Origin of the sequence: Coleofasciculus sp. C1-SOL-03 (assembly GCF_040220555.1) — a bacterium.
Classification (GTDB): Bacteria; Cyanobacteriota; Cyanobacteriia; order Cyanobacteriales; family Coleofasciculaceae; genus Coleofasciculus.
In genome coordinates, this window is the sequence record NZ_JAVJUO010000069.1 from 1 (window position 1) to 57,671 (window position 57,671).

Genomic DNA, 57,671 nt, shown 5'->3' on the forward strand with positions numbered 1-57,671 from the left:
CCTCGATATACTGCTGAAACCGCGCACGAAGCGCCTTCGGCAAAGGTGCTGACATGATCCGATCCTCCCAGGGAGAGGGAAGCACAATCAGCGTCTTCTGGGAATCCCCGGCGATTCAGGTTTTCATAGAAACGCTCTAAACGTGAAAGGCCGGCTGGCGCAACCCGCGGGCGGGTTTGCCGGGTCACTTCATCGTTTCGGTATGATACTCGATCGCTTCCTCGAGATCTTCGAAATAGGTGACGCTTCCGTTCTCGAGCACGAGGCCCGAATCGCAGAAGCGACGGAGCCCCGGCATCGAGTGGTTCACGACGATGGCGCTGGAATGGGACATCCGGGCCTGGAAGACCTGCGCGCTCTTGGCCTTGAAGCGGGCATCGCCCACGGCGGTGACCTCGTCGACAAGGTAGGTGTCGAAATGAATGCCCATGGAGGCGCCGAAGGCGAGGCGCGCGCGCATGCCGGAAGAGTAGCTGCGCACCGGCATGTTGAAGAAATCGCCGAGTTCGGAAAACTCCTCGACGAAATCCATCAGCTCTTCGGTGTCGACACCGTAGATGCGGGCGAGGAACTTGACGTTCTCGGCACCGCTGAGCTCGCGGTGGATGGAGTTGGCCTGGCCCACGGGCCAGGATATCGACCCGTCGGTGACGATGCGCCCGCTATCGGCGCTCATCGTGCCGGCGATGATCTGCAGGAGGGTCGACTTGCCGGCCCCGTTGCGCCCCAGTAGGCCGAGGGAGCGGCCGCTGGGAAGCGTCAGGTTGAGGTTGTCTATGACGACCTTCTGCTTCCCCTTGATCCAGAAGCTCTTGCTCAGGTTCTCGAAGCGGATCATGGCGGCGCTCAGGACCGGTCCCGGATGGAGTAGTAGACCAGCGCGAGGATTGACCAGAAGAGCAGCAGGAAGAGCGCGGCCAGCCCCGTCAGTATCAGCCTTTGCGGGTATTCGGACGCCTGTGCCAGCGTCGGCTTGATATAGGTGGCGAGGTAGCGGCTCTGGCGGTTGGCCTCGTCGCGGGCGGTCTCGAGCGCGGTCAGCGCGGCGGTATAGGCCTGCTCGGCATACTGGCGGTCGACCGTCAGCCTTTCGAACTCGGCGATCAGCGAGGGATAATCCTGGCTGACGCCGCCGGTCTCGGTGCTGGAGGAGGCGAAGTTGCGCCGTTCGGTGGCGATCCGGTCGCGGATCACCTCGATGCGTTGCTGGGCTTCGCGGAGCCTCGGGTCGTTCTCGCTCGAGGTGCCGCGCAGCAGATCGTGTTCCACGAGCACCGAGGCCAGTTGCTGTTGCAGGCTGGTCATCACGCCCATGCGGGTCTGGATGTCGGTCTCGGGGTCGACGATCTGCGACCTTGTGCGGAACTCGGTCATGGCTTCGCGGGCGTTCTTGAGGCGTTCGAGCGCATCGTCGAGGTCGTCCTGGGCATATCCCATGGCATCTTCGCGAGCCTGCAGGTTCAACTCGTTGATGCGGGCCTGGCTGATTTCGACGATCTCGCGCGAGATTGTCTGGGCCATCTGGGAATCGAACGCCTTGACCTGAACCTCGATCAGGCCGGTCGATGAATCGTAGGAAATTCCGACCATGCGGTTCCAGTACCAGATCAGGTCTTCCTGCGTGGCGTCGTTCCAGATGGCGAAGACCCAGTCGTTGGGCCAATGTTGCGAGTAGTGCGCGCGTAGGTCGACGTCTTCGTTGACGGCCTGCACCATCTCCTGGCTCTGGATGAACTCGTAGAGGATATCGCTGTCGGAGGCGGTGGAGGCGCCGGCGAAATCGGCCAGACCGCCAAGCAGTTCGTTGGCGCCGCCCTGCTCCTGGCTGCGGACGGTGAAGCCGGCGATCGAATGATACTGGTCCTCCGCCACGGTGTAGAGATAGGCCACGGTGGCCACGAAGGGGATGACCGCCAGGAACAGGAAGGACGTGATCAGGCCCCAGTGCCGCTTCTTCAGCTTGGCGGGCCCGGCCACGGGGCGGACCTTTGGCTGGGGCTGCTCTGCGGACTTGTCGGGGGCGGGCTTGGCGTTCTTGCGGCCGGACGGAGCAGATTTCGGGTTACCCTTTCCGGCCGCGGGTTTCGACCTGCCCTGCGCGGGGCCGGACGCGTCGGCGGTCACCGGACGGCGGATCGGAGCGGGATCGTCGGCGGGTTCCGGCTCGGCCCCGCGGCGGGTCGCGAAGGGCATGGCATCGCCATCCGCGCCGCCGCCGCCCGATTGCGCATCGCCTGCGGTGTTCGGGTCGTCGGACTTGCCCGGCTGGCCCTCTTTTGCGGCCGCATCACGGGCCGCTGAGCTGCGATTTGTCATTATTGTATGATCCAGGCCTCAAGCCGTTTGCCTCGTGTCTAGCATACTAATCGCCGAAATCACCAGAGCAACCGTGGTCCCAGATGGCGTTTACAGGCTCGGCGGGTCAGCCGGAGAACAAGGAAATCGGGCGGAGCCATGTGCGCTACTCGGTGATCCGCAATATTCTTGCGCTCATGCTGCGGGAAATGTCCACGCGTTATGGACGCACGCCGGGCGGGTATATCTGGGGTGTGGTCGAGCCGTTGGCCGCGATCATGTTTCTTGCGATCGGCTTTTCGCTGTTGTTGCGGACACCGTCACTCGGGACAAGCTTTATCCTGTTCTACGCGACCGGATACGTGGTCTTCAACCTGTACCAGGTGATCTCGAAAAGCACGTCGATGGCGATCAACTTTTCGAAGGCGCTGCTGAGGTTCCCGGCGGTGAACTGGTTCGACGCGATCGTGGCGCGGTTCGTGCTCAACAGCCTGACAGGCATCATGACGAGCATTATCCTGTTGACCATCATCCTCAACATCGTGGAGAACCGGACGGTTCTCGAATTGGGGCCGATCGTCGAGGCGTTCGCGCTGGCGATGTTGCTCGGTCTGGGGGTGGGGGTTCTGAATTGTACGCTGATCGGGCTGTTCCCGGTCTGGGACATGATCTGGGGTATCATCACACGTCCCTTGTTCCTCGCGTCCGGGATCATCTACATCTACGAGGACCTGCCGAAGCTGGCGCAGGATATCCTGTGGTACAACCCGCTGGTGCATATCACCGGCCTGACGCGGACCGGGTTCTACACGACCTATTCGCCGACCTATATCGACACGGTCTACGTGTTCTACGTGAGCATCACGCTGCTGTTCTTCGGGCTCTTGCTGACGCGGCGGTACAGCCGGGAGATCCTCAACCGCTAGGCCCGTCGCCCTGGTCGCCTTCCGGCCCCGTCATCCGGAGGATCGTTTCGTGGCTGACATCGAGGTGATTGAACAGGCCGTCGGCGATCGCCCGGCCCATTAGGCGCAAGAAGGCGCGGCGGGAGCCGGAATGGTGGCGGACCTTGGAGAACCATTTTGGCAACACGATCAGCAGGACCGGCCAGAACAGCCAGCCGGCGGCCATGCGGTAGAGCAGGAGCAGGTTGCGGTGGTGGTAGTAGACCTTCCAGAGCGGGCGGAACCTTTGCCCCTTGGCCGCGCCGGAACCGCCGAAGGTGGTGAAGTCGTGTTCGAAGGCGATCTGCGGCAGGAAGGCGATGCGCCCGCCCGCGCGGGTGAGGCCGAGGGTATAGAGACCGTCGTCGCCGTAGAGGAAGAGGCGGCCATCGGGATAGCCGGCCATGCCCAGTGCCCGGCGGGAGACGAAGAAGCCGACGAAGGAGGTCACGTCGATCTCGCAGCCGTCCTTGGCGTACTCGTCGTGCGCGATATGGAAGCCGTTCCGCCCCTTGCGAAAGGTCCGCAGGAACAGGCGCCAGTGCCAGAACGGGTTGCGCGAGGGGCGGTTCATCTCGCAGATCCGGCCATCGGGGAAGTAGACCGCCGCGGCGATGGCATCCCAGTTTTCGGGCGGCAGGGCGTGAAAGGCCGCAAGCGCGCCGGGCAGCGGTCGGGCGTCGTCGTCCATCACCACGAGCCAGTCGGGATCGTGCCGCGCGACGGCATGCCGCATGCCAGTCTCGAACCCGCCGGCGCCGCCGAGATTCACCTTGCTGGTGACGATATCGAGCCGCGGATTCGTCTGGGTCGCGAGCCAGTCGGCGGTGTCGTCGGTCGAGGCGTTGTCGACGATGACGATGGCGGAGAGGTGCGAAGGCCCGGAGGCGAGCAGGCGGTCGATGGTCGGTCCGAGCTTGTCGAGCCGGTTGTGGGTGACCACGACGGCGACCAGTCGGCGGGATGTAGGCGGTGTCTGGTCCGGCACTTGGTTCTGAAACCCTTGCATTGCTGGGTCGGGGAAAGCCCACACTTGACGCGTGATGTCAAACCGTTTGGCGGCAGCGGGGCCCGTCCAGGCCAGAGTTTGCAAGTTTTGGGGAATGGTGCCCAGGAGAGAACTCTTGGCGGCGGAGACGCGATTTCCGCCGCCCTGAAAAAGTTCCCAACTTGTAGATACTTGGAGCCTGAACGGGTCGGAAGAACAAAAGCCACCCGCGGCTCCGTTGTGTGGCAACCTGTGGAGCACCTATTCTATGAACCTATCTAAATGCGTCGCCGGCGTCGAGCCCCGCGGCAATGTCTACTATCTCCGTTGGAGGGTCCCTGCGCAGTTTCGCGCTGTAGAGTCGCGGACCGAGATCAACCAGTCCCTGAAGACTTGCGATCTGGAAGAGGCAAGGGCTCTTGCCCTCCTGAAAAAGAAAGCATTCCAAAAGCTCTGGAAGGCTCGCCTGTTGAGGAAAGACCGAGGGCCGTCAGTCGAGGCATTCGAAGCTGCTGTGTCATTGCTCGACGACCTCCAGCTACCCTACGTGCCGATCCAGGGCCTCTTGGCCGGACCTCTCGAGGACCTCGTGGCCCGGATCGAGAAGCTCGCCGCCGTCCCGGTGGACTCCCCCGCGATACCTGCCGCACTCGGTGTTTGCGATGTCCCGCACATCAAGATCCTCGACATGCCAAAGGTCATGGAAGAGCGCGCGCAGCACAAGTTGAAGGGGAAACACAAGGATCAGAAGCGCCAGTGGCGAAATCGCTACAGGCATGCCGCTCGCGTATTCGCCGGAGTCGTCTCGAACAAGAACGTTCATGAGATCACCGAGGACGACGCGCGGCGATACTACAACCACTGGCAGGAGAGGGTAAATTCCGGGAGTATCTCCGATGACCAGGCAATCAAGCGTCTTCGCTACCTGAGACAAATGATTGCCGAATATCATAAGCTCGCAGGGGCTCTTCCAAGCCAGACCTTCAACCCTGTCGCTGGCTTCAAGATAGAGCCGCGACCCAAGAAGGATAAGTCCTCTAACCAGGGAGGGAAGCCAGCGTTGCCTGTAGGATGGGTCAGAGACCTCGCAAGGGGGAAGCTGACCGACGGGATTGAAGTCGATGAGCGCGTCGACATCGGGATCGTCGTCGCCGAAACGGGATGTCGTCAGACGGAGATCGTTCACCTTCCGCCCGAGGACATCATCCTAAACCATCCGATCCCGCATCTCCGGATCAGGTATGTCGAAGAGGGAGAGCACGTCCGCGACATCAAGAATCTCGCTTCGATCAGGCTTGTACCCCTACTCGGCGCGGCACTTGAGGCAATTCGCCGCCATCCTACTGGCTTCTCCCGATATCGGGCGAAGGGTAGCTTCTCCGGCGACATCAACAAATTCATGAGAGATCACGGTCTCTTCCCGGCGCACCCTGAAGGTGGAAAACCCTATACCTTCGGCGGCACGAGGCACACCTGGGAGGAACGCGCTCGAGCTGCAGGCATGACAAACGAGGAACGGGCATTCCTCCTCGGCCATTCCGTCGGAAAGCTTCGCGGACGCCCGGTCTATGGCGACGGACCAGAGCTCAAGCTTCGCGCCCTCTATGCCGAGCTGGTCAGCTTCCCCACGGACACATGGCAACCGCGCCCAAACGCGGAGGTCAGGAACCTCATCGAGGCCGAACTCGAGGCCCTCGGATATCGCGTCGGGTAAGCTTTTCCGTCCATTTCGAAACGATCCGACCTTCTCCGCAGGAAAGAGGAGTATCGTTTCATGAACCCGGAAAAGCTGGAAGGCGCATACAAGCGCATCTTGGAAATCCTGCGCGCCCGCCCCGAGGATGGTCGCAAATTCGTCCCCATCGCTCAGCATCTGGAACGGGAGCTTCAAGCGCTTCGGAGCCAGGAGGATGACTACGAGCGCTACACAAAGATGGAGGCATGACAATTGGGAGTTCCGCGTGTCGCGCTGCGCCCCCATCTCTTGGTCAGGACCCGTTAGGCTCCGACAGACAGCCGCCGGACAGGCGGTTCGAAGATGTACAAGCGAAAGACGACGGGAAAAGATACATGCCAGTCGTCCAAGCGCTTGAGCAACTTATCTCTGAAAGGCGCGGGCAAAGCGATGATCTTGCCCAGATCCTGGCTGAGTTGGTCTGAGTTATCTCAAAGATTCGTGGGGCTGCTTCTGGAGATCGTCTTCCAGAAGCAGCCCGTTCGGCGCTTACTTCGGACGCCGGATGGTTTCGACAACGTGCGTCGACTTCTTCGTCTGGGCAGTCTTCACCGTCGTGAACCGTCCGGTCTTGGCGCTGCGCCCGATTTTCGTGGTCTTCTTTGCCATGTTGTAACCTCATGAGTTGGCAAGCTTCGATAGGATGAGCGGCGGAACCGCTCATCCAGAGTCACGGCTCCCTTAATCGGGAACCAAAATCGGCCAGGCGCGCAGGCCAAACGCTCTCGCGTAGAGGCGCTGCCCGGTCTTCGGACACGTGCGCCAAGGGCGGAACACGTACCGATAACCCGGCGGAGGGGGTGTGTGCTTCTTAGCCATTCCCTCGTTCTCCTTCGGGGCGTATCTTGCCATTTGACCCGAAAAGCGCTATATCGGCCCTTGTCACGGAAGCTGATTTGCGTTTCGGGAGGCTCTGCATCGTCAAGCCCCTGATGCACGATTCAGATTTTCATTTGGAGGCTCAGGCGCCAACCTGAGCCTTCATTCGTTAGAGCCTCCCGTTCTTGCGAAGGTAGCGGAGGCGGTTGCGGGCGGCGCTGAACGAGACGCCGAAGCGCTCCATCAGGTCATTTTCGTCATCCCATGCGTTAATAAATCCTTCGGGCATCAACAGCTCTGCGGCGAACTGATCCGCCTGCGGCTCCGCCAAGCGGTAGGTGGGGGTTCCATCGCCCCGGCGAGCCCGGGCCATGGAGATGTTCGTATGCAAGGCCCAGTGGCCCAACTCATGGGCAGTCGTGAAGCGGGCGCGACGGTCGCCCGCCCAAACCCCGTTGTACACGTCCTCCCGCAGCATGATGAACTCGCCATTGGGGCAGGTCAGCCCCTCTGCACCGTCCATTTCGTGCCGGTCGCCCACCTCCAAGCGGACGAGCCCGAGTTTCTGATCTAACACCCGCTCGATCAGCTCGATCACCGGCAGGTGGGGCTCCTCCGCCAGCCCGAGGCGATGGCGGAGGTTATTCGCAATGCCGCCGATTTCAGCCCAGCGGCGCGGCGGTACGATGAAATCGCTGCCAGAGGTCATTTTGCGTCCTTCTTATTGAGGATTTGGAAGATGCTTTTGAGCTCCTCATCGGACAGGCTGTCCATGCGCCGGGCCATGAGCCCGGCAGTGTCTCGGGCCAGTGGGGTGTCGGCCTCGATAGTGAAGGCTTTCCGGGACCGATCAGCGGCGCGGCGCAATGTGTCCGCTGTTTCCCCGGCGAGCCGGTAGGCTTTGATGACGAGTTCTTCAAAGCCCGATGGCGGGCTTTTCGTGCCGCGCTCCACGGCGGAAATGAAGGCAGAGGACTTGCTCAGGCGCTGGGACATGTCCAGAAGTCGTTCGTCCTCATCAATTCGCAGTTTCCGCAGCTCCTTTCCGATTTCTGTGGTCATGGTCGTTGCTCCTCACGGTGGTTCTTTCCCACAATATCAAGACTCGCGCGGGGATTCAACCTGAATGGTTAATTTTTTGCACCTCAAGAGATTACACGTTGATCCTGCGCAGACACTTGAGATCACGCGCATGAGCGAAGGGGACTGATGCTCAGGTCGTCACGTCACACGTGATTTTCACCAACGATCTGCACAGGGGTGCGAAACTCACGTCCTGAGCCGAAGTTGGCCCTTTTTTCGATTATGTCGGCGCGTAAGCTTAAGACGAGTGTCACTATCTCATTACGACATTTCTCATCTGATCCGCCATCTCGACACCATGGGCTACCTTGCGCACCATTAGGAATACGTTTCCTGTCGTGCGGGCCCAGATCCTGCCGATCGCGTCCTTCTCGCGTGCCTCTGGTGCGCCGATCAGGTGTTCGCCCTTGTATTCAACAACGAAGACGCGACCATCGCGGAGCTTCGCGACGAAGTCCGGGTAAAACCGACGACCGACCCGGGGCAGCGAGAATGAGTCCGAGTGCCGCGCCACGTTTCGGACCCAGACCTCGACCTCATCAAGGCTGTCGAGGCTCCAGGCACACTGGAATTCCTCCCCGTTCAGGTCACCATCGATGAGCGGGGCCCGGTCGGCACCGAGCAGGTGACGGTTGAACCGGAAGGCTCCGATCGTCTGAGTAGGCACATTCTGGTAGATTGTGTCGTCGAAACGGACCACGCTGCTGTCGGACCAGGTTGGTTTCGCCTGATCATCAAACAGCGCCATCTGGTGCGCTCGGGTCTTTTCCTCTTCCCGGATTGCCTGGATTTTCCATCGGATTCGCGCCGCGATCTGGTGCTGCCAGTCGATCAGCGTGCGGATGCTGACCTCCCTGTTGGTAACCAGGTCTGCGACCATGGCGGCGATCCACGGCAGCATCTCGGCCTGGGGAATGTCCGGAACTCGGCATTCCCGCTCCAGCCATTGCACCAGAGATGCCTCGAGATCCGCTTCCGATGGGGCATGCAGGCCGGACAGGATCGGCTGCTCTTCCGTCATCCGGCTGTAGACCAGCTTCTCTCCCTCGAGGTCGATCTCGATAACGTCCTGAGACCGGTGGAAGCTCAGCTCCTGTTCGGTCAGCCGCGCCGGATGGCGATCCAGGGACCAGTCGACGCGCTCCATGATCGCATCGGTTTCGGCAAGGAAGGTCTCGCCCTCCATCTCCACCAGGAGCTGGGGGATCTCTATGACATGACCGTTCTGGGCCAGCGTGCGGCTGGCCTCGACAGTTGCCCGATGCTTTTCGAGCTGTGCATCGAAATGGGCGTGATCCTCCTCCCGAGTGATCTCGCGGACTCCCTGGGCGATCTCGTCGGTCACGTCGCCCTTCACGCCGACGACCAATGTGCCGTCATCGCGCTGGATGTAGTCAACACCCTCGTCCTGCCATCCATTCAGGCGCTCACGGGCATCCTCGCTGTCTGGCACGGTGAACTGGAGGACCGGCTTCGGACGAACAGGATCAGGATCGAAAAGCTCCCCCTGGTCATTTTGCTCCACCCCGCGCGGCTTCAGGGACTCCCGGACCTCCTCGTCCGTGAACCCCATGTCTATCAGCTTGTCGGTCAGGGCCTGCGCGGCCTCCTGGAACGAGGGCTCGGAGACGTGGGCGTAGGCGCAGTTCAGGGCCGCGTCCTTCCTTCGGGACGCATAGGGCATGCGCAGGACACGCCCCAGGAGCTGCTCTACGGCTCCTCGGCTCTGGAGCCGCTGGGTGGCGCAGAGGACATAAGCCGAGGGGCAATCCCAGCCCTCCTTCAGCGCGTCCACCGTGATTACGTGGCGGGTCTGCTCTGCAGGGTCGCGCAGGTTCACCGCATCCAGCTCGCGCTGCTCCCCGGTGGCGATCTTAATCCGGTCTTCCGGGATCAGCTTCTCTTCGATCAGGTATTTCTTAAGCTCCGCGACCGTCGGGTGACCGTTCTTCGCCTGCGCTTGATAGAGCACCACCGGCCGGATATGATCGCGGTCCCGCTTCGCCTTCTCCTCAAGCATGTTTCGTGTCGCCACGGCACCCGTGACCGCCTCCCTCCAGTCGTCATGCGGACGGACACGGATCGGGAGCTTGATCATCTCTTCGTCCTTGAGGGCGCTCGCCGTGACCGAATGCAGGATGTTGTTGCGCCCGCGCGGGGTCGCGGTGAACTCGACAATGGCGGCCGGCCGGATCCTGGCCTGCACCTCGCGTGTCAGGCCCGAGACAGCGTTGTGCGCCTCGTCGACGATCATCAGGGGCCGCTGATGGTAGAGCAGGTTGGCGAAGGAGAATTTCACCGCCCCCTCGGTCAGCATGTCGTTCTCCGCCGCCTCTTCGGGCGACACGACCTCCATCCCGTCGGTGGGCACGCCGGAGAAATGCGGCTCCAGCTCCTCGTGGTGGGAATAAACCTTGCGGCCGCTGGTGTTCGCCACCCGGAATGCCTGGATCGTCGAGACGACGACGCAGGCCGACCGCGTCAGATCCTGCGGGCGCAGCATCTCGAACTCGGCGATGTCGAAGACGCGGACATGCCCGCCGAAATTCTCGTCGAGCCTGCGGCGGTAGGGATGCGTGCGGTCCTTGAGCGCCTCCAGCGTCTGCGTCTTGATCGCGTCAGAGGGCACGAACCAGAGCGTCAGGGGCCATGTACGGCGCAGGTAGCTGCGCGCGGCCAGGCGGATCGTCTCGGCCGCCAGCAAAGTCTTGCCGCCGCCGGTGGGCAGGCGCAGGCAGACGTAAGACACCTCGGACAGCGCCTCGAGGGGCTGGTAGGTGCGTGGCTCCGGTTTCCGTCCCTCGAGGCGGGCAAACTTCTCCTGCTCCTCCACGGCGTGCTGGAAAGCCTCAGCGGGACCTTTGGCGAGGGCGCGGGCGAAGAAGGCGTCGAGCGTCTCCAGCGTGGCCTTCTGATAGCTCTTGAGCTGCATGGTCACGTCCTCGCCGAGATGTCGTAGGGGGTCTGGCGGAACAGGATGCCTTGTTCCTTCAGCGTGGCCTCGGACAGGCGGCAGGCGGCGCCGTAGACCACCAGATCGCCCGCGAAGTCCGGCGCGGCTGCTGCAAGGTCGTCGCGGACCAGCTTCAGCACCGCGCGGGTCAGCACGTTGCCGCCCCCGGCGCTGCGGTCTTTCAGGATGCCATTGTAGAGCAGGGCGACGGCGCGCTCACCATGCACGCCGAGGAGCGGGCCCGAGGGCGCGTCGGTCATGGGTTGGCGAGTCTCGGAGAACCAGACATGGCGGGCGAGGTCGGCAAAGCGGATCGCTGGGTCGATCCGCCCATCCTCGTCGAAAACCGCGGGGCCGAGGGTGCAGAAACGGAAGCCGCCGCCACCCTCCCAGCCGACATCCTTCGAGATGCCGCCCTGTTCGCCCTCTATGACCTTCTGTAGACGCAGGGCGCAGTGGGTGCGGGCATGCTCGCCCATTTCAACCCCGATCCACCGGCGGCCCATCTTATGCGCGACGGCCGCCGTGGTGCCTGAGCCCAAAAAGCTGTCGAGAACGAGGTCGCCGGGAGTGGTGGCGATGTGGAGAATCCGGGAGATCAGCTTCTCTGGTTTTATTGTGTCGATGGGCTGAACACTTGGGAGGAGTTCTCTTGCATGAGCCTTCGCTTGCCTGGTGGTGTGTTCATTTGTCCATATTGTCTCGTTAGGACGTTTGGGGTCGTTGCTCGCGAATTCTCGGCTGTATGGGACCCAGACTATTTCGCCCAGTCTTTCTCGCTGCTTCCAGATAAGACGGCCTTCTTTGCGCAGTTGTTCGATGCCTTTCTTGCCGAAGGCCCAGTTGGCTTCACGTCCGTCGTCATGTATCGGCCATGCATCCGTTCCATCTGGAGCTTCAATCGGGAAGAACATTGTCGGCCTGTCATCCCGCAAAGAGTTCTTTCCATTCTTCTTAATCAGTCGATCACGGTGGGGGCGCGGCTCTTCGTCGGTCATGCGATAAGATTCGAGGAGGCCTTCGTCGCTCTTCTGTCGAAAGCCCGCCTGTTCAGAGTTCTTCTCGTAGACGAGAATGAACTCGTGATCTGGCGTAATTGGGACTTTGTTATCGTTCGGACTGTCCACTTTCCTCCATATGAAGGTGCACCGAAAATTCCTCCGGCCGAATATCTCGTCCATGACGACCTTGAGGTAGTGACCTTCGCGATCATCGATCGACACCCAGACCGAGCCGTCCTCGCTCAGGAACTCGCGCAGCAGAATCAAGCGGGGCACGATCATCGCCAGCCACTTCGCGTGTTCGAGGCTGTCGTCGTAATGCTCGAAGGCCGACCGGGTGTTGTAGGGCGGGTCGATGTAGATGCACTTCACCCGGCCCGCGTAGAAGGGCAGGAGCGCCTTCAGCGCCTCGAGGTTGTCCCCCTGCACCAGCAGCCCCTCGTCGCCCTCTCCGGCGCTCAGGTCGGGCACCTCGTCGAGCAGCCGATACGGCACCCGATCCGCCGCCCGCAGATCCTCATCCCTCGTCAACCAGTGCAGAAGCGGCATGCCCGTCCCTCGTTCTTGCCACCGGATCTTCGCGGCCCGGCTTGCCCCGAAGACCGTAAAGGACCGAAGTTGTGAAGGAAAGTGGTCGCAATCTGCGAGATGATGCCAGGCATTTTCGGTTGATACCCGAAACAAACCTTGGTTTCCCGGGCTCCGTGAAACTTCTATCAATGAGGAAACTTTGAGCCGACGGAATTGGTTGATCGCCCCCGAAACGATTTTCGGCGTTCTCTTCTGGGCCGCAGTCGGATGGTATGGGTATTCGAAATACGTTGAAAATAACCCGTCGGTCGATCTGGCCGGGCCACGGTCGGATGCGTGCGAGGCGATGACCCAAATCGGCGCGCTGGACGAGCAGGGCGGCGCACAATGCCTGACGGATGACGCAGTCTATCTCTCGGGTCTACGCGACGCCCTCGAAACACGCGCTGACCGGTTCCAGAAGAACATGAATGAGATCGTAGCCGAGGTGTCCGAGACTGCGAGTCGTCTTGACGATTCGGTCTTCACGTCCATGCAGGCGCGACACGCCTTCGACAACCAAGAGCGCTTCCCGATAGATGACGAGGCGAACAGCGACCTGAAAAGGGTTCAGGTTGATGTTTCCAACATCACAATAAGCGCCCCGTTTGAGGAAGACCCAGATGGTCTACCGACGATGCAAATTCGGCTGGATGGCATCGCAGAGGACGACGTTGTCTATGGCTTTGACCTGAATGATCTCGTGTTCGAGGTGATGGAATATCCCTTCGTGTTCGGATGCGACGATATCGTTGGGATGGATGGCGGGTGTCGCGGGACTGTATTCGTCGATCTCAGGTCGGACGGCATCATGGGCGCGACACCGGTGATCGTCGGGTTCGACATGGCACCGTTGACCGAGAGGCAGGCGATAGAAATAGCCTTCGGGCTGTCAGCGCCGCAATTCTCCGACACCAGTGAGGAATACGACGCAGCCAGGATGAAAGAAGTGGCCGAGCTTATCTGACCCTTCACTGCAGGGGGACCGCCGTTTGGCAAACCTATCGGTATCGACGTTCTGCGAATTTACCACTCTGCATGGGGGTTCCACTACGTTCCCGACGTTCCACTACGTTCTTTAGTCAGGTTTTCGTTGAAACTCAGACCATTAAGGTCTCGGACAAGCCATCGGTACGTCAACCAAGTCCTTGAGAACGTGGATCTGCGCCACTTGAGCGGACAACAAGTCCCGATACGTGGGCGAAAGGCCGGGCGCGAACATGTATTGGCCATTCATCCGGGCCGTTTGGCTATCTGTGCGGGGTGTCTGGCTATCTGTACGGGCAAGGTATCTCGTTTTCTTTTCGTTGACTTCAGACCCAACTTCTTTGGGCAGGACAAGGAGATGCCCCATGCATATAAATCGAAAATACGAGCTTCCGAACCGCACAGTCGAAATTCTCTCGACCAGGCTGACATCTCTGCATGCGGCTCGGTTTGTTCATGGCCTTTTGGGCCAGCTTGATTGGATGTACGGCAGCGTGTCAGGCGCCGGCCCGGTCCTTATCAAACCGCAAACGATCTGGTGCGATGGAATCGCGCAACTTACTGCCGCCCGGGGGTGCAAGGATCGGCGATGGATGCAAAGGGGTATCGCAGATCTCAAGGGCACCGACCTCTTCGATGAACTGGAACAACCAGACCCGAAGCGCGTCACCTTCCTGATCAGTAATCGGTTCCGCACGAGTTTACTCTCGAAGAAGACCGAGCATGGATTCGCGAAATTGCAGTCGGATGACTATGCGGAATCGGTCTCGATCGAAGAGGCGATTTTCGTCATGCTTGTTCGCCTCTATGAAGGACGGGATTGGCCGGTCTTCAACCTCCCATACCGACCTGTTTCTCAGAAGAGCAGGTGCCTCAATTATAAAGCCAGCGCCACCTCTGGAGAGGCGGCTAACGATGTGGACTTGCAGACCCGCGAAGCTCAGGTGTGCGAATGGGCGGCAGCCAAGAAACGGTGGTGCCGTGCAGCCGAGCGGGTGGCTGATCGACTGGGACATTCCTACCTGATCGCGCCATACTGCGGTCCTCTCGATCCGGGCATCTCGCAGGTCCGCGTGAAGATCCAGCATGAGAAAACGAAGTGGCAACCGGAACGCCTCTACAAGTTTCAGGTCGGGTCCGGCCGAGTGATCCAGGTGATGCCTGGCAAACGGCATCGCAGCCTCAGCCAGCAAGAACTCCGTGAACGGCTCTGGGATACGGTCATCCGGTAGAGCGCCACTTACATGTCGAGCTACGACGACGGGTGACTTTTGCCGTATCTTGCTCCTGATGCGGCAGTTCGCGCATCTTCTGCCTCGGGCTTTTTCTGTTCCTGCAATGTCGGCAGGCCAAGGAATGCGCGGTCTTTTTCATTCCGGATATGTTGGTGAAGCTTTTCCAGGGTATCGCGTTTCTTCTCTGCAGGCAGCTTCTCCATGAGTGACAGGATCGCAGCGCCGTAGAGGATCTTCCGACGCGTGTCGTCCCTGCGCTTCTGAGCCGTCTCGCGTGCTTTTAGGTCGCGCAACTGCTGTCGTTCCTGCTCGATCTTCTTTTCGATCTTCGCAATCTTGTCCGCGTATTTTGGCATGGCTTGCCTCCCGTTGATTTCATTTCGAAGAGGAGATGGTGCCTGAGCCTGAAGCCGGGCAGTTGATTTCGCGTATCTCGCAAGAGAACGGGCCGGGTGTCATCGACCCGCGGCCGGACAGGCAAGGGCGCAATTACGCAAACTTCGTTTGCAGCGCGCCTGCCGCGGGCTTTTGGAAGGTGCGGTCCCGCATCGAGGGCACGACTTACCTGGAATGATACATCCAGCCAGTCACTGCCCGCTCCTTGTCATCTCCCGCGGAAACGGCCGCTCCGCTGTGGGCGCGGCCGCCTATATAGCGCGCTGCGACATGGCCGATGCGCGTATCGGCCGGTCGTTCAACTACCGTCAAACGACCGGCCTCCTTGCGCATTGCATGGTGAATTGGCAGGGGACGGCGGAAGACCTCTGGAACGCGGCCGAAGCCGCGGAAAATCGGTGCAACGCGCGCGTCGCTCGAGAACTGCGCCCGGCGCTGCCCGCTGAGCTACGGCTCGACGATCAGCGCAGGCTTGTTCATGGATTTTCCCTCTGGCTTCGGGATAGGTTCGGTGTGGCGGTGCATTACGCTCTGCATGCCCCCTCGTTTCACGACAAGGACGAGGAGCGACGATTGTCGCGGGAGCGAACGTCCGAAAAAGGCAACGATGCGTATCTGGCGGCACTGGCAGACCCTGCGCAGACCAACCTGAATTTCCACGCCCACATCTTGTTTACGACCCGGCGGGTTGACCGTGAAACCGGAGCTTTCGGCGAAAAGACCTGGGAGTTGGATCGTAGAAAGCCAGGCCCGGAAAATCTGCTCGCGATCAGGCAGGAATGGGAGAAGCGCACAAATGCGGCGCTGGCCCGAACGGGATCACGGGCTCGTATCGACCTTCGCTCTTACGAGGAAATGGCGGCAGATGGCGATGCGCCTGACGGTCTCGTCGCGCAACCCCACATGGGCCCGCGCGAGACCGCCAAGGCGCGCAAGCGAGCGAGCGAGACGAGCCTGGCATCGAAGTCTCGCATCGCGGCCGAGCGTGAACGTGTCAAAAGCGACAACGAGGCCCGTTGGTCATGCTGGATGCAGCTTCGAGCGCTACACCGGGAGAAAGCTCGCCTTGAGGAATCCGCTCGGATCGCCGAGGAGCGCGAGCGTGAGCGACGGCAGCGCGCAGAAGACGAGAAACGACGTATTGCAGAAGCGGAATCTGTAGCTGCGAAGCGTCAGGCCGTCGAAGACGCGACAACGCTCGAGGTCCCACGCGGCGGCAAAGACAATACCTACACTCGGGCCATTGCCGCAGTCCTGTCCGAGGGAGTGATCGTGCCGGATGATCAGGGCATTTCAGAGTACGAAAGCGAACCTGATGCAGCAGAAGAGTTCGATAAAGAGATCGACCCGGAAACCTTCACGCCCCCGGATCTCGGTGAAGGCGATAATTTCGATCCGATCGTCAAGCCGGTCAAAAGGAAACCGCCGCCCGGGAATTTCCAGCGAACAAGAGGCTGATGCGCGCCCTTTTGAACCAATGCCATTCGACCGAACAGTGTCTTGCATCCTTGCGGACGAGAGCAGATCGGGTCCATCGCCAAAAAATCACGTATCTCGTTTTGTCGGACCCCCAGAGGAACCCACGTTCGGAGCGGCGAGAGGTAGAACCTCACGCATGAACATCTAATCACCACTTTCGAAAGGCCCGACATGTCCGAACCCAAAGAAGACACAAACCCTCCTGAAGATGGGCTGGATGCGATCCGTAGGTCGCTTGCCGTTCACAAACAAAACCGGGCTCGTTTTTGCGTCCTGCCCGGCAAAGTCAAGCCGGACCACCCGGAACTCGTTTCGGCTGCAAACACGCTGATGAAACTGGCGCGATCCGGCAGTGGCGCGAGCGCGGGCGCGGCACGTTTACTCCATGCCTGCTTTTCGGGTGTGACCGCCTTCAACATCGACGACTTCCGGAAGCTTGACCCTCACAACTTTCACGCCGCGATGATCGTTCTCAATTTTGCGCTCTTCGAGGGCTGTGAAAGGATCCTGGAGGATGAGGAAATGGAATGGCTCAGGCGGAACTTCGAGTTCGCGAATCCATGACCTAACTACCTCGTCGCGCCTCTCTATCTCGCCTCAATCATTGATTCCAGGGTCCGCTTCATTCGTGAAACGGACCCTTTCTTTTTCATGAGGGCCGGAGGGGATCATATGGCCGCCGGCTACCTGTAAAAACGACGCAGGAGGCCCTCCCTGAACCCCAAAGGTGCTAAAGGTCAGCGATGAGCGGCCTCCCGGGAGTTCGAGGCACGTGCGTGCCGTAGAGCGGTCAGACGCACGAAAGAATATCGCCATCCTAATGTGGAGACGCGCCTTCTCAGTGAGACGCGTCTCCACATTAGGATGGCGTCTCATCCGGTGAGGATTTGACCCTTTCCGGTGTTTTCGAGAACTCTAATACGTGGATGCTGCTGCCGCGAGGGTTCTTCGAACAGGGGCGACGTGCAATCCCGCACAGCGATCCCGCACCGCCGTGTACTCTCCATGCGACGGTGTCTGACCGCGCCAGTTTCAGAAACCTCTGCACACGCCGGGGGCTGGACGCGTGAGGTTCCGATATGAACCAACTCACGATCATTCCCACATTCGCAGCTCTTCGATCCACAGTTCTGGATCGTCTTCGGGACTACCTCGACGATCACGGCGACAGCCTCGATGGGCTGATCCGTCAGGGCCGGGCAGACCCCGGCGTCGACGAGAAAGCGGCCCTGCGAGAGATCGCAGACCAGGTCCACGCGACCAGAGATGCCCGAACCCTCGTCCTGCGTATGCGGACTATCATGGGCGAGCTACTCTGCCTAATTGGTGAGCCTCTCACAGAGATCGAAGGAGGTTACTCTGGCCCAGAATTCGACGGGGCACTCAGCTGGCACGCTGCTCGGCTCACCGATCTGGAACGAGACATCAAGTTCGCATTTCGGGTGTGACCGCCCGCTTCCATCACCAGCATAAAAGAAAACCTGTCTCGTCGGCTTTCATGTCGGCGGGGCGCGTGTGGAGCAAGTTGTGGGGCAAATCCTTCCAATCATTCGCCCGAAACCTCAGAAAACCAACAAATTCTGGATTTAAGGCTTGACGAATGGTGCCCAGGAGAGGACTCGAACCTCCACGTCCATACGGACACTAGCACCTGAAGCTAGCGCGTCTACCAATTCCGCCACCTGGGCCGGTGTCGTGAGGACGCCGTTTAGCCGGGGGCCGGGGCGCTGTCAACGGCGATTTTCCGGTGGGCCGGCAATCGGGCATCACGCCTTGTCGAAGCCCGCGCGGGAGGCTAGGAAGAGGGGTGAACGGCAAGACTGCGGAGGCCAGCATATGCCCAAGTCAAAACTCGTCACGATCTTCGGGGGCTCCGGTTTCCTGGGGCGGTATATCGCGCGGCGGATGGCCAAGGCGGGCTGGCGGGTCAGGGTGGCCGTGCGGCGCCCGAACGAGGCGGTGTATGTGCGGACCTACGGGGTCGTCGGCCAGGTCGAGCCGGTGCTGTGCAATATCCGCGATGACGAGAGCGTGCGGTCGGTGCTGCGCGGGGCGGATGCCGCGGTGAATTGCGTGGGCACGTTCGACAAGGGCGGCAAGAACAATTTCGATGCGGTGCAGAACAAGGGTGCTGCGCGAATCGGCCGGATCGCCAAGGAAGAGGGCGTGGCGCGGCTGGTGCATATCTCGGCCATCGGGGCCGATGCGGAGGCCGAGACGCTTTATGGCCGGAGCAAGGGGCAGGGCGAGGCGGCGATCCTCGAGTCGTTCCCCGATGCCGTGATCCTGCGGCCGTCGGTGATGTTCGGGGCGGAGGATTCGTTCTTCAACCGCTTTGCCGGGATGAGCCGGCTGGGGCCGATCCTGCCGGTTGTCGGGGGCTCGACGAAGTTCCAGACCGTGTGGGTCGACGACGTGGCCGCCGCCGCGGAGATGGGCGTGAAGGGCACGGCCGCGCCGGGCATTTACGAGCTGGGCGGACCGGATGTGAACACGTTCCGCGAGCTGATGCAGCAGATGCTCGGGGTGATCCATCGCCGGCGGATGATCATCAACATCCCGTTCTGGATCGCCTCGATCATGGCCGGGGTGATGGAGTTCGTGCAGACCATCACCTTCGGCCTCGTGCCGCCGCAGATCACCCGCGACCAGGTGCAGACGCTGAAGGACGATAACGTGGTGTCGGTGGGGGTGAAGACCTTTGCCGATCTCGGGATCGACCCGGTTGCGATGGAGGCGGTGCTGCCGGATTATCTGTGGCGGTTCCGGCCGGACGGGCAGTATGACGACATCAAGCGCTCGGCCTCGAACCTGCGGGGCGCCTAGCTGTAGGCGATAAATAGCAGGACGATGCCGAGGATCACCCGGTAGATCACGTAGGGCGTGAAGCTGACGGTGCGCAGGAGGCGCATCATTATGGTAAGCGCCAGCAGGGCCGCGACGAAGGCCAGCGCGGCGGCGATGCCGCAGTCTTTCAGAAGCGCGAGATCGGCATTGAGCAGCGCCTCGCCCGAGAGCAGGGCGCCGCTGGCGACGATGGTCGGCACGGACATCAGCATCGAGAGTTTCGCCGCGTCGTGGCGGTTGTAGCCGAGAAAGCGGGCGCCGGTGATGGTGATGCCAGAGCGGGAGGTGCCGGGGATCAGGGCGATGGCCTGCCAGACACCGACGACCATGGCGTCGGTCAGGGTCCAGTCCTTCTGCGAGCGGGTGGTCTCGCCGAACTGGTCGGCCCAGTAGAGCAGGATGCCGAAGATCAGCATCGCCCATGCGATCACCGCGACCGAACGCAGGTAGAGGTCGAGCCCGGTGAGCTTGAGGATCAGGCCGAAGGCGATGACCGGCACGGCGGAGACGAGCAGGAGCAGGGCGAGTTTCGCCCCCTCGGTATCGGCGCGGCCCATGAGGAGGCGGGGCAGGCCGAGCATCGCCTTGCGCATGTCGGACCAGAAGTAGAGCAGGACGGCGAAGAGGGTGCCCACGTGGACGGCGACGTCGATGGCCTGGCCCTGGTCCTGGAGACCGGTGAGGTGGGGGAGGAGAATCAGGTGGCCGGAGGAGGAGATCGGCAGAAACTCGGTAAGCCCCTGAATCAGGGCGATGATGACGAGGTGGAAGAGGGGCATCAGCGGAGGTCCCGGCGGGGCGGAGGGGTGTTGGCCCAGCTATAAACAACTGAGTTCCGGGGGAAAGATTTGATTTAGGTCCGGAGCGGACTTAATTTATGACCAAAAGATAAAGAAAAAGCGCGAGTTGTAGCTATTTATTTCGTATTAGGTCAGTCTTTCTGACTTTATTTCCCGATTACCATAAAGTAAACAAGCGCGGTATTTCGGAAATTCGGAGACGACCCCGTGGCAAAGCAGCCCATGTTGAAATTCGTGACTGTAGAACGGTCCATGCCAGAAAAGCGTTCAGCCACCGAACGCAACCAGGACTTTCACGAGATCTATGCCGAGTATGCCGCCGAGAAGGCGAAGGAGCAGTCAGGCCGCTGCAGCCAGTGCGGCGTGCCCTATTGCCAGACCCATTGCCCGCTGCACAACAACATCCCCGACTGGCTGCGCCTGACGGCGGAGGGACGGGTGAAGGAAGCCTATGAGCTGAGCCAGCTGACCAATACCTTCCCGGAGATCTGTGGCCGCATCTGTCCGCAGGACCGTCTGTGCGAGGGCAACTGCGTGATCGAGCAGTCGGGCCACGGCACGGTGACGATCGGGCAGGTGGAGAAATACCTGACCGATACCGCCTTCGAGGAAGGCTGGGTCGAGGATATCACGCCCGGCGAGGAGCGCCCCGAGTCGGTGGGGATCATCGGCGCCGGGCCCGGCGGGCTGGCGGCGGCGGACATGCTGCGGCGGGCCGGTGTGCAGGTGACGATCTATGATCGGTACGACCGCTCGGGCGGGCTGATGATCTATGGCATTCCCGGCTTCAAGCTGGAGAAGGACATCGTGATGCGCCGCAACGCGCAGCTCGAGAAGGGCGGCGTGGAGTTCGTGATGAATTGCGACGTGGGCAAGGATATCGGCTTCGAGGAGATCCGCGAAAAGCACGATGCGGTGCTGATCGCGACGGGGGTTTACAAGAGCCGTGACCTTCCCGGCCCGGGGTCGGGGGCGAGTGGCATCGTGCGGGCGATCGATTACCTGACGGCGAGCAACCGGAAGAGTTTCGGCGACGATGTGCCGGAATTCGAGAGCGGCGAGCTGAACGCCGAGGGCAAGCGCGTGGTGGTGATCGGCGGTGGCGATACCGCGATGGACTGCGTGCGCACGGCGGTGCGGCAGGGGGCGACCTCGGTCAAGTGCCTGTACCGGCGCGACCGGCAGAACATGCCGGGCAGCCAGCGCGAGGTGGACAATGCCGAGGAAGAGGGCGTGGTGTTCGAATGGCTGAGCGCGCCCAAGGGGTTCGTGGGCGACCCGGTGACGGCGGTGAAGGTGCAGCAGATGCGCCTTGGCGCGCCGGATGCGACCGGGCGGCAGACGCCGGAGGAGATCGAGGGGGCCGATTATGACGAGCCTGCGGACCTCGTGATCAAGGCGCTGGGCTTCGAGCCGGAAGAGCTGCCGACGCTGTGGGGCGTGGAGGAGCTTGCGGTGACCCGCTGGGGCACGGTCAAGGCGGAATTCACCACCGGCCGCACGGCGATGGACGGGGTCTATGCCGTGGGCGATATCGTGCGGGGCGCCAGCCTTGTTGTCTGGGCGATCCGCGACGGGCGCGACGCGGCGGAGGCGATCCTGAAGGATCTCGACGGTGGCCGGCAGGCCATCGCGGCGGAGTGACATGCGACGTCGGTCTAACGTCGGTATTTTGTCGGTATTGCGTCGGTGCCGAGAGCGGCGCCCGGCGGCAGACGGGTCAGGTGGCCTGACCCATCGGATGAAGGAACGGTTAACAGTGAAGACGGGGATCAACAGGGCATGGTGCCGGATTGCGGCCGGTCTCGTGGCGGTTTCTGCCGCGCCGTCGCTTGGCCACGCCGATTTTGCCATGTGGCAGGATATGCCGCTGGAGGCCTGTAACCCGGTTTACGCTGTGCAGAAGCGGGGTTGCCAGCTTGAGAAGGTCTATACCTGTTCGGTTGGTGGCGAAGACTTCCTGCTTTACCGGGAGATTGATGAAGACCTGTTCGTCTCGACTGAAGTCACCGATCTTGAAGGCGGGTCCGTCGTTTACTGGAACGCCGAGGGTGATTTCAACCTGATCGACATTGCGGAGGACCGCGACCCTGTATCCGTCAGTGAACTGATGGAAACAGGCCGCGACGTGTTCGATCATACCGCGCTGATGATTGTCGCCCCATTCATCGACCCCATTCCTGCACGTTTCACAGGCGAAATGCGTTTAACGGACGAAACCTTGGTTCTTGAGCGTACCGTTTTCACGAAGCTCTCGTCCGAATACCGCTTTACGCTGAACTCCTTGGATCTCTTCTGGACAGGCGAACAATATCTGGATCGAGACAGCCATGCGATTATTGCTGGCAGTGGGACAGGTCGCATCGACGGTTCAGAAGTGCCGGAAATCGCAGAGCCAGTCGAGATCATCTATCCCGATGAACTGGGGTTCACGAGCGATCAGCCACAATACGACTGTGAGGCAATCAGCAGCATTGCCACGCCGAACAGCCTATCCGCGAAAGGATAATGCCATGACCAAATTCGACACCAACTGGGCCAAGAACGAGGAAGCCAAGCGCAAGTGGCTGGCCGAGAACGGCATGTATTCCGAGGAGGAGGAGCATTCCTCCTGTGGCGTCGGGCTTGTCGTGTCGGTGGATGGATCCCCCAGCCGCAAGGTGGTGGATGCCGGGATCAACGCGCTGAAGGCGATCTGGCACCGGGGCGCGGTGGATGCCGATGGCAAGACCGGGGACGGTGCCGGCATTCACATCCAGATCCCCGTGCCGTTCTTCTATGACCAGGTGCGGCGCACCGGGCACGAGCCGCGGGAAGACCAGTTGATGGCCGTGGGGCAGGTGTTCCTGCCGCGGACGGATTTCGGCGCGCAGGAGACCTGCCGGACGATCGTGGAGACGGAAGTCATCCGCATGGGGCATTACATTTATGGCTGGCGGCACGTGCCGGTGGATGTGAGCGTTCTGGGCGAGAAGGCCAACGCGACGCGGCCCGAGATCGAGCAGATCCTGATTTCCAACGCCAAGGGGATCGACGAGGAGGATTTCGAGCGGGAGCTTTACGTCATTCGCCGCCGGATCGAGAAGGCGGTGGCCGAGGCGGGGATTCACGGGCTTTATATCGCGAGCCTGTCGTGCCGGAGCATCATCTACAAGGGCATGATGCTGGCCGAGCAGGTGGCGGATTTCTATCCCGACCTGCAGGACGAGCGGTTCATCAGCGCGTTTGCGATCTATCACCAGCGCTATTCGACCAACACCTTCCCGCAATGGTGGCTGGCGCAGCCGTTCCGGATGCTGGCGCATAACGGCGAGATCAACACGCTGAAGGGCAACACCAACTGGATGAAGAGCCACGAGATCCGGATGGCGAGCGCGTCCTTCGGGGATCACGCCGAGGATATCAAGCCGATCATCGCGGGCGGGTCTTCGGATTCGGCGGCGTTGGATTCGGTTTTCGAGGTTCTGGTGCGGGCCGGGCGGAGCGCGCCGATGGCCAAGACGATGCTGGTGCCGGAAAGCTGGTCGAAGCAGGCCGAGGAGCTGCCCGAGGCGTGGCGGGACATGTATTCCTACTGCAACTCGGTGATGGAGCCGTGGGACGGGCCGGCGGCGCTGGCGATGACCGATGGCCGCTGGGTCTGCGCGGGCATGGACCGGAACGGGCTGCGGCCGATGCGCTACGTGGTGACGGGTGACGGGCTGGTGATTGCCGGGTCCGAAGCCGGGATGGTGCCGATCGACGAGGCCACGGTGCGGGAGAAGGGCGCGCTTGGGCCGGGGCAGATGCTGGCCGTCGACATGCAGAAGGGGCAGCTTTACCACGACACCGAGATCAAGGACAAACTGGCGCGCGCCCTGCCGTTCGGCGAGTGGGTCGGCAAGATCAACGACATGGACGAGGTGCTGGCCGGGGTGACGGAGAAGCCGCTTTACACCGGGGCCGAGCTGCGCCGGCGGCAGATCGCGGCGGGCTACACGATCGAGGAGCTGGAAAGCGTGCTGTCACCGATGGCGGAGGACGGCAAGGAGATGGTCGCCTCGATGGGGGATGACACGCCGAGCGCGGTGCTGTCGAAGAGCTATCGGCCGCTGAGCCACTTCTTCCGGCAGAATTTCAGCCAGGTGACCAACCCGCCGATCGACAGCTTGCGCGAGTTCCGGGTGATGAGCCTGAAGACGCGGTTCGGGAACCTGAAGAACGTGCTGGACGAGAGCGGCGCGCAGACCGAGATCGTGGTGCTGGAAAGCCCGTTCATCGGCAATGCGCAATGGGCCGCGCTGATGCGCGAGTTCGAGGGGGAGGTGACGCAGATCGATTGTACCTTCGCGCCGGGCGAGAACGCGCTGCGCGACGGGCTGGCGCGGATCCGGGCCGAGGCGGAGGATGCGGTGCGCTCGGGTGCCGGGCATATCGTGCTGTCGGATACCGGGGTGAGCGAGGAGCGGATCGGGATGCCGATGATCCTGGCCACCAGCGCGGTGCATTCGCATTTGACGCGGAAGGGTCTTCGGACCTTCTGTAGCCTGAACGTGCGGTCGGCGGAGTGCATGGATCCGCATTATTTTGCCGTGCTGATCGGGGCGGGCGCGACGGTGGTGAACGCCTATCTGGCCGAGGACAGCCTGGCCGACCGGATCGAGCGGGGGCTGCTGGATGGCGGGCTGACCGAGAACGTGGCGCGGTATCGCGAGGCAATCGACCAGGGCTTGCTGAAGATCATGTCGAAGATGGGGATCTCGGTGATCTCGTCCTATCGCGGTGGTCTGAACTTCGAGGCGGTGGGGCTGTCACGCGCGATGTGCGCGGAGTATTTCCCGGGCCTGACCAGCCGGATTTCCGGTATCGGGGTCAGCGGGATCCAGGCGAAGCTGCAGGACGTGCACAAGCAGGCGTTCCGGGGCGGCAAGGATATCCTGCCGATCGGGGGGTTCTACAAGGCGCGGAAATCGGGCGAGACCCATGCCTGGGGCGCGCAGACGATGCACATGATGCAGATGGCGTGCAACAAGGCGAGTTTCGAGCTTTGGAAGCGGTACAGCCAGGCGATGCAGGCGAACCCGCCGATCCATTTGCGCGACCTGATGGCGATCAAGCCGCTGGGCAAGGCGATTCCGCTGGAAGAGGTGGAAAGCGTGACCGCGATTCGGAAGCGGTTCGTGACGCCGGGGATGTCCCTAGGCGCGCTTAGCCCGGAGGCGCACAAGACGCTGAACGTGGCGATGAACCGGATCGGCGCGCGCTCGGACAGTGGCGAGGGCGGCGAGGACCCGGCGCATTTCACGCCGGAGCCCAATGGTGACAACCCGTCGGCGAAGATCAAGCAGGTGGCGTCTGGCCGGTTCGGCGTGACCGCCGAGTACCTGAACCAGTGCGAGGAGCTGGAGATCAAGGTGGCGCAGGGCGCGAAGCCCGGCGAGGGCGGGCAGCTGCCCGGCATGAAGGTGACCAAGCTGATCGCGCGGCTGCGGCATTCAACGCCGGGCGTGACGCTGATTTCGCCGCCGCCGCACCACGATATCTATTCGATCGAGGATCTTGCGCAGCTGATCTATGACCTCAAGCAGATCAACCCGACGGTGAAGGTCTGTGTGAAGCTGGTGGCGCAGTCGGGCGTGGGCACGATTGCCGCGGGCGTGGCCAAGGCCAAGGCCGACGTGATCCTGATCTCGGGGCACAATGGCGGCACCGGGGCGAGCCCGGCGACCAGCATCAAGTATGTGGGCCTGCCGTGGGAGATGGGGCTGACCGAGGCGCACCAGGTTCTGTCGATGAACCATTTGCGCGACCGGATCACCCTGCGGACCGACGGGGGGTTGCGGACGGGCCGCGATATCGTGATGGCGGCGATGATGGGGGCCGAGGAATACGGCATCGGCACCGCCGCGCTGATCGCGATGGGGTGCATCATGGTGCGGCAGTGCCAGTCGAACACCTGCCCTGTCGGTGTCTGTACGCAGGACGAGAGCCTGCGGGAGAAGTTCACCGGCAACGCGGACAAGGTGGTGAACCTCATCACCTTCTACGCGCAGGAGGTGCGGGAGATCCTGGCCAGCATCGGCGCGCGGTCGCTGGACGAGGTGATCGGGCGGGCCGACCTGCTGACGCAGGTCAGCCGGGGCTCGGCGCACCTGGACGACCTTGACCTGAACCCGATGCTGATCACCGTGGATGGGGCCAAGGACATCGTCTATGACCGCAACAAGCCGCGGAACGAGGTGCTGGATACGCTGGATGCCGAGATCGTGCGGGATGCGGCGCGGTTCCTCAACGATGGCGAGAAGATGCAGCTGCATTACGCGGTGCAGAACACCGACCGAACGGTGGGCACGCGGGTGTCGAGCCATATCGTGCGGAATTTCGGGATGCGCAACGCGCTGCAGCCCAACCACCTGACGGTGAAGCTGACCGGCAGCGCGGGTCAGAGCCTTGGGGCGTTTGCCGCGCCGGGGCTGAAGATCGAGGTGTCGGGCGATGCCAACGACTATGTCGGCAAGGGCCTGTCGGGGGGCACGATCGTGGTGCGCCCGCCGCAAATGAGCCCGCTGGTGGCGGCGGACAACACGATCATCGGCAACACGGTGCTTTACGGGGCGACGGCAGGGTATCTCTTTGCCAGTGGCCGGGCCGGGGAGCGGTTTGCGGTACGGAACTCGGGCGCGCACGTGGTCGTGGAGGGCTGCGGCTCGAACGGGTGCGAGTACATGACCGGGGGCATTGCCGTGATCCTTGGCGAGGTGGGCGCGAACTTTGCCGCCGGGATGACGGGGGGCATGGCCTATCTCTACGACCCGGACGGCAAGGCGCGGAACCTGATCAACGCGACTTCGGTGGTGGTCTGTCCGGTGACGGAGGACCATTGGCTAACCGAGCTGGAAGGGCTGATCCAGCGGCATGCCGAGGAGACCGGCAGCCGGCGGGCGCAGGACATCCTGCAGTACTGGGAGCTTGAGAAGGGCAACTTCCTTCAGATCTGCCCGACCGAGATGCTCGACAAGCTGGACTATCCGCTGGGGATCGAGGACGAGGCGATTCCGGCGGAATAGGGTCGATTTTCGACAGGTTTACCGGGCCGTGAGCGCATGATTTGCGCCGCTCGCGGCCCGACGCCCTGTCGGATGCCTCCGGCGGGGATATTTCCGGCCAGAAGAAGCGAGGGTGCCCGCCCTGGGCCGGGATGGCTCGGCGGGCCGGGCAATCTGACCTGCCCAAGCTGTTGAAGTTTGGCGAAAATCCGGAAATGGCTGATACTGACCCCGGGTAACCGGGAGAATCACTTATGAAATTTCGTTTGTTCATTTCCGGCGCCGTTGCGGCGCTTGGCCTTGCGGCCGGGCCGGTGGCGGCCGGGCAGTGCGGGTACCAGTATTGCTGGGGTGCGGTGGGTTTTGGGCCGGGGGGCGCGTATGGCTGGTCGAACAACTACCCGTCACAGCAGGAGGCCTTCAACCGCGTCAACCAGGAATGCGGGGGAGGATGCACCCAGATCAAGACCTTCTACAACAGTTGCGGGGCGATGGCCGTGGGGGCCAATAACGGCTGGGGCTGGGGTCACAGCCCGAGCCGGGCGGGGGCCGAGAACATCGCCATGGGGTACTGCAACCAGTACGATTACGGTTGTTCGATCCGGGTCTGGGCCTGTTCGTTCTGACGCATCGGCGCCGGCACGCCGGTATTGAAAGACACCTGCGGGCGCTGTAGCGGACACGGGATGGCAAAGCGCAAACCGGCAAAATCGAAGAAGACGGGCGGGCGGGCGAAGCGGAAGTTTCGCCCGGTTGCCTTTGCGTGGCGCTGGGGTATCCGGCTGATCCTTGTGGTGGCGGTGGTTGCCGCCTGCATGATCATCGCGCACCGGGTGCTGAACCCGCCGAAGACGATCTACATGCGGCAGGAAGAGGCGCGGCTGGGCAGGATCGAGCATGTGTGGGTGCCGCTGACGAACGTGGCGCCGGTGATGGCGCGGGCCGCGGTGGCGGCGGAGGATGCGGAGTTCTGCAACCACTGGGGGTTCGACATGTCGGCGATCCGCAGTGCGATCGAGGAAGGCAGCGGCCGCGGCGCCTCGACCATCAGCCAGCAGACGGTGAAGAACGTGTACCTGTGGCACGGGCGGAACTGGCTTCGGAAGGCGCTGGAGGCGATGATCACGCCGGTGGTCGAGATCGTCTGGCCGAAGCGGCGGATCATCGAGGTCTACCTAAACGTGGCGGAGTTCGACGAGGGGGTGTTCGGGGTCGAGGCGGCGGCACGGCATTACTTTGGCGTGGGGCCGGACAAGCTTACGCCTACGCAGGCGGCGCGGCTGGCGGCGGTGCTTCCGGACCCGAAAGGACGGTCGGCCGCGAACCCCTCGGCCTATGTGCGCAAACGCGCGGCCTCGATCCTTGACGGGGCGGCCACGATCCGCCGCGACGGCAGATCGGCCTGTTTCGAGGATTGAATTACATCGATATTCCGGGCATGGAGAAACGCAGCCCGGCGCAGAACAGCAAGACGGACATGGCAAAGCTATATCACGTTCCCCTTTCCCCCTTTTGCCGCAAGGTGCGGCTCGTACTTGCCGAGAAGCGGATCGAGTGCGAGCTGGTGGAGGAGAAATACTGGGAGCAGAGCCCGGATTTCCTGCGGCGCAACCCGGCGGGCAAGGTGCCGGTGCTGAAGCTCGACGACCGGATGATGGCGGAGAGCACGCCGATCTGTGAATACATCGAGGAGAAGTATCCCGAGCCGCCGTTGATGCCGAAATCGGCCGAGGCGCGGTTCGAGGTGCGGCGGCTGGTGAACTGGTTCGACGACAAGTTTCACAGCGAGGTCACCTCGAACCTGCTGTACGAGCGGGTGAACAAGAAGGTGATGAAGCAGGGGTTTCCGGACAGCTCTAACGTGAAGGCCGGGGCGAAGGCGATCAAGTTCCACCTCGATTACATGACATGGCTGCTGGACCAGCGGCGGTGGCTGGCCGGGGACGTGATGACGCTGGCGGATTTCACGGCGGCGGCGCATCTGAGCTCGCTGGATTACATCCGGGACGTGGACTGGAACCGGTCGGAGATCGTCAAGGACTGGTATGCGAAGATCAAGTCGCGGCCGGCCTTCCGGGGGATTCTGGCGGACCAGATCCCGGGGTTTCCGCAGCCGGCGCATTATGCGGACCTGGATTTCTGAAAAGGGCGGTTGCGGGGGGGGGGGGGGGGGGGGGGGGGGGGGGGGGGGGGGGGGGGGGGGGGGGGGGGGGGGGGGGGGGGGGGGGGGGGGGTGGGGGGGGGGGGGGGGGGGGTGGGGGGTGTGGGGTGTCGGGTGTCGGGTGTGGGGAACAATTGAACCCCTCTGTTAGAGCCAAAATGATTAAGATAACCAAAATTGGCGCTCATCTGGTAGTGCTGGGAAATAAATTTCCAGCCAAAAGCGGCAGTAAGAATTGAGCTTACTGGGATATTCGATAATTATACCTTATCCTAACTTTAGATTACGCGATCGCTCTCGACTATTTCCACCCCGTCTCCATCTGGGAATGAGTAAGTTACCCAGTTGTGGGCAATAGCAGTAATATCAGGATGTTTTGGTTGATAACTCTTGCCTACCCTACATCAAATCTACATAAAATCTGTAGGGGCGAAAAGCTTGCGCCCGATTCAATGGTAATATCTATGCCACCATTTTAGCTGTGTCGAGCCGCCATCGTGGGTTAGGTGTATAGTAGGGCAAACACCACCGGATACCTGGATGGGTTCAGATATACCGTAGGGTGGGCATTGCCCACCAGCCTTAATTCAGTACCATTCAGGTTAAGTGCATGGTAGGGCAAACGCTACCAGATACCTGGATAGGTTTGTTGAGTTACGCTCTCGAAGAACGCACCCGACAAGCTATGCGATCGCACCATAGTCATGACCAATACCACAGGGAACCACGCTGAACAAAAGTTCGCTATCAGCGAACACAGTTTGCAAATTTCGCGCTATAGTAGGTTCAGTCGGGTTAAAGGAGATACTCGCCACTCACTGGATCGCTTTTGCGGTCTGAGGAAGATGGGAAACCGTCTTCTGCCGTGCTTCTGCCGTGCTTCTGCCATGCTTCTGCCGTGCTTCATAGTAGTCTCAGTATTTCACAGATTCGTGACGCATTGAGTATGCCACTGGTCAAAGATTAAGCGGCTCTAGATCGCAATGAACGAGTGAAGTCTAGTACAAAGCACACCAGCGCAGCGCAGCCAAGGCGAAGTGTCTGCGTGGGTATAGGAAGAGTTAAAACTGCCGTTCTCCAGGTTTGTTTGAGGCGACGCTCATTTTCCTTGTGTGAATGAGTGCAAACAAAACTTAGTTAAGGAGATCCATTAATTATGGAAAACCAAAATCCCGACAAACGGCAGGAGCAATCGAAAAAGCGTCAATACAAGCGGTGGCTGAAATGGCTCCGCAACCCTCAGACGCTCCGTCTACTGTTTAAACTTGGTCCGGTCATTTTCAATATTTTGAGATGGCTAATTGAGTTATGGCAGGACTAGATTGCTAACTTTTCTTCTACCGAAGAAACCCTCTAGCCACAGGAGGCTAAATATGCTAAACGAAGCTCTAAGGTTGATGAGGGTATTCCATGACTTATCGCAAAAGGAGTTAGCGGAAAAACTAGGAATATCCAAATCATATCTTTCAGAAATTGAATCAGGAAAAAAAACTCCAACGCTTGATTTACTCAATCGATATTCGCAGTCATTCGATATACCGATATCTTCAATTATGTTTTTCTCGGAAAGCTTAGATGAAGACATAAAAATTGAGAAGCTGAGGACATTTGTCTCATCAAAAATACTTGCCATACTTAACTTAATTGCTGAAAATTCTGGTCATTCACATGTCAAGTAGCCGATCTAAGCAATATAAACTAGACCAGTCACCTTTTTACGGCTTAAAGTCTAAGAAAAAACTGGCAAAGTTTTTACAGGTGAGTCTAACCAAGCTCAAATCCTTAACCCAATCAGAGAATTTGTACATAGAGCAAGATAGGTTTGATCCAAAGAGAAAAAAAATCCGTCATGTGGAAAAACCAAAGCCTATCCTAAAACAAGTTCAGAAGCGAATTGAAGAGCTTTTAAAGCGAATTGAAATTCCCGACTACATACATAGTCCAGCCAAAGGGCGTTCCTATATAAGCAACGCTAAAGCTCATGTAAATAGTCCTGACGTAAGGAGTTTTGATATCAAACAGTACTTCGCTTCTACTCCCTCTAGACGTGTCTATTGGTTCTTCCACAAGCGAATGAAATGTTCTTCGGATGTGGCTGGTATCCTGACCAACCTCTTGACGTTCAAAGATCATCTGCCAACTGGTAGTCCATCCAGTCCTATTCTGTCATATTTTGCCCACATAGATATGTGGGAAGAGATCAGCAAAATTGTCGAGAGTGGAGGTTGTATCTTAACTGTCTATATGGATGATGTCACAATTTCAGGTAGACAGGTTCCAGGGATATTGATATGGCAAGTCATACAGCAGTTTTATCGTTGTGGGTTACGTGATAACAAGAAAAAACAAAAGCATTATGCGGACAAAAAACCGCGTGAAATAACTGGAGTCATTATTCGGGATAATCAGCTAAAGCTTCCCAATCGACAACATCTCAAGATGCATCAGTGTCGCCAATTCATTCAGCAAGAGGTTAATTGGGAAAAACGAGATAAACCCAAACAAATATTAAAGGGATTAGAATCACAAGAACAACAAGTAAAAAAAGCTAATTTAGATATATAACCATTACCACTATTATAGATAAAAGGATTTTTTATTATATTGTTCATTTTGAAAATATCTAGGTTAAATGATTATGTTTGAACACAAAGATTTACCAGAAGCCGCATTGTACCAGCGTAATTTTAATGGCACACTTTTTCCTTTGAATACCCGTGATAACAGTTTGCCTATTTTAGCTAGAGCAAAATTTGCTGGTAAATCTTGTTATGTGCCTCAAAGTGAGGAACCTAACAAGCACAATGTCTTCTACAGCGTTAGCAATGTTCTCAAACTTACTCAAGATGCTAAATCTATAGAAGCTCTGCGTAAGTGGGAAGCTAGAATTGGCACAAATGAAGCTAAACGTATTCGATATGAAGCAATTGGTGCTGGAAAAGCTCTTCACGCTTATCTTCACTCTTACTTGACTGGAAAAGAAGCTAAACCAGTTAACCAATGCTATGAACCTTATTTCCAAGCTCTCAACCAATTATTACCTCATTTTGGTACTTCTCTGTTATCAGAACAGTTTGTTGTGAGTTTCAAATACCAATACTTTGGTAAGCTAGATCAGCTAAGTTTATACCGAGAAGCCTTGACTTTGAGCGATTTAAAAACATCATTAAAACCAAAACTTTCTCTGGATTGGATTCAGGACAAAATCCTTCAATTAGCAGCTTATTATATTCCCGTTGAAACGCTGTATCCAGTAGAACAAGCAGCTTTGCTCTATCTAATTAGTGATGGTTCATCTAATGAATTTATTTTCACTCCAGAACAGATGATTTGTTATAAGCAACTCTGGCTTGAGCGATTAACTCAAGTGAATGACACAGTGGCATCGGCGGCTTAGTCGATTCAATGGAACTGGGAGAATAGCTGTTCTTAGGAAGCTTTAGGGTTCGTCCTGGAATGTTGTTAAGATTGCCTCGTTATAGTACCTCTAAATCTGATTTTTGTCAAAAAAAAGTTCTATTTTTTACAAAAATACATGCATCGAACCGATGAACGCCGTTGCACATTTTTGGGTTCCGAGTTTGCGCCGACTACGCTAAATCAAGAGGTGCAGCGAACGTCGCTCTAAAATCACTTAAAAATGCTTACACTTCCCCAGACGTTCAATTCTACCAAATCGCTGCACTCACGTAAACTCGTTGCTAATTGAGAAATATTCTCACAGTTTTTTGAGCGATTAAGTTCTGTAAAGCAACAAAAATTAAACCGAAACCTGTTGAGTGAATAATTTTAGCTTATGAATAAGGGATTGAGGCTTGGCAAACCCGTCATAGTCTGGAGTAATGGGGAGAATCAGATGGGCAAAACCTGTTTGCGATCGCGCCTAGCTTCCTTGCCAGCCTCAAGTTGGTCAAATTATGGCAAACGAGCGGGTGCGAGTCAGATCGGGGCGGACAAGAGAGGATAATAAAACAAGTGCTAAAGCACTGACTACAAACAAGAATTAATAAAATGCACCATCAACCAACACCCTGGTTCCGTCGTCGAGATATTGTCATCGCCTATACATTGCTGCGAATCGTTTTAGGCATAAACTTCTTTAACCATGGCTTTACTCGTCTGGGTAATATTCCTGGCTTTGCCCAGTCGATGGTTGATTTATTTCAAGATACATTTATTCCCGAACCCTTAGTCAGGGCACCCGCTTTACTCGTGCCAATTGTGGAATTTATCGTCGGATTTCTGGTGACACTGGGATTAGCGACTCAAGCGGCGTTAGTCACCGGATTTGGCTTAATGGTGGTGCTGATGTATGGAGTGACATTACTGCAAAACTGGGATACGGCGACAAGTCAATTGATTTATTGTCTGGTGTTTTTTATCTTAATTGCTGGCAATAGCTTCAATGACACCTCCATTGACGCATGGTGGCAACGTCGGAAAACGCGATCGCAACGTCTTGATGCCTCCGAAACTAATTAGGAGCTGCTTCTTGTGGTGGGGGTAGGGAGCAGCTGACAGGTGTAGGTTTTTTATTTTATGGTTGAGACAAGACAAGGAGGACAAGGATGGAAAGAAGACAAGGGGGAAAAACCGTACAAAATTAGGTTCGGTCAAACTCACTTCTAAAAGCCGAAACGCCCGATTTTTCGTTCTCACTCTTCCTTGTCTACTGGTCTACCTGTCTTCTAAGTCTTACCTAAACCCCCATTTAAAAAACCTACCCTTGTGAGGTGCAGGGGGGCAGGGAAGTTGGGGAAGTTGGGGAAGATGGGGAAGATGGGGAAGATAAGGGCGGGTTGAGTAACATTAGGGTGACAATAAACGATGATAGCCAAACCCGCCTCTACACATCGGTCAGGGCGGGTTTTGAACAAACGTTATTATCCACAGCTAAAAGAAAGTTCCTAAACCCGCCCCTACAACCCATTTTCCCTGAGCAAAGTTAAGGGTTACCTAATCTCCAATCACTATTTTTGATCAAATTTGGCAACAGCATTTTGGAAGGACTGCTGTAAATCCAGCCAAGCAGCTTCTACTCCAGTTTTGATATCTTCCCAAGCATCCTGACTAGCCGTCTGGAGTTCTTCTAGTTTCTTCTGCACTGCAACCTGTTTGGTTTGCAATTCTTCAATCTGGCTATTGTACTGAATCTTAGCATCAGCCTGGGCTTGGGCTGCCTTGGCTTTCATTTCGTCAACCTGAGCATTCAGCTTGTTTAACTCAGCTTGCACTTTTTCTCGGTATACCTGTTGCTGTTCGGGTTGGGTAGCCATAAGAATACCTCATTAACGTCAAAAATTTGCCTCAAAAAGGCTGGGTACGCCTCAAAAAGGCTGGATACAACCATAAATGTTTAATTCCTTACTCATTATAGAGTGACTTGTCGGGTTTATGCATCTATCTCTTGAATGATATAATCCAATTCTGTCTTCTATCTAGCGAGATAACTAATTTGTTGTAGCGTCTGATACGCTCAGTAGGGGCTTGGTTACCAAGCCCCTACCTCCGATTTGTTTGCAGTGACTATCCAACGGGAAAATGGCAGAACAAGCTCTAGCGCAGGATACCTATGCCGATTCCTACAAACACCGGGGTCGGAACTGGTGGAATAAGCTCACCGCCTTGATTGCATGGGCGAATATCCTGCTGGCATTATTCAATCTCAGCTATATCCCATTGCGGGATGTTTATGTGCGAGAATTTCCGGTGATCGTGACATTCTATGATCCGGTTAAAAGTATTGAGCCTCATCCGGATACCCAACGTTATCTCCAAACCGTTGAGGCTTTAACCGTACAACTCTCCCAGCAAGGACTACAAGCACCGCCAACCGAGCAAGTCTTGCAAGAGTTGCGCCAACAAAGTAATGACCTGATTGAAGAGAACCCCTTTCTGGCAGCCAATAAGTTTGGTACATTCGCTAAACTGAAGCGGCGGATGCGGGATCATCTAAATACTGAATCAGCCAAGCAAGCCTTTGCGCGATTTTGGCGACAGGAGTATCTGGCGCAAGTAGGCTGGGAAAACGCCCTCTCATTCTTTAACAGCGAGATTCGACTGCTACTAGAGAGCAATTATTTTCGACCCACCGACGAAAATGGTCAACTCGTGGATAACTTCTGGCGTATTGACCTCTATTTTATTGCCTTTTTTGGGATTGAGCTTTTAGTCCGTACCTTCTTCATGTCTCGACGCTTAGAGAAATTGACCTGGGGAGATGCGCTTTGGCGGCGCTGGTACGACATGCTGCTACTCCTTCCCACCTGGCGCTGGTTACGGATTATTCCGGTATCTGTGCGATCGCATCAATCAGGCTTAATCAATATGGAGCGAATTTTAGCACAAGTTACCCACGAACCAGCGGCGTATTTGGCAGATCGGGTATCGATGTTTTTGATGGTGCGACTGATTAATCAAACCAAAGAATCTGTTGACAAAGGAGATATGGCGCGTGCCATCTTACAACCTGAGACGTATGTCCAAGTTAGCGATATTAATAAAGTCGATGCCATCACCGATCGCCTCTTAGAACTCTCTATTTATAAAGTTTTACCGCAAGTTCAACCCGATTTACAAGCATTATTGCATCATAGTCTCAAAGGAGCGCTGCAACAATCAGATTTTTACACGGGATTGCGACAAGTACCGGGAATGAAAGGGTTGCCCAAAGACGTTATGGAAAACCTTGCCAATTATTTAGCTAAGACAACCTACGAAGTCCTGGCTACCTCGTATTCTGATTTACAAGGGCGACAACTATTTGACCAACTGAGTCACAATTTTAAGTACGCCCTGCGGGAAGAACTACAGGATGAGGCAACACAGCTAGAACTTCAGTCGTTGCTGTCTGATTTGTTAGAAGAACTGAAAATTAATTATGTGCAGCGTTCAACGGATGAAGATCCCGAAGCCACTTTAGAAGAAGCCGATCAACTGCGTCAAGAGATGGAAAATCCCCAAATTCAGTAGTTTTTCACATTCCGCAGGTCAAGTTCTTCACTACGCCTAAATGTGCGTAGATGCTAGTATTTAAAAGGATAATAAAGGCAGCGATCGCGAGTGGTAACTATGACATCGACAAAACTCTCTCCTCGATTAACAATTCCCCGCTTAGAAAATGGCGATAAACTCAACCGTTTTGAATTCGAGCATCGCTATTCAGCTATGCCTGATCTGAAAAAAGCCGAATTAATTGAAGGAATCGTGTACATGGCATCTCCAGTACGAGCCAAAAAACATGGCAAACCTCATTCTCGGATGATGACCTGGCTAGGAACCTACGAAGCCGCTACACCAGGAGTAGAAACACTGGATAACACAACGGTGCGTCTAGATGCTGATAACGAACCCCAACCTGATGCTGTGTTAAGACTAGAACAAGGTGGACAATCAACAGTTAGTGATGATGATTATATCGAAGGTGCGCCTGAGTTAATCGTAGAAATTGCTGCCAGTAGTGTTTCCATTGATTTGCACCAAAAACTCAATGTGTATCGCCGCAATGGAGTGCAAGAGTATTTAGTGTGGCGAGTTGAAAACGGTGAATTGGATTGGTTTAGGTTAAATGCCGGAGAATATGTTAAAGTTGCACCCAATAGCGAAGGAATAATTTGTTCAGTTGTGTTTCCAGGATTGTGGCTTAATAGATCCGCGTTATTAGCTGGAGATTTAGCCAAGGTTTTAGACGTATTGCAGCAGGGATTAGCCAGTCAAGACCATCAAGATTTTGTTCAAGACTTGGCATCACGTCAGTAGGTGTTAGGTGTTAGATTTAGATTTTAAGTGGAATGGCATTGAAAATTGGCATTTGGGGAGCGCAAAAACCCTGGATATGCCGTAGCCGTAGGGTGGGCATTGCCCACCAACTTTAAGGAGCATGACATTCGTCTTAAGTGTTAAGTTTTATAAGGTAGAAACGCGATCGCAATGGATTATCCTGATATCGATATTGCCCCTCTGATTGATCATGCCCTCCTCTCGCCCACGGCGACACCCGAACAGGTAGAGAAATGTTGTCGTCAGGCAGATCGATTTCGGTTTGCCACAGTCTGTGTCTATCCAGTGTACGTCAAACTCGCAGCTGAACTCTTGCACAACAAAACGCCCAAGGTTTGTACCGTGATTGGCTTTCCCACAGGCGCTACCACAACTGCGGCTAAACTCTACGAAGCCCAAGAAGCAGTAGAAAATGGCGCAACGGAATTGGATGTCGTGCTGCATTTAGGGGCATTAAAAACTGGAAACACTGATGCTATCTATCGCGAAATTGCCCAAATCTGCGAGGAAACCGGGCAAACCGTCAAAGTTATCTTAGAAACAACGCTTTTAACCGACACTGAAAAACAACTCGCCGCCGAAATCTGTATGGATGCTGGGGCGCAATTTCTCAAAACCAGTACAGGTTGGCATGGAGGCGCAACGGTGTCAGATGTCAAATTCTTGAAAGACTTGACAAAAGGACAAATCGGGATTAAAGCTTCAGGAGGTATCCGCACCATCGAACAAGCGTTAGATTTAGTCATAGCCGGAGCAACCCGATTAGGCACCTCTCGTGGACCAGAATTGTTGCAACAGTTTGAGGAAAAGGACGAGGAATGAAACAGTTTTGACTCTTCGCTTTGCTAGTCGAGCATGTTTTGTAGGGGCGGGTTTAGGGATTAATATTGATGGTTTTGATCAACGTTTCTACAAAACCCGCCCTGACCGAGGTGTAGGGGTAGGTTTGACGACTAACATTTTTTGCCACCCGGATGTGACTAAAAGCACCCTGACCAATAAACCATGAACCATGACTAAAACCTATAACGCCACTGGAATTAATCTAAAAAGTATGCCCCTAGGTGAAGCCGATCGCCTAGTCACGATTTTAACGCCAGAGTGGGGATTAATTCGGGTAGTGGCACCAGGTTCCCGCAAACAGAACTCAAAATTGGCGGGTAGAATGGGTTTGTTTGTGGTGAATCAGTTACTGATTTACAAAGGGCGATCGCTTGATAAAATTACTCAAGCTGAAACATTGGAATCCTATCCAGGATTGGCGAAGGATTTAGGCAAGCTGGCGGCAAGTCAGTACCTAGCAGAGTTAGTCTTGTGTCATGCTTTAAGTGAGCAACCCCAAGCGGAACTGTACGCTTTGTTTAATGAGCATCTGCGGCGATTGGAACAGTTACCCCGATTAAGCAGCAGTCCCTCCGGTGCGTCCCTAATTTTGGCACACCTTTGTCATGGGATTTTTCACCTATTGGCTTTAGCGGGGATTGCGCCGCAAGTGCAACAGTGTTGTATTTCTCAGCACCAGATTCAGCCGGATTTTACTGATCCGAATTGGCAAGTGGGGTTTAGTGTGGAGGCGGGTGGAACATATCGTTTAGCGGTAGAGATGTCTCAACCGGAGAACCTATTCCATCCTGTAGTTAGCCGCAGCCATGGAGTCACACAATCCCCTCTACCACGGTTGACCTGTAAACTGAATGCCGTTGAATTAACGATTGTACAACAGCTAGCGGCGGCTGAGTTATCCCAGACGTCCCTAGACGCGATCGCTCCCCTGTGGGTAAAAGTGGAACGGATGTTACGGGATTATGCCCAGTATCACTTTGGTCGTTCCATTCGTTCAGCCACGTTAGTAGACGCCTTGGCGATGTCTGCCGAATCATAGGTTATTACAGATGGGTTGGTATTTTAAAGCCTAGCTGATAAACCCTGTAGGGGCGACCCGCCGCATATAATTCACGCCACCGAGCCATTAATTTGCTCGGGTCGCCCGCCCTCCATAGGGTATCGGAAATTATCTGACCGCTTATCTTTAGCCAAGGGCGAGTCGAGACAGGTTAATTCTTACACAGCCTGACTTTGTGCAGCGACTCGCCCCTACAACCTCGGAGGCTATACCTGATTAGAGATTAGCGCTGGGTAGTTCACATGCGATGATAGAGAAAGTGTAGTTTCATACAAAACCGATCAAAATACCTGGAGTGGACGATTCACCCATGGGGGTTGATCAGCCACAGCAGCCAACTGACGAGTAAAGAATGCGATTATCTGAATCTGAATCCAAACAAGTTACCCAACATCCCGCCCAAAAAAAGTCGTCGTCTGGGACTAAGCGCAATTATCAAGCACCTCACCAGCCGCCGCGTCAAGCAGAGAACGTCCCGGCGGAAACGGCTGAACCGCCTGCTGAACCGGGCAAACAAGGGTTTGTACCCGTTCTGAAAAATGGTAACTTCTTAACCTTGTGGAGTGGTCAGGTTTTTTCGCAGCTTGCTGATAAAATCTATCTGGTGTTGATGATTGCCTTGATTGCTAGCCACTTTCAGCAGGCGGGAACCAGCATCAGTGGTTGGGTTTCAGCCTTGATGATTGCCTTCACGATTCCGGCTGTCCTGTTTGGTTCCCTGGCGGGAGTATTCGTGGATCGCTGGTCAAAAAAGGCGGTACTTGTCTCCACAAATCTGCTGCGCGGTGTCTTGGTTTGGTCAGTTCCGGCGGTGTTATGGCTGACGACCGATTGGAGTCCCATCTATAAGTTACCTGTCGGCTTCTATGGCTTGTTAATTATCACATTCTTGGTGTCCACCTTAACCCAGTTTTTTGCCCCGGCTGAACAAGCGGTGATTCCCTTAATTGTTAAGCGTCGTCATTTGCTTTCGGCGAATTCCCTTTATACCACAACCATGATGGCATCCTTGATTATTGGATTTGCCGTGGGTGATCCGTTATTAGCCTTAACCGATAAATTAGTCGCACAGTTGGGAATTGACTGGCAATTTGGCAAAGAATTCGTCGTGGGTGCAGGATATGCGATCGCCGGATTGTTGCTGCTAGTGCTGAAAACGGGTGAAAACACGGAACCCACCGAAGGTGAAACCCCTCACGTATTTGCCGATATCTGGGAGGGACTGCTTTATCTCAAACGGCAACGGCGTGTCCGCAATGCCATGATTCAATTAGTCATTTTATTCTCCATTTTCGCCGCCTTAGCTGTGTTAGCGGTACGACTCGCCGAAACCCTTCCGGGGATGAAAGCCTCCCAATTTGGCTTCTTGTTGGCAATGGGCGGTATTGGAATGGCGGCTGGTGCGGCGATTCTGGGACATTGGGGTCAGCATTTTACCCACAATCGCTTGAGTCTCTATGGATCAATCGGTATGTCAGCAGCGCTAGTGGGATTATCGGTATTTACTCATAGTCTCTGGATGGCGTTAGCAATGACCGCCCTGTTGGGGATGTGTGGGGCGATGGTGGGGATTCCCATGCAAACCACCATTCAAGCTGAAACCCCGGAAGAGATGCGGGGAAAGGTCTTTGGACTACAAAATAATGGCGTGAATATTGCCCTGAGTCTGCCCTTAGCCTTAGCGGGTTTAGCCGAAACCTGGCTGGGTTTAGCTCCCGTCTTATTCAGTTTAGCCATAATTGCGATCGCGGGAGGGGGCATAAACTGGTATATTTCCGGTACAGGATCAGCGATGTTAACCCACGCTGACAAATAGAGACTCACGATTCAACTTGAATGCATATCGCCTGGATCGGAAAAAAATCACCCTTTTGTGGCAATGTCACTTACGGTCGAGAAGTGACGAATGCTTTATTAGATCGGGGATACCAAGTTAGTTTTCTCCATTTTACCCAAGACGAAACCGCCCCAGACCCCCTGTGGTCAGGTTGTCAGGAGGTATCCCTCCCTTGTCTGTACAAGTCCCAAGTTTATACGATTCCCTCACCCAAAGCGAGTAAGGTTTTAAAACAGGCTCTACAGCAACTGCGCCCAGATTTGGTCCATGCGTCTCTCACCTTGTCTCCCTTAGATTTTCTGCTTCCAGAAATCTGTGAAGACCTGAATTTACCCCTAGTTGCCACATTTCATCCCCCCTTTGATGGCAAACGCCGCAATTTAAAATCGGGTACCCAACTGGTTGCCTATCAACTCTATGCCCCATTTTTGGCACATTATGATCGGGTGATTATCTTTTCTCAACTGCAACGGGATTTTCTGATGCGTTTGGGAGTTCCTCGTCATAAACTCGCCGTGATTCCTAATGGGGTTGATGTGCAGAAATATGCTCCTAGCCCATCGAATTTAAACGTCCGATTTGATGCCCAACGCCTATTTGTTTATCAAGGTCGCATTGCTACAGAAAAGAATGTCGAGGCGTTACTCAAGGCGTGGAAACAGTCGCAAATGGGCGATACGTGCAAGCTTTTAATTGTCGGCAATGGACCTTTAGTTTCGACGTTGAAACCTTTTTATGATCAAGACGATGGGATTCTTTGGTTAGGATTTATCGCTGATGAACAGCAGCGGATTGAGATTCTGCAAGCCGCCGATGTGTTTATTTTACCCTCGTTATTAGAAGGACTATCGTTGTCCTTACTGGAAGCTATGGCTTGTGGTTTAGCTTGTGTCGCCACCGATGCGGGGGCGGATGGTGAGGTGTTAGAAGGGGGCGCTGGGATTATTCTCAATACCCATCGGGTCACGTCTCAATTGAATACCCTTTTGCCCTTGTTACGGGATCATACGGAATGGACAACACTGTTGGGTCAAAAAGCCAGAGCTAGAGTTTTAGAACGCTATACCCTGAGTGGGAATATTAGTCAATTAGAAATTTTATATAAAGAGGTATTGAAAGGGACTCAGACTTGTGCGCCCCACACAAGTACCTCATCCTTATAAGCAATGCCAATGCGGGAGAGGGGGAGCTGGGGGAGCAATGTAGAGACGTAGCATGCTACGTCTGGGAGCAGGGGGAGATGAGGGAGATGAGGGAGAAGATTCCCCATCAACAATGAACCATAAACCATGAACAATCAACAAAAGACGAATGACGAATGACAAAGGACAAAAAACCTAAATCACTCTGTTGGATGAGTCCAATGGGTGATGTTGAAGTCGTTACTTCTGCCATATCTTAAAGAAAGGTTACATCTTTCCCAGCTTCCAGACGTGCCGTGGCACTGCATTGCCTCCTCATACCAAATCCTTTGTACATTTATACCTTGAGTCCTGTTGCCTGTTGCCTGTTGCCTTGTCCCCACCATAAAGGGGGGTTAACCCGAAGTATCAACCAACCGCTTGGTCAAGATTGCGCTACAATGTAAAGTAGTGTTAAGTAAAGTAACCAGATATTCATCAACTTATCGTTACAAACCTAGCCACCTCGATCCGTCCAAGAGGAATAACCGTGACTCAGACAGCACCAAATCCCAAGAAAAGCCAGTTGAATCCTTCTTCTATCGCCAAGCCTGCCGAACTCAAGCCGGATGTCGATGTTGTCTTCTATCTCCCTGAAGCAGAACCCGACACTTATGCACAAGATGCAGGTTCCTCTCCCCAATCTGGAACCGAGAACGCCAAAAAAGGCTGGCTATCTGGCGGAAAAGGGCTGTTTTTAGGCATCGGGATTGGTGTCCTCTTAGCGTTAGGGGCGACGCGCTTAGTCTCATCTCAACAAGCAGATACCCCAACCGCAGCCCCCCCTGTCGCCACCTCATCCGCCCCCAGTCAAAGCGTCACTGTCGCCCCAGTGACCTCTAATAGTGTCAGCCGCCGCTTAGACGCCACCGGAAGCGTCGCCGCTTTTGAGATGAATCCAGTCATGTCTCAGGCGACAGGGTTGCAGATTCAACAGGTATTGGTGGAAGAAGGGCAGGTTGTCAAAGCTGGACAATTGTTAGCCCGTCTGGATGATTCGGTACTCCAGGCACAATTAAATCAAGCCCAAGCCTCCGTCGCCCAAGCAGAAGCCCGCCTTGCGGAACTTCGGGCGGGTTCCCGTAGTGAAGAAATTGCCCGGGCGAAAGAAACCGTCAGAAGCGCTGAATCTGCCGTTGCCGCCGCCGAGTCAGACTTAGAATTAGCCAGAACCCGGGTGGATCGCAATAAAATGCTACAAGCTGAAGGGGCTATCGCCCGCGATCGCTTAGATGAAGTCTACAATCAAGAACGCAGTAGCCGTTCCCAACTGGAACAGGCACAAGCCCGGTTACGAGAGGCAAACCAGCAACTTGCCCAACTTCAGGCTGGACCCCGGCGGGAAGTGATTACCCAAGCCGAAGCCCAACTCGCCCAGGCACAGGCACAGGTACAATCGACGATCGCACAACTCAACAATACCCGTATTGTTGCTCCGGTGAGTGGTAAAATAGCCGAACGGAATGCCCGTGTGGGAGATGTCACGTCTGGTTCCCAAACTCTATTCAATATCATCGAAAACGGACGCCTGGAACTGATTGCTAACGTTCCGGAAACCCAACTTCCCCAAATTCAACCCGGACAATCGGTAACGATTACCTCAGACGCAGATAGTAGTTTGCAACTGTCGGGGAAGGTTCGGGAAATTGACCCGATGATTGATGAAGCCTCCCGTCAGGCGCAGGTGAAGATTGATTTACCCGCCTCAGCCGCCTTAAAACCGGGTATGTTTTTACGGGCGTCAATTACCACCTCAGCCGCCCAAGGGTTAACAGTACCCGCCAAAGCTATTTTGCCTCAAAGTGACGGGAGTGCGATCGCCTATATCGTGCAACCCGATAATACGGTTAAAGCCCAGCCTGTGGAGGTGGGCGAACTTCTGGGTGATAATCGGGTTGAAATTAAAAGTGGATTATCTGTAGGCGATCGCGTTGTGGTTAAAGGTGCAGCTTATTTAAAAGATGGCGATACCGTTGAGGTGGTTAACTGATTCGATAAACAGGATTTTGATTACCCGGTAGGGGTTTGGTTCCCAAACCCTGGTTTCCCAAACCCTGGTTTCCCAACCCCGGTTTCCCAACCCCTACGGAGAATGATCATCTGGATCGATCCCTGCTTCTCGCAGCAATTCCTCTAAACGTTTAGCACGTTCTTCGGCAATTTCCTTAGCCTGACGTCTCCGGCGACAAAAACATTAGAGGTGTTGGCATATAACCAGGCTAAATTATAGTAAATTACGGTAATCCAGCGAAATTGAATAGTATTATCTGCCATGGGTTGTCCATCACTGTCAGAATAAATGATTGAGGGATCGGTTTGGGGGGTCAGTTGTGTTACCATCGTTGCTTCCCAATTCACTATAATTGTTTGAGTTTAGCGGCTTGTTTCTATTATAATGATGCATAAATAGAGATTCGATTCAGGCTCTTTTTTATCAGAGTCAAGGCTGTCGGTGAAGGGCGCGATCGCTTTCCCTTGGTCTTCTTCCACCATGAGTATGAGATTCATTAGTCCTAAAACTGACTTTGCATTTAAGAAGATTTTTGGCTCAAACCGCAGTCAAAAAATCCTCATCAGCTTTCTGAACGCTATTGTTTACGAAGGCAAAAACACTATAAAATCATTAGAAATAATCGATCCCTATAATCCAGGGAGTACCAGCACGCTTAAAGATACTTATCTCGATGTTAGGGCAGTTTTAGATAATGGCTCTACCGTAATCATTGAAATGCAAGTCTTAAACGTTGAAGCATTCGAGAAACGAGTGATTTACAATATTGCCAAGGCTTATGCGAACCAATTAGATATGGGAGAACAGTATACAAGATTACGACCCTTTATTGCGTTGAGTATTGCTGATTTTTTGCTATTTAAAAATAGCTCACAAATGATTAATCGGTTTCGACTCAAGGAGGAAAAACAACTATTTAACTATCGAGACGAGTTAACATTGATTTTCCTAGAATTGCCTAAATTCAATAAAGAACTATCAGAATTAGAAACCCTTAGCGATAAATGGATTTATTTTCTCAAAGCTGCCCCCAGTTTAGAGATGATTCCCGAATCCCTAGGGGCAGTACCGGAAATAGAAGAAGCGTTAACTATTGCCAGTCGTGCTAATTTAAGTAATCAAGAATTAGAGGAGTTGCACAAGCAGGAAGTCTTTATCGGAGATAGGAAAGGTGAGATTAATCTTGCCAAGATTGAGCAGAATTTAAAATTAATTTCACTTATCCTAAAACAAAAGTTTGGAAGAGTCAACCCAGTAATTATGAATAAAATAGAACAATTATCTTTGTCAGAATTAGACCGTTTGATTGAGTCAATTTTAACCTTGACAACCTGGGAAGATGTGGAAGAATGGTTAGATGATTAACATCGGTGTTTATAATTATAGAGGAATCTGCCACTACCCATTAGCTCTTGAAGATTGTCGAGACGTTCCGGTGGAACCTCTGGAAATAGGGAAAGCTTCACCAGAAAAAACTGATATCTGTAAAAGCCATGAAAATAGAAGCGATCAAACTAGAACTGATTCAGTGGATTTTATTGGTACAAGATGTTCAAGTTTTAAATGAAATCCAGACTATAAAAGAAAATTCAGTGGTACAGATAATCCCTCATAAACCCCGTCAATTTGGCTGTGGTAAAGGTATTTTTATTTATGTGGCTGATGATTTTGATTCAACACCTCCAGGTTTTGAAGACTATATGCTACCATGAACTATATAATTGATACTCATATACTGATTTGGTTTGTCGAAGGCAATACTAACCTTTCTCAGCAGCCCCTAATTACCTCACCTTAAATTTGATGGCGCTAAAGCGCAACTACAAACTTTATGTCTTTTCATATCTCTGCTTGGTCAATTAAAAAACCGATTCCGACGATTGTTTTGTTTCTAGTTTTGGGCATCTTTGGTTTGGTGTCCTTTTTTCGCTTAGGAATTGATAGTAATCCGAATATCGATATTCCCGCTGTAATGGTGACGGTGACTCAACCGGGTGCCGGACCGACGGAATTAGAAACCCAAGTCACTAAGCAAATAGAAGATTCGGTGGCGGGGTTAGGAAATATTGATGAACTCACCTCCACGGTGACGGAGGGGAGTTCTACGACTACGGTTAGTTTTGTCCTGGGAACCGATAGCGATCGCGCGACGAATGATGTGCGGAATGCGGTTGCCCAAATTCGTCAGGATTTGCCCCAAGATGTGAATGAACCGATTGTCAAGCGCCTAGAGTTTGCGGGCGGTTCGATTATGACATACTCGGTGGCGTCGGATCAGCGATCGGTGGAAGAATTAAGTGATTTAGTCGATCGCACGATTAGCCGCGCCCTGCTGAATGTACCGGGTGTGGCGCAAATTGACCGTTTGGGGGGTGTGGATCGGGAGATTCGGGTTGATCTTGATCCGAGTCGCTTGCAAGCTTACGGGATTACTGCTACCCAAGTGAATGATCAAATTCGCAACTTGAATATTGACTTACCCGGAGGGCGGGGAAATGTTGGCGGAAGTGAGCAAAATATCCGCACCCTGGGAAGTGCAGAAACGGTTGCGGAATTACGCGGGTATCGGATTGTTCTCCCTAATGGGGCGACGGTTCCTTTATCGAGTTTAGGGGACGTTGAAGATAGTTTTGCTGAACAGCGACAGGCGGCGTCGTTGAATGGGCAATCCGTGGTGGCGTTTTCGGTGCGGCGGAGTACGGGAAGTACGTTAGTCACGGTGGAAGAAGGGGTACGCGAGGCAGTGGCTGAATTGGAGGGAACCCTACCCGATGATGTAAGTCTTGAACTAATTTTCACCCGTGCGGATGCGATTCGGGATTCCTATCAAGCCACAATTGACGCCTTAGTTTTAGCTTGTATATTAACGGTGATCGCCGTGGGATTGTTTTTGCGGGATTGGCGCGTGACGCTGATTACGGCAACCGCGTTACCCCTGTCAATTATTCCCACATTTGGGGTGATGAAACTGTTGGGGTATACCTTAAACGGGATGACATTATTGGCGTTAGCCTTAGCCGTGGGTAACTTGGTCGATGATGCGATTTGTATGATTGAAAACATCGACCAACATTTAGATATGGGCAAAAAGCCGTTTAACGCCGCCTTGGATGCTTCACGGGAAATTGGGTTAGCGGTGGTGGCGACAACGGCAACAATTGTGGCGGTGTTTCTTCCGGTAGCGTTTATGGGGGGTATACCGGGTCAGTTTTTCCAACCCTTTGGGGTGACGGTGGCGGTGTCTACGATGTTTTCGACATTGGTGGCTTGTACGATGACGCCGATGTTGAGTGCTTATTTGCTGAAATCGAAAGGGAATAGGCAACAGGGAACAGGGAACAGGGAACAGGGGCAAAAACGGATTCACCCGTATCGCAATATCCTGACGTGGGCATTACGTCATCGGATTACCACCTTATTAATTGCCGTGGCGTTCTTTATCGGGAGTTTACAACTGGTGCCGTTAATTCCCAAGGGGTTATTTGATAGCGGGGATACGGGGTTGAGTACAGTGATGGTGGAACTTCCGCCTGGATCAACCTTGAGTGAAACTGAAGCGATTATGCAACAACTCAACCAGTCGTTGCAAGCAAATCCGGCGGTTGAGACGGTGTTTACGACGGCGGATCAGGTCAATTCGGGTAAAGTCTACGCCAACTTGTTACCTAAGAATGAACGGGAGGTTTCCCAGCAGGAATTTGAACAAGAGATGCGCCAGGTGTTCCAAACTATTCCGGGGGCGCGGATTAGTTTCCAAAGTCAAGGTGCAGGGGGAGGCGGTAAGGATTTATCGATTGTGCTTAAGAGTGAAAATGCCCCCGTGTTAACCCAAACGGCAGAAATCTTGGAAACGCAGATGCGGGATATTCCGGGATTGGTGGAAGTCACCTCCAGTACCAGTTTAGTCAAGCCGGAAATAGTGATTCAGCCTGATCCAGAACGGGCGGCGGATTTGGGGGTTTCGGTGGGTGCGATCGCCCGCACGGCATCCTTGGCGTTAATTGGGGATAATGAGTCGAATCTGGCGAAGTTTGATTTGGCGGATCGGCAAATTCCGATTCGGGTCCAACTTGACCCAGACACTCGCCAGGATATGAGTACGCTGAAAAATTTACGGGTTCCCAGTCAAAATGGGACATTAGTTCCGATTAGTGCAGTGGCGGATATCCGGTTGGGTAGTGGACCGGCGCAAATTGACCGTTTTGATCGCAATCGTCAGGTGTCGGTGGAGGCAAATTTAGAAGGCATTTCCCTGGGAGATGCATTAGAAACGGTAAAAGCCTTACCTGCAATGAATCCCCTCCCACCAGAGGTAGCTGAGGAACCGGCGGGGGATGCCAAGATTATGCAGGATATTTTTACTCGGTTTGTTACCGCATTAGGGGCGTCAATTCTCTCAATTTACGCGATTCTGGTGTTGCTATATAGCAATTTCTTGTATCCCTTTGGGATTTTAGTCGCCCTACCGTTATCCATTGGGGGGGCGTTACTGGGGTTGTTAGTCACGCAGAAAGAGTTGGGCTTGTTTGCCTTAATTGGGATTGTACTGCTGATGGGATTGGTGACTAAAAACGCGATTTTATTAGTAGACTTTGCCTTAGCGGGGATCAAAGAAGGAAAACCCCAGTTTAAAGCCGTCGTGGAGGCGGGGGTGTCTCGGTTACGCCCCATTTTGATGACCTCGGTGTCTACAATTGCGGGGATGATGCCCATTGCCTTAGAGTTGGGGGCGGATGGTGAGGTACGCAGTCCGATGGCGATCGCGGTTATTGGTGGATTTACCACGTCCACCCTGTTAACCTTGGTGGTGGTTCCGGTGTTATTTACCTACGTGGATAATTTATATCGCTGGATTCGCGGATTATTTGGCGGGAAGAAAAAGCAAGTTCAGTTATGAGATCGTCATTTGTCATTTGTCATTTGTAAGGGTTTGATATCATGTCCGCCTAAACAGTCATTATTCCCTTGTACCTTGCAACCTTCCTCCTTCCCTTGGAGCCTCCTGCCTTCTGCCTTCTGCCTCTTCCCCACCACAACACTTATTCAGCAGCCCCTATTTATAGCAGTAGACACATCGATTAGGACTTTCGGCATCATTGTTCCAGACGCGCCATGGCGCGTCTGGAACTAGGAAATGACATAACCGGTTTTACGTTTAATATAATCTAGAATTTTTTGATAACTGTCTGGATCAGTTTGCTCATTAATAATAATTGGGATTGAACTATCGGGCAACCAAAAGGTTAACTTGCCACTCGCCGCGTGACAAAAGCTACTGATGCGATTGAGATCAATTACATAGTCACTGCGCTCATATCTAACTTGAATCCAAGAGCCAGCTAGGGAATGAGCACAGACTTGTTTAATATACTCCAAAACTTGATGATACCCCTCTGGGTCACTTTGTTGATTAATAATAATTTGGTGGGCACTATTCGGCAACCAGAAGATAATTTTGCCGTTGGGAGCGCAGGCAAACGCACTGATGCGATCTAAATCGATCACATAATCACTGCGTTCGTAATCAATTTGTATCCAGTACGCCACAAAACCTCCTCAAGCCATTGCGAGCTTTGAGTTATGAGTTGTCGATAATTTTGGTAAACTCATAACTCAAAATTCAAATCTCTAGGTCACGATACCTGCACAGGGGATTGCTGGATCATCGGAGCATTAGTTGGGGGAATTGAAACTTCACCCTGACATTGTTCTATCGCAGCTTGCACAAATCCTTTAAACAAGGGGTGGGGCGCACTCGGTCGAGAGCTAAACTCTGGGTGAAACTGAGTCGCCAGGAAAAATGGATGATCGGGGTATTCAATGATTTCTACTAAGCGACCATCGGGGGATGTCCCACTAATCATATAACCTGTGTCTAAAAGCAGGTTACGATAGGCATTATTAAATTCATAGCGATGTCGGTGACGTTCATAAATCACTTCCTCCCCATAGACTGATGCGGCTAAGGTATTCGGCAGAATCCGACAAGGACACATCCCTAAGCGCATCGTACCACCTAAGTCCACAACATCCTGCTGTTCGGGCAACAAGTTAATCACGGGATTGCGAGCATTGGGTACAAATTCGGCACTATGAGCATCTTCAAGCAGGGCAATATTCTGCGCCCATTCAATCACAGAACACTGCATTCCCAAGCATAAACCCAGGAAGGGAATCTTATGGGTACGGGCATATTCAATTGCTGCTACTTTGCCATCCACACCGCGAATACCAAAGCCTCCCGGAACAATGATAGCGTTGACTCCAGCTAAAAAGTGTTGGGCACCCTCGGTTTCAATATCTTCTGAACTTACCCAACGGATGTTGAATTCACTCCCTAAGGCGATCGCGGCGTGGCGCAAGCTTTCCACAACCGACAGATAAGCGTCACTTAAGCGGATATACTTACCGACAATGGCAATTTCCACCTGATGGATGGGGCGGTGCATGCGTTCCACTAGGGTTTGCCACTGGCTTAAATCCGGTTCCCGTTGGGGGAGTTGTAATAGATCTAAGGTTTGGTTTGCCAGTCCTTCTTGTTCTAGAATCAGGGGGACTTCATAGATGCTATTGGCATCAGGAGAAGTAATTACCGATTCCACAGGCACATCACAGAACTCCGAGAGTTTCTCTTTAATCCCTGGTTGTAGGGCGCGATCGCACCGACAGACTAAAATATCCGGTTGAATCCCAATCGAACGCAGTTCTTTCACCGAATGCTGAGTCGGTTTGGTTTTCATTTCACCTGCTGAAGGAATCCAGGGTAACAGGGTAACGTGCATATACAGCACATTATTGCGCCCCACATCCTTACGGAATTGACGAATCGCTTCCAAAAATGGTAAGGATTCAATATCCCCCACTGTCCCCCCAATTTCGGTAATCACCACATCCGGATTCGTATTTTTCGCCACCCGATGAATCCGTTCCTTAATCTCATTGGTAATATGGGGAATCACCTGCACTGTTCCCCCCATGTAGTCACCGCGACGTTCTTTATTCAGCACCGCCTGATAGATTGATCCGGTGGTGACACTATTGAGGCGGGACATCAGCGTATCCGTAAACCGCTCATAATGTCCCAAGTCTAAATCCGTCTCCGCCCCATCTGCTGTGACAAAGACTTCCCCATGTTGAAAGGGACTCATGGTTCCTGGATCGACGTTAATATAGGGGTCTAGCTTAAGAATCGACACCGAATAATCCCGTGATTTGAGCAATCGTCCTAAGCTAGCAGCAACGATACCCTTACCGATGCTAGATACAACCCCACCTGTTACAAAGACAAATTTAGCCATAGAATTTTTAAGTACTCAGACTTTTCAAGATGCACCCCGTTAATTGTGCCACAGTCTCTTAAGATTGTTGGGGGTCAGGCTAGAGTATGATGCCCTCAATCACTCTCCTGAGTAATCGTCCCCTGACCGATTATTGAAATTGTCCTTACCAACTGCGTACACCCACACCAATGAAACTCGCTGCGCCTGATTTGAGACGTCACCCGTTTCCTCTGGAACATCCTTTCTCTATTGTCCCCATTTACAACTCGTCTGCACGATACCTGATTGGTTTTTGGGCATTCTTTTATCTTTTACGTTAAGCATCCGCTCTCGTCTGGAATGTCCACCCCGAAAGCCTGACGCTTTTATAGCCTTGCTTTTTCCCCAAAGCACTATGAACTCTAGCTGACAATGTATCCAACCCCTCTCCCACTCCACGCTCATCCCTATTCCTACGCTAGACGACTAGCTATCGCTTTCTACGGACAAGGTAACAAATTGTCCGCCTACATTTACAAAAGTTTATTTTTCTTTATCTATCCAGAGGACGATGGCAAAATTTTATTCAGAACTCCCCAAAATTTTACAAAACTTCATTCAAGAACAACGGATTTTTTTTACAGCAACAGCACCGCGACAAGGGCGGATTAATTTATCCCCTAAAGGTATGGATACGTTTCGCTGTCTTAATCCGAAAACCGTCGCTTACCTAGATTTAACAGGTAGTGGCAATGAAACGGCGGCTCATTCGCGAACGCTAACGCACCCTACACCCTATTCCCTGTTCCCTGTTCCCTGTTCCCTGTTCCCTAACAAATGACAAATGAAAACCATCCTAGGATTAGCTGTATTAGCATCAGTTATTGCATCTCCAGCTTGGGCGGAACACCCTCTTTTCCTGACGTATCCGTCTGACAATCATCAAACCACGGCGGAACAAATTTTCCTAATTGGAACAGCACCCCCCACAGGAGACGTGCGGGTCAATGGTCAAGTGATCCCCCGCAGTCCGGCTGGGCATTTTGCGCCGAGTTTTCCCTTGGAATTGGGCAAAAATCGCTTTACTTTGCGCTATCAAAATCAGACCATTCAGATTAATGTAACTCGCGTTGATCCGACTCCAAACGTACCAACCGGGTTAAGTTTTGCCAAGGATTCCCTAACCCCAAACGTGGATATTGCCCGATTACCTGGAGAACTAATCTGTTTTCGTGCGATCGCGCCGCCAAATGCAACTGTTACCGTGAACCTGGCAAATCAAGCGATTCCCTTGATGGCTCAATCCCAGGATGTCCCGTTACCGCCCAATTCCGCCGGATTAATTGACCAAAATCAAGTTGGTATTCAATCAACGAGGGGTGACTATCAAGGCTGTGCAACTACAGAAAACGCGGCAAATTTAGGACAACCAGAATATCAGCTAACCTTGAATGGGAAAACCATAAGTCAAGCTGCACCTGGACAGATTTCAATTCTCAACCCGGTTGAATTAGAGGTGGCTGAGGTAATCGTGGATGCAGGTGTAGCCCGAACCGGACCGAGTACCACCTATTCTCGCCTCACCCCCTTACCTAAAGGCGTCAGGGCGACGGTTACGGGGCGGGAAGGGGAATGGGTACGTTTAGATTATGGGGCTTGGATTAAAGCCGAAGAAGTGCGTATTGTTCCGAATACAGTTCCGCCGACAGCCTTGATTCGTAGTATCCGCGCCCGTCAGATTCCAGGGGCGACAGAGGTGGTGTTTCCCTTAAATACACCTGTACCTGTGACGGTTCAACAAGGCGATCGCACGTTTACGTTAATGCTGCATAACACAACCGCCCAAACTGATGTGATCCGCTTGGATGATGACCCCCTGATTAAACGCTTAGATTGGCAACAAGTGACGCCAACTCAGGTGAACTATACGTTTAACTTGAAAGTTGATCAACAATGGGGGTATGACCTGAGATATGACCAAACTAACCTGATTCTCACCTTACGCCATCCGCCAACTGTTCGCACTCAAAACGTAGCACCCAATTCTGACAATGCTTTACAACCACTAAAAGGAATTAACATCCTTCTTGATCCCGGACACGGGGGTGCAGAATTAGGGGCGAGGGGACCAACGGGTTATCCGGAAAAAGATGTGAATTTGATTGTGTCGAAGTTATTACGTGATCAACTTCAGGAAAAGGGCGCAACGGTATATATGACACGGGAAACAGATCGGGTGGTGTCATTGGGCGATCGCGTAACCATGATTAACCAGATTAAACCTGCGATCGCGCTTTCGATTCATTACAATGCCCTCCCGGATGCAGGTGATGCGATGAATACCAAAGGGGTTGGTATGTTTTGGTATCATCCCCAGGCGCATAGTTTGGCGGTATTTTTGCAGGATTATCTGGTGAACCAGTTAGATCGTCCAGCTTATGGGGTGTTTTGGAATAATCTGGCACTGACTCGCCCTCATACGGCGCCATCAGTGTTATTAGAACTGGGATTCATGATTAATCCAGAGGAATTTGAGTGGATTACGAATCCCCAACAACAGCAGAGATTAGCCCGTGCGATCGCGGATGGGGTAACGGAGTGGTTCCAGAACGCTCAATAGAGAGCCGGATGAGGGGTGTTTTCCCCTGATCCTAGACGTGCCATGGCACGTCTCTACATAAGCAGCATCAATCATCTACATATCATATTGCGTGGCTCATGAATCTAAAGAAATGTTGCAGCTTTAGAAAAATTAAGTTAAATTTTATTACAGAGACAGATACAGGAGACACCACTCATGCAAGAACAAGAAACCAAATTTGGCTTTACCTCCTTCGCTGAAACCTGGAATGGTCGCTTAGCGATGCTGGGCTTCGTCATTGGTATCGCCACCGAATTGCTCACCGGGCAAGGCATTCTCCAGCAAATCGGCTTGATGTAATCCGTCGAGACGGGTCACTAGACAAGGTAAAAACGCACACCAAAGGTATTGAGAGGGAAAAATTATGCAAGAACAAGAAACCAAGTTTGGCTTTACCTCCTTTGCGGAAACCTGGAATGGTCGCTTAGCGATGCTGGGCTTCGTCATTGGTATCGCGACTGAATACCTCACCGGGCAAGGCATTCTCCAACAACTCGGCTTGATGTAGTTAAACAGCGATACCTGACTCCTTCTAACGAAAACGCTTCGTATCCCTACGAACTGACTGAACTGCTGGTAGCCGACAGGCATCTAGAACTGATTATTATAGAGCAATTAAAAGACTGAGGGCTTTTGCCTTCGGTCTTTTGCCGTTATTCTATGAGTTTGTCTATTTACGGTTATTGAGTATGTCCTCCCAACCATCGAGGAAGCCCAGCGCTATCAACATTGTTTTTGTCGGCTTTATTGCTGTCGCTATCCTATTTGCCGGGTATACCGACAAGATGCAAGCCATTACTGACGCCAGTTTTGAATCCGCTAAAACGGCTGTCGAGTTAGCCATTGGTTTGATTGGCGTGATGGCGCTTTGGTTAGGATTAGTGCGGGTTTTGGAAGCCGGAGGGTTGATGTACAATCTGGCAACTCTGCTCAAACCCTTGATGGTGAAACTTTTTCCCGATGTACCCCCCACCCATCCGGCGATGGGGGCGATGATTCTGAATATTTCTGCCAATATGCTGGGGTTGGGGAATGCGGCGACTCCGTTTGGCATTAAGGCGATGGTGGAGTTAAATAAGTTGAATCCGTTTCCGGGAACCGCAACGGATGCGATGTGCTTGTTTTTGGCAATTAATACATCGAGTGTCGCCCTATTCCCTCTGGGTGTCATTGGTGTACGGGCGGCGGCAAATAGTAGTGATCCTGCTGCCATTTGGCTACCGACATTTTTGTCTACGACTTGTTCTACCTTAGTTGGGGTGTTAGTGGCGTTGTTTTTACGCAAACGGAGTCAAGTATCAGATACGCCTGTCGCGGATAGTTCAGGACAAGAAACGGTGCTGCAAACCGAGGATGAGGTTAAACCCGTTGAAGAACCGGATTTTTCCCATTTGTTGTATCCAGCAGGTCTAATTTCTAAGATTATTGCCTGGGGGTTTATTGCTGGATTTCTGTTTTCCATGGTTTATGGAGTAATCACGAACCAAGGGTTAGGGAATTTCTTTGACCAGGATTTTATTTCCTATTGGCTGATTCCGACATTAATCTTATTGATTATCGCCTATGGGGTGGGACGCGGGGTGAAAGTTTATGAAGCAGTGACAGAGGGGGCGGTACAGGGGTTCGAGATTGCGATTCGGATTATTCCGTTTCTAGTCGCTATTTTAGTGGCAATTGGTATGTTTCGGGCGTCGGGGGCGATGGAGGCGCTTTCGACTCTATTAAATCCGATAACGAGTTTAATTGGGATGCCTGCTGAAGTTTTACCGATGGCGTTAATCCGTCCTCTGTCTGGGGGAGGGGCGTTTGGGATTATGAGTGAAATTGTGGAAAGGGCGCCGGATTCCTATAGTGCGTTTTTGGCTTCGACGATGATGGGGAGTACGGAAACAACGTTTTATGTGTTGGCGGTTTATTTTGGCGCTGTTGGCATTACTCGTATCCGTTATGCACTGGTGGCGGCTTTATTGGCAGATGCGACGGGATTAATTATGGCTTGTGTGTTTTCGGCTTTGTTTTGGGGATGAATTGGTCATTCGTCCTTTGTCCTTCATCGGTTGTTTTATGTAGGTTGGCACTGAAATAAGCATTAGGGAATCACCGAAACCTTTGATATACAGTAGGGTGGGCATTGCCCACCAACCTTAAGTCAGTGGCATTCGTTTTATGTAGGGTGGGCAAGAGTTATAAACCCTGAAGTGCTTATATTATCGTTTTTGCTCTTGCCCACCTCCAGGTTAGTTAGAGTTATAAAATTTGGTTTTATTTCTGGATGAACCTTGGGGAAGGGCGGGTTTATTTACATCTGTGTCTACTCGCAACCGATAACTGTAAAACCCGCCCCTACAAATAAACGTGTTATCCAAATTCGCTGTTGTCACCCCCCTTTAAAACTTGGCTACTTTATCTTCTACCCTCTGCCCTGGAGTCTTCTGCCTTCATCTAAGAACTAACTCAGTGTCTAAGGTTAAGTCTAAATCGGTTTCTGGGTAAATCACGAAAACTTCGGCTTGTTCACCTCCACCTAAAAGTAATCCGCCTAATGCGCCTAATCCAGCACCGACTAAAACTTCAATTAAATCAATATCGCCGAATAGTTCTGACAAAATCCCAGCGGCGGCTGCACCAATGGCGGCATTTTTGAGAATATTACTCAAATCGGTTCCGCTATCAATGGTTTCGGTTTCGGTAATTACCGCAGATGTCGCTTCAATCGGTAATTGGCGATTACTGGTTTTCAGGATTAGCTGTTTGGCGATAAACTGAGTTCCGCCTTCTACGGGACGTAATTCTCCTTCAATGTGACTTCCTGCTGGAATTAAAATTGTTCCGGCGGAGGAACGAATCGGCTGGGTAATGGTTAGGGTTACGGGGGCGGTTTCATCGGGGGTAACGACTATTTTTTCCGCTTCCTCAGATTTAACTGCAATGACTGTTCCCGATGGTACACTGACCTGGGTAGAACGAGGGGTGACTGGTGTGGGTTGTGAGGGAAACAGTTGCCCGATACGATAAGGTTGGGGTTTGGCTGTCGCTGGTGCGGCGATGAGGATGGGAAGCGAGGCTGTTGTGGTTATGCCTAGTGCCATCAGGACGGCTAGTTTTGACTGCCAGCGGTAATTTAACATGGAAATAGACCTGCTATAAGACAATGACTATGGAGGAATTTGACTATTTTTTTATTGATAGGTTCCTGATAGTGGTACAGTTGATACCTATTTTTTCAACGCAGAGGACGCAGAGGTTAACGCAGAGGGACGCAGAGTAATTGGGTGTATTTGATGGAAACGTTTATCGTCAAAACAATATATATGAAAATAAGCTGATGTACAGTTAAATTGGGTATTCCCTGTTCCCTGTTCCCCAACAAATGACGAATGACGAATGACGAATGACGAATGACGAATGACGAATAATGGGTATTTTTCCAGCACCTAAATTTAATACGTTTACACTTGAGCGGTTTCAACTGGAATCTGGTGTTGTATTACCTCAGGTAAATTTAGCTTATCGGATTAGTGGTACACCGTCATCACAACCGCCAATTGTTACCTGTACGGCTTTTGCACAAAGTTATTATGATTTGGCTTATCTGCGGGGTGCTAAGTTGGCGTTAGATCCGAAAAGAGATTGGATTATTCATACAGAGTTGTTGGGGAATGGGCGCAGTAGTTCTCCAAGTAATACGTCGCTACCATTTAATGGTGCTAATTTTCCGACAGTAACGATTCGGGATAATGTG

48 protein-coding genes, 1 tRNA gene and 2 pseudogenes (1 of these 51 running past the window's edge) are annotated in these 57,671 nt (G+C 54.1%); 36 read left to right on the plus strand and 15 right to left on the minus strand.

What is annotated here, in order from left to right; translation table 11 throughout:
* Positions 1 to 184: 184 nt before the first annotated feature.
* Together RIE73_RS10880 and RIE73_RS10885 are read right to left on the minus strand one after the other, a co-directional pair.
* Positions 185 to 838 carry an ABC transporter ATP-binding protein gene (locus RIE73_RS10880; protein ID WP_350168365.1) on the minus strand — a complete coding sequence of 218 codons (654 nt, stop codon included), beginning with the start codon at positions 836 to 838 and terminating at the stop codon, positions 185 to 187.
* Between the two features lie 8 nt (positions 839 to 846).
* Positions 847 to 2,316 carry a sugar transporter gene (locus tag RIE73_RS10885; protein WP_350168367.1) on the minus strand — a complete coding sequence of 490 codons (1,470 nt, stop codon included), beginning with the start codon at positions 2,314 to 2,316 and terminating at the stop codon, positions 847 to 849.
* Positions 2,317 to 2,399: 83 nt separating this feature from the next.
* On the opposite strand from RIE73_RS10885, the gene RIE73_RS10890 reads away from it, so the two are divergent.
* Entirely contained in the window at positions 2,400 to 3,221 is an 822-nt protein-coding gene (locus tag RIE73_RS10890; RefSeq protein WP_350168369.1) for an ABC transporter permease, read from the plus strand.
* Here the strand turns inward: RIE73_RS10890 and RIE73_RS10895 are convergent.
* Positions 3,211 to 4,227, minus strand: a complete 1,017-nt coding sequence (locus RIE73_RS10895; protein WP_350168371.1) for a glycosyltransferase — start codon at positions 4,225 to 4,227, stop codon at positions 3,211 to 3,213. The genes RIE73_RS10890 and RIE73_RS10895 overlap by 11 nt on opposite strands.
* Before the next feature lie 268 nt (positions 4,228 to 4,495).
* Here RIE73_RS10895 and RIE73_RS10900 point away from each other — a divergent pair, with 268 nt between their 5' ends.
* Positions 4,496 to 5,941, plus strand: a complete 1,446-nt coding sequence (locus tag RIE73_RS10900; RefSeq protein ID WP_350168373.1) for a DUF6538 domain-containing protein — start codon at positions 4,496 to 4,498, stop codon at positions 5,939 to 5,941.
* 60 nt (positions 5,942 to 6,001) lie between these two features.
* Positions 6,002 to 6,172 (plus strand): hypothetical protein, encoded by a 171-nt coding sequence (locus RIE73_RS10905; protein ID WP_350168375.1) that lies wholly within the window; start codon positions 6,002 to 6,004, stop codon positions 6,170 to 6,172.
* A gap of 778 nt (positions 6,173 to 6,950) precedes the next feature.
* On the opposite strand, the gene RIE73_RS10910 is transcribed toward RIE73_RS10905, so the two are convergent.
* The 4 genes from RIE73_RS10910 to RIE73_RS10925 all read right to left on the minus strand — a co-directional run bounded on the left by RIE73_RS10910 (position 6,951) and on the right by RIE73_RS10925 (position 12,367).
* Complete coding sequence (locus RIE73_RS10910) at positions 6,951 to 7,490, minus strand: ImmA/IrrE family metallo-endopeptidase (RefSeq protein WP_350168377.1); 540 nt, start codon at positions 7,488 to 7,490, stop codon at positions 6,951 to 6,953.
* Positions 7,487 to 7,843, minus strand: a complete 357-nt coding sequence (locus RIE73_RS10915; RefSeq protein ID WP_350168379.1) for a hypothetical protein — start codon at positions 7,841 to 7,843, stop codon at positions 7,487 to 7,489. Before RIE73_RS10915 ends, RIE73_RS10910 begins: the two co-directional genes overlap by 4 nt.
* A 274-nt stretch (positions 7,844 to 8,117) precedes the next feature.
* Entirely contained in the window at positions 8,118 to 10,796 is a 2,679-nt protein-coding gene (locus tag RIE73_RS10920) for a DEAD/DEAH box helicase (protein ID WP_350168380.1), read from the minus strand.
* 2 nt (positions 10,797 to 10,798) lie between these two features.
* Positions 10,799 to 12,367, minus strand: coding sequence for a site-specific DNA-methyltransferase (locus RIE73_RS10925; RefSeq protein ID WP_350168382.1), 1,569 nt, complete (start codon positions 12,365 to 12,367; stop codon positions 10,799 to 10,801).
* Between the two features lie 199 nt (positions 12,368 to 12,566).
* Between RIE73_RS10925 and RIE73_RS10930 the strand changes: the two genes are divergently transcribed.
* Together RIE73_RS10930 and RIE73_RS10935 are read left to right on the plus strand one after the other, a co-directional pair.
* Positions 12,567 to 13,355, plus strand: a complete 789-nt coding sequence (locus RIE73_RS10930) for a hypothetical protein (protein WP_350168384.1) — start codon at positions 12,567 to 12,569, stop codon at positions 13,353 to 13,355.
* Between the two features lie 385 nt (positions 13,356 to 13,740).
* Positions 13,741 to 14,607: a hypothetical protein gene (locus RIE73_RS10935; protein WP_350168386.1), complete on the plus strand. Its 867-nt coding sequence runs from the start codon at positions 13,741 to 13,743 to the stop codon at positions 14,605 to 14,607.
* A gap of 20 nt (positions 14,608 to 14,627) precedes the next feature.
* On the opposite strand, the gene RIE73_RS10940 is transcribed toward RIE73_RS10935, so the two are convergent.
* A complete protein-coding gene (locus RIE73_RS10940) occupies positions 14,628 to 14,966 on the minus strand; it encodes a hypothetical protein (RefSeq protein ID WP_350168388.1) in 339 nt (112 codons plus the stop codon).
* A gap of 214 nt (positions 14,967 to 15,180) precedes the next feature.
* On the opposite strand from RIE73_RS10940, the gene RIE73_RS10945 reads away from it, so the two are divergent.
* The 3 genes from RIE73_RS10945 to RIE73_RS10955 all read left to right on the plus strand — a co-directional run bounded on the left by RIE73_RS10945 (position 15,181) and on the right by RIE73_RS10955 (position 17,933).
* On the plus strand, positions 15,181 to 16,464 hold the full coding sequence (locus RIE73_RS10945; protein ID WP_350168390.1) for a MobA/MobL family protein: 1,284 nt from the start codon (positions 15,181 to 15,183) through the stop codon (positions 16,462 to 16,464).
* Positions 16,465 to 16,656: 192 nt separating this feature from the next.
* Complete coding sequence (locus RIE73_RS10950) at positions 16,657 to 17,049, plus strand: DUF7673 family protein (RefSeq protein ID WP_350168392.1); 393 nt, start codon at positions 16,657 to 16,659, stop codon at positions 17,047 to 17,049.
* Positions 17,050 to 17,564: 515 nt separating this feature from the next.
* On the plus strand, positions 17,565 to 17,933 hold the full coding sequence (locus RIE73_RS10955; RefSeq protein ID WP_350168394.1) for a hypothetical protein: 369 nt from the start codon (positions 17,565 to 17,567) through the stop codon (positions 17,931 to 17,933).
* A 153-nt stretch (positions 17,934 to 18,086) separates the two neighbouring features.
* Here RIE73_RS10955 and RIE73_RS10960 read toward each other — a convergent pair.
* Positions 18,087 to 18,173: transfer RNA gene (locus RIE73_RS10960), tRNA-Leu, on the minus strand.
* A 148-nt stretch (positions 18,174 to 18,321) separates the two neighbouring features.
* Here RIE73_RS10960 and RIE73_RS10965 point away from each other — a divergent pair.
* The gene (locus RIE73_RS10965; protein WP_350168396.1) at positions 18,322 to 19,311 is read left to right on the plus strand and encodes a complex I NDUFA9 subunit family protein; all 990 of its coding nucleotides are present in this window, start codon (positions 18,322 to 18,324) and stop codon (positions 19,309 to 19,311) included.
* Here the strand turns inward: RIE73_RS10965 and RIE73_RS10970 are convergent.
* Positions 19,308 to 20,111 (minus strand): undecaprenyl-diphosphate phosphatase, encoded by an 804-nt coding sequence (locus RIE73_RS10970; RefSeq protein ID WP_350168398.1) that lies wholly within the window; start codon positions 20,109 to 20,111, stop codon positions 19,308 to 19,310. The two genes, RIE73_RS10965 and RIE73_RS10970, sit on opposite strands and share 4 nt — an antisense overlap.
* A 228-nt stretch (positions 20,112 to 20,339) precedes the next feature.
* Between RIE73_RS10970 and RIE73_RS10975 the strand changes: the two genes are divergently transcribed.
* The 11 genes from RIE73_RS10975 to RIE73_RS11025 all read left to right on the plus strand — a co-directional run bounded on the left by RIE73_RS10975 (position 20,340) and on the right by RIE73_RS11025 (position 33,800).
* Entirely contained in the window at positions 20,340 to 21,776 is a 1,437-nt protein-coding gene (locus RIE73_RS10975; protein ID WP_350168399.1) for an NAD(P)-dependent oxidoreductase, read from the plus strand.
* Between the two features lie 97 nt (positions 21,777 to 21,873).
* On the plus strand, positions 21,874 to 22,641 hold the full coding sequence (locus tag RIE73_RS10980) for a hypothetical protein (protein WP_446401207.1): 768 nt from the start codon (positions 21,874 to 21,876) through the stop codon (positions 22,639 to 22,641).
* A 4-nt stretch (positions 22,642 to 22,645) separates the two neighbouring features.
* Positions 22,646 to 27,178: a glutamate synthase large subunit gene (gene gltB / locus RIE73_RS10985; protein WP_350168403.1), complete on the plus strand. Its 4,533-nt coding sequence runs from the start codon at positions 22,646 to 22,648 to the stop codon at positions 27,176 to 27,178.
* 233 nt (positions 27,179 to 27,411) lie between these two features.
* The gene (locus tag RIE73_RS10990; RefSeq protein WP_350168405.1) at positions 27,412 to 27,783 is read left to right on the plus strand and encodes a DUF4189 domain-containing protein; all 372 of its coding nucleotides are present in this window, start codon (positions 27,412 to 27,414) and stop codon (positions 27,781 to 27,783) included.
* 60 nt (positions 27,784 to 27,843) lie between these two features.
* On the plus strand, positions 27,844 to 28,575 hold the full coding sequence (mtgA, locus tag RIE73_RS10995; RefSeq protein ID WP_350168407.1) for a monofunctional biosynthetic peptidoglycan transglycosylase: 732 nt from the start codon (positions 27,844 to 27,846) through the stop codon (positions 28,573 to 28,575).
* A 59-nt stretch (positions 28,576 to 28,634) separates the two neighbouring features.
* Positions 28,635 to 29,300, plus strand: coding sequence for an FtsZ-binding protein FzlA (gene fzlA / locus RIE73_RS11000; protein WP_300893793.1), 666 nt, complete (start codon positions 28,635 to 28,637; stop codon positions 29,298 to 29,300).
* Between the two features lie 1,391 nt (positions 29,301 to 30,691).
* Positions 30,692 to 30,997 (plus strand): helix-turn-helix transcriptional regulator, encoded by a 306-nt coding sequence (locus RIE73_RS11005; protein ID WP_446401208.1) that lies wholly within the window; start codon positions 30,692 to 30,694, stop codon positions 30,995 to 30,997.
* Entirely contained in the window at positions 30,987 to 31,883 is an 897-nt protein-coding gene (locus tag RIE73_RS11010) for a reverse transcriptase family protein (RefSeq protein WP_446401209.1), read from the plus strand. Before RIE73_RS11005 ends, RIE73_RS11010 begins: the two co-directional genes overlap by 11 nt.
* A gap of 73 nt (positions 31,884 to 31,956) precedes the next feature.
* Positions 31,957 to 32,715 carry a hypothetical protein gene (locus RIE73_RS11015; protein WP_446401210.1) on the plus strand — a complete coding sequence of 253 codons (759 nt, stop codon included), beginning with the start codon at positions 31,957 to 31,959 and terminating at the stop codon, positions 32,713 to 32,715.
* A gap of 399 nt (positions 32,716 to 33,114) precedes the next feature.
* Entirely contained in the window at positions 33,115 to 33,285 is a 171-nt protein-coding gene (locus tag RIE73_RS11020) for a hypothetical protein (RefSeq protein WP_446401211.1), read from the plus strand.
* A 44-nt stretch (positions 33,286 to 33,329) separates the two neighbouring features.
* A complete protein-coding gene (locus RIE73_RS11025; protein ID WP_446401212.1) occupies positions 33,330 to 33,800 on the plus strand; it encodes a DoxX family protein in 471 nt (156 codons plus the stop codon).
* Positions 33,801 to 34,288: 488 nt separating this feature from the next.
* Here RIE73_RS11025 and RIE73_RS11030 read toward each other — a convergent pair whose 3' ends face one another.
* Positions 34,289 to 34,594 carry a hypothetical protein gene (locus tag RIE73_RS11030; RefSeq protein WP_446401213.1) on the minus strand — a complete coding sequence of 102 codons (306 nt, stop codon included), beginning with the start codon at positions 34,592 to 34,594 and terminating at the stop codon, positions 34,289 to 34,291.
* A 265-nt stretch (positions 34,595 to 34,859) separates the two neighbouring features.
* Between RIE73_RS11030 and RIE73_RS11035 the strand changes: the two genes are divergently transcribed.
* The 7 genes from RIE73_RS11035 (at position 34,860) to RIE73_RS11065 (ending at position 44,008) form a co-directional block, all read left to right on the plus strand.
* Positions 34,860 to 36,290: a hypothetical protein gene (locus RIE73_RS11035; protein ID WP_446401214.1), complete on the plus strand. Its 1,431-nt coding sequence runs from the start codon at positions 34,860 to 34,862 to the stop codon at positions 36,288 to 36,290.
* A gap of 99 nt (positions 36,291 to 36,389) precedes the next feature.
* Complete coding sequence (locus tag RIE73_RS11040; protein ID WP_446401215.1) at positions 36,390 to 37,076, plus strand: Uma2 family endonuclease; 687 nt, start codon at positions 36,390 to 36,392, stop codon at positions 37,074 to 37,076.
* A gap of 165 nt (positions 37,077 to 37,241) precedes the next feature.
* Positions 37,242 to 37,919 (plus strand): deoxyribose-phosphate aldolase, encoded by a 678-nt coding sequence (gene deoC, locus RIE73_RS11045; protein WP_446401235.1) that lies wholly within the window; start codon positions 37,242 to 37,244, stop codon positions 37,917 to 37,919.
* 190 nt (positions 37,920 to 38,109) lie between these two features.
* Positions 38,110 to 38,979, plus strand: coding sequence for a DNA repair protein RecO (recO, locus tag RIE73_RS11050; protein ID WP_446401216.1), 870 nt, complete (start codon positions 38,110 to 38,112; stop codon positions 38,977 to 38,979).
* Between the two features lie 373 nt (positions 38,980 to 39,352).
* Positions 39,353 to 40,816, plus strand: coding sequence for an MFS transporter (locus RIE73_RS11055; RefSeq protein WP_446401217.1), 1,464 nt, complete (start codon positions 39,353 to 39,355; stop codon positions 40,814 to 40,816).
* 20 nt (positions 40,817 to 40,836) lie between these two features.
* Entirely contained in the window at positions 40,837 to 42,000 is a 1,164-nt protein-coding gene (locus RIE73_RS11060) for a glycosyltransferase family 4 protein (RefSeq protein ID WP_446401218.1), read from the plus strand.
* Positions 42,001 to 42,559: 559 nt separating this feature from the next.
* Positions 42,560 to 44,008 (plus strand): efflux RND transporter periplasmic adaptor subunit, encoded by a 1,449-nt coding sequence (locus tag RIE73_RS11065; RefSeq protein WP_446401236.1) that lies wholly within the window; start codon positions 42,560 to 42,562, stop codon positions 44,006 to 44,008.
* A gap of 182 nt (positions 44,009 to 44,190) precedes the next feature.
* Here RIE73_RS11065 and RIE73_RS11070 read toward each other — a convergent pair.
* Positions 44,191 to 44,358: pseudogene (locus RIE73_RS11070) on the minus strand (Uma2 family endonuclease); the annotation flags it as partial.
* A gap of 157 nt (positions 44,359 to 44,515) precedes the next feature.
* Here RIE73_RS11070 and RIE73_RS11075 point away from each other — a divergent pair.
* The 3 genes from RIE73_RS11075 to RIE73_RS11085 all read left to right on the plus strand — a co-directional run bounded on the left by RIE73_RS11075 (position 44,516) and on the right by RIE73_RS11085 (position 48,926).
* Entirely contained in the window at positions 44,516 to 45,394 is an 879-nt protein-coding gene (locus RIE73_RS11075; protein ID WP_446401237.1) for an Rpn family recombination-promoting nuclease/putative transposase, read from the plus strand.
* Positions 45,395 to 45,522: 128 nt separating this feature from the next.
* Positions 45,523 to 45,741, plus strand: a complete 219-nt coding sequence (locus RIE73_RS11080; RefSeq protein ID WP_446401219.1) for a hypothetical protein — start codon at positions 45,523 to 45,525, stop codon at positions 45,739 to 45,741.
* Between the two features lie 119 nt (positions 45,742 to 45,860).
* The gene (locus RIE73_RS11085; protein WP_446401220.1) at positions 45,861 to 48,926 is read left to right on the plus strand and encodes an efflux RND transporter permease subunit; all 3,066 of its coding nucleotides are present in this window, start codon (positions 45,861 to 45,863) and stop codon (positions 48,924 to 48,926) included.
* Positions 48,927 to 49,156: 230 nt separating this feature from the next.
* On the opposite strand, the gene RIE73_RS11090 is transcribed toward RIE73_RS11085, so the two are convergent.
* On the minus strand, positions 49,157 to 49,576 hold the full coding sequence (locus RIE73_RS11090; protein WP_446401221.1) for a hypothetical protein: 420 nt from the start codon (positions 49,574 to 49,576) through the stop codon (positions 49,157 to 49,159).
* Between the two features lie 86 nt (positions 49,577 to 49,662).
* The gene (locus RIE73_RS11095) at positions 49,663 to 51,327 is read right to left on the minus strand and encodes a CTP synthase (protein WP_446401222.1); all 1,665 of its coding nucleotides are present in this window, start codon (positions 51,325 to 51,327) and stop codon (positions 49,663 to 49,665) included.
* Between the two features lie 532 nt (positions 51,328 to 51,859).
* On the opposite strand from RIE73_RS11095, the pseudogene RIE73_RS11100 reads away from it, so the two are divergent.
* From RIE73_RS11100 to RIE73_RS11120, 5 genes and pseudogenes are all read left to right on the plus strand, one after another.
* A pseudogene (locus RIE73_RS11100) lies at positions 51,860 to 52,057 on the plus strand (pyridoxamine 5'-phosphate oxidase family protein); the annotation flags it as partial.
* Between the two features lie 75 nt (positions 52,058 to 52,132).
* Positions 52,133 to 53,908, plus strand: coding sequence for an N-acetylmuramoyl-L-alanine amidase (locus RIE73_RS11105; protein WP_446401223.1), 1,776 nt, complete (start codon positions 52,133 to 52,135; stop codon positions 53,906 to 53,908).
* A gap of 177 nt (positions 53,909 to 54,085) precedes the next feature.
* Positions 54,086 to 54,229 carry a chlorophyll a/b-binding protein gene (locus RIE73_RS11110; protein ID WP_446348063.1) on the plus strand — a complete coding sequence of 48 codons (144 nt, stop codon included), beginning with the start codon at positions 54,086 to 54,088 and terminating at the stop codon, positions 54,227 to 54,229.
* Positions 54,230 to 54,293: 64 nt separating this feature from the next.
* Positions 54,294 to 54,437, plus strand: coding sequence for a chlorophyll a/b-binding protein (locus tag RIE73_RS11115; RefSeq protein ID WP_446349046.1), 144 nt, complete (start codon positions 54,294 to 54,296; stop codon positions 54,435 to 54,437).
* Positions 54,438 to 54,618: 181 nt separating this feature from the next.
* Positions 54,619 to 55,956: a nucleoside recognition domain-containing protein gene (locus tag RIE73_RS11120; RefSeq protein ID WP_446401224.1), complete on the plus strand. Its 1,338-nt coding sequence runs from the start codon at positions 54,619 to 54,621 to the stop codon at positions 55,954 to 55,956.
* A 411-nt stretch (positions 55,957 to 56,367) separates the two neighbouring features.
* Here the strand turns inward: RIE73_RS11120 and RIE73_RS11125 are convergent, their stop codons facing one another.
* The gene (locus RIE73_RS11125) at positions 56,368 to 57,057 is read right to left on the minus strand and encodes a hypothetical protein (protein WP_446401225.1); all 690 of its coding nucleotides are present in this window, start codon (positions 57,055 to 57,057) and stop codon (positions 56,368 to 56,370) included.
* Between the two features lie 287 nt (positions 57,058 to 57,344).
* Between RIE73_RS11125 and RIE73_RS11130 the strand changes: the two genes are divergently transcribed.
* A protein-coding gene (locus tag RIE73_RS11130; RefSeq protein ID WP_446401226.1) for an alpha/beta fold hydrolase crosses the window boundary here: on the plus strand, positions 57,345 to 57,671 show its 5' end (the start). It continues 711 nt past the right edge of the window; only the first 327 of its 1,038 coding nucleotides appear in the window; the start codon lies at positions 57,345 to 57,347; its stop codon lies beyond the right edge, outside the window.

Bases quoted from the DNA above. Each gene is read 5' to 3' on its own strand.
- RIE73_RS10880 (WP_350168365.1), bottom strand. From the start codon at position 838: ATGATCCGCTTCGAGAACCTGAGCAAGAGCTTCTGGATCAAGGGGAAG.
- RIE73_RS10885 (WP_350168367.1), bottom strand. From the start codon at position 2,316: ATGACAAATCGCAGCTCAGCGGCCCGTGATGCGGCCGCAAAAGAGGGC.
- RIE73_RS10890 (WP_350168369.1), top strand. From the start codon at position 2,400: ATGGCGTTTACAGGCTCGGCGGGTCAGCCGGAGAACAAGGAAATCGGG.
- RIE73_RS10900 (WP_350168373.1), top strand. From the start codon at position 4,496: ATGAACCTATCTAAATGCGTCGCCGGCGTCGAGCCCCGCGGCAATGTC.
- RIE73_RS10905 (WP_350168375.1), top strand. From the start codon at position 6,002: ATGAACCCGGAAAAGCTGGAAGGCGCATACAAGCGCATCTTGGAAATC.
- RIE73_RS10910 (WP_350168377.1), bottom strand. From the start codon at position 7,490: ATGACCTCTGGCAGCGATTTCATCGTACCGCCGCGCCGCTGGGCTGAA.
- RIE73_RS10915 (WP_350168379.1), bottom strand. From the start codon at position 7,843: ATGACCACAGAAATCGGAAAGGAGCTGCGGAAACTGCGAATTGATGAG.
- RIE73_RS10920 (WP_350168380.1), bottom strand. From the start codon at position 10,796: ATGCAGCTCAAGAGCTATCAGAAGGCCACGCTGGAGACGCTCGACGCC.
- RIE73_RS10925 (WP_350168382.1), bottom strand. From the start codon at position 12,367: ATGCCGCTTCTGCACTGGTTGACGAGGGATGAGGATCTGCGGGCGGCG.
- RIE73_RS10935 (WP_350168386.1), top strand. From the start codon at position 13,741: ATGCATATAAATCGAAAATACGAGCTTCCGAACCGCACAGTCGAAATT.
- RIE73_RS10940 (WP_350168388.1), bottom strand. From the start codon at position 14,966: ATGCCAAAATACGCGGACAAGATTGCGAAGATCGAAAAGAAGATCGAG.
- RIE73_RS10945 (WP_350168390.1), top strand. From the start codon at position 15,181: ATGATACATCCAGCCAGTCACTGCCCGCTCCTTGTCATCTCCCGCGGA.
- RIE73_RS10950 (WP_350168392.1), top strand. From the start codon at position 16,657: ATGTCCGAACCCAAAGAAGACACAAACCCTCCTGAAGATGGGCTGGAT.
- RIE73_RS10955 (WP_350168394.1), top strand. From the start codon at position 17,565: ATGAACCAACTCACGATCATTCCCACATTCGCAGCTCTTCGATCCACA.
- RIE73_RS10965 (WP_350168396.1), top strand. From the start codon at position 18,322: ATGCCCAAGTCAAAACTCGTCACGATCTTCGGGGGCTCCGGTTTCCTG.
- RIE73_RS10970 (WP_350168398.1), bottom strand. From the start codon at position 20,111: ATGCCCCTCTTCCACCTCGTCATCATCGCCCTGATTCAGGGGCTTACC.
- RIE73_RS10980 (WP_446401207.1), top strand. From the start codon at position 21,874: ATGAAGGAACGGTTAACAGTGAAGACGGGGATCAACAGGGCATGGTGC.
- gltB (WP_350168403.1), top strand. From the start codon at position 22,646: ATGACCAAATTCGACACCAACTGGGCCAAGAACGAGGAAGCCAAGCGC.
- RIE73_RS10990 (WP_350168405.1), top strand. From the start codon at position 27,412: ATGAAATTTCGTTTGTTCATTTCCGGCGCCGTTGCGGCGCTTGGCCTT.
- mtgA (WP_350168407.1), top strand. From the start codon at position 27,844: ATGGCAAAGCGCAAACCGGCAAAATCGAAGAAGACGGGCGGGCGGGCG.
- fzlA (WP_300893793.1), top strand. From the start codon at position 28,635: ATGGCAAAGCTATATCACGTTCCCCTTTCCCCCTTTTGCCGCAAGGTG.
- RIE73_RS11005 (WP_446401208.1), top strand. From the start codon at position 30,692: ATGCTAAACGAAGCTCTAAGGTTGATGAGGGTATTCCATGACTTATCG.
- RIE73_RS11010 (WP_446401209.1), top strand. From the start codon at position 30,987: ATGTCAAGTAGCCGATCTAAGCAATATAAACTAGACCAGTCACCTTTT.
- RIE73_RS11015 (WP_446401210.1), top strand. From the start codon at position 31,957: ATGTTTGAACACAAAGATTTACCAGAAGCCGCATTGTACCAGCGTAAT.
- RIE73_RS11020 (WP_446401211.1), top strand. From the start codon at position 33,115: ATGAATAAGGGATTGAGGCTTGGCAAACCCGTCATAGTCTGGAGTAAT.
- RIE73_RS11025 (WP_446401212.1), top strand. From the start codon at position 33,330: ATGCACCATCAACCAACACCCTGGTTCCGTCGTCGAGATATTGTCATC.
- RIE73_RS11030 (WP_446401213.1), bottom strand. From the start codon at position 34,594: ATGGCTACCCAACCCGAACAGCAACAGGTATACCGAGAAAAAGTGCAA.
- RIE73_RS11035 (WP_446401214.1), top strand. From the start codon at position 34,860: ATGGCAGAACAAGCTCTAGCGCAGGATACCTATGCCGATTCCTACAAA.
- RIE73_RS11040 (WP_446401215.1), top strand. From the start codon at position 36,390: ATGACATCGACAAAACTCTCTCCTCGATTAACAATTCCCCGCTTAGAA.
- recO (WP_446401216.1), top strand. From the start codon at position 38,110: ATGACTAAAACCTATAACGCCACTGGAATTAATCTAAAAAGTATGCCC.
- RIE73_RS11055 (WP_446401217.1), top strand. From the start codon at position 39,353: ATGCGATTATCTGAATCTGAATCCAAACAAGTTACCCAACATCCCGCC.
- RIE73_RS11060 (WP_446401218.1), top strand. From the start codon at position 40,837: ATGCATATCGCCTGGATCGGAAAAAAATCACCCTTTTGTGGCAATGTC.
- RIE73_RS11075 (WP_446401237.1), top strand. From the start codon at position 44,516: ATGAGATTCATTAGTCCTAAAACTGACTTTGCATTTAAGAAGATTTTT.
- RIE73_RS11080 (WP_446401219.1), top strand. From the start codon at position 45,523: ATGAAAATAGAAGCGATCAAACTAGAACTGATTCAGTGGATTTTATTG.
- RIE73_RS11085 (WP_446401220.1), top strand. From the start codon at position 45,861: ATGTCTTTTCATATCTCTGCTTGGTCAATTAAAAAACCGATTCCGACG.
- RIE73_RS11095 (WP_446401222.1), bottom strand. From the start codon at position 51,327: ATGGCTAAATTTGTCTTTGTAACAGGTGGGGTTGTATCTAGCATCGGT.
- RIE73_RS11105 (WP_446401223.1), top strand. From the start codon at position 52,133: ATGAAAACCATCCTAGGATTAGCTGTATTAGCATCAGTTATTGCATCT.
- RIE73_RS11110 (WP_446348063.1), top strand. From the start codon at position 54,086: ATGCAAGAACAAGAAACCAAATTTGGCTTTACCTCCTTCGCTGAAACC.
- RIE73_RS11115 (WP_446349046.1), top strand. From the start codon at position 54,294: ATGCAAGAACAAGAAACCAAGTTTGGCTTTACCTCCTTTGCGGAAACC.
- RIE73_RS11120 (WP_446401224.1), top strand. From the start codon at position 54,619: ATGTCCTCCCAACCATCGAGGAAGCCCAGCGCTATCAACATTGTTTTT.
- RIE73_RS11125 (WP_446401225.1), bottom strand. From the start codon at position 57,057: ATGTTAAATTACCGCTGGCAGTCAAAACTAGCCGTCCTGATGGCACTA.